47 protein-coding genes, 1 pseudogene and 1 riboswitch (2 of these 49 cut by a window edge) are annotated in these 57,671 nt (G+C 38.7%); of the genes and pseudogenes, 37 read left to right on the top strand and 11 right to left on the bottom strand.

The features are described from left to right. The 6 genes from ALLST_RS10765 to ALLST_RS0103400 all read left to right on the top strand — a co-directional run. Positions 1 to 554, top strand: partial view of a macro domain-containing protein gene (locus ALLST_RS10765; RefSeq protein WP_051087239.1) — the 3' portion only. The gene continues 196 nt to the left of window position 1, outside the view; only the last 554 of its 750 coding nucleotides appear in the window; its start codon lies beyond the left edge, outside the window; it ends in the stop codon at positions 552 to 554. A 47-nt stretch (positions 555 to 601) separates the two neighbouring features. Then, positions 602 to 859 carry a hypothetical protein gene (locus tag ALLST_RS10980; RefSeq protein ID WP_051087240.1) on the top strand — a complete coding sequence of 86 codons (258 nt, stop codon included), beginning with the start codon at positions 602 to 604 and terminating at the stop codon, positions 857 to 859. Positions 860 to 937: 78 nt separating this feature from the next. Further along, on the top strand, positions 938 to 1,459 hold the full coding sequence (locus tag ALLST_RS11580; protein ID WP_019892653.1) for a VWA domain-containing protein: 522 nt from the start codon (positions 938 to 940) through the stop codon (positions 1,457 to 1,459). A 2-nt stretch (positions 1,460 to 1,461) separates the two neighbouring features. Then, positions 1,462 to 1,947 (top strand): DUF3846 domain-containing protein, encoded by a 486-nt coding sequence (locus tag ALLST_RS09945; RefSeq protein WP_019892654.1) that lies wholly within the window; start codon positions 1,462 to 1,464, stop codon positions 1,945 to 1,947. After that, complete coding sequence (locus tag ALLST_RS0103395) at positions 1,947 to 2,744, top strand: DUF3849 domain-containing protein (RefSeq protein WP_019892655.1); 798 nt, start codon at positions 1,947 to 1,949, stop codon at positions 2,742 to 2,744. The genes ALLST_RS09945 and ALLST_RS0103395 overlap by 1 nt, the downstream gene beginning before the upstream one ends. After that, complete coding sequence (locus ALLST_RS0103400) at positions 2,745 to 3,083, top strand: plasmid mobilization protein (RefSeq protein WP_019892656.1); 339 nt, start codon at positions 2,745 to 2,747, stop codon at positions 3,081 to 3,083. A gap of 78 nt (positions 3,084 to 3,161) precedes the next feature. On the opposite strand, the gene ALLST_RS0103405 is transcribed toward ALLST_RS0103400, so the two are convergent. Further along, the gene (locus ALLST_RS0103405) at positions 3,162 to 4,541 is read right to left on the bottom strand and encodes an ISL3 family transposase (RefSeq protein WP_019892657.1); all 1,380 of its coding nucleotides are present in this window, start codon (positions 4,539 to 4,541) and stop codon (positions 3,162 to 3,164) included. 206 nt (positions 4,542 to 4,747) lie between these two features. Here ALLST_RS0103405 and ALLST_RS0103410 point away from each other — a divergent pair, with 206 nt between their 5' ends. After that, on the top strand, positions 4,748 to 5,038 hold the full coding sequence (locus ALLST_RS0103410) for a CD1845 family protein (RefSeq protein ID WP_019892658.1): 291 nt from the start codon (positions 4,748 to 4,750) through the stop codon (positions 5,036 to 5,038). Positions 5,039 to 5,130: 92 nt separating this feature from the next. Further along, positions 5,131 to 6,528 (top strand): relaxase/mobilization nuclease domain-containing protein, encoded by a 1,398-nt coding sequence (locus ALLST_RS0103415; protein ID WP_026472759.1) that lies wholly within the window; start codon positions 5,131 to 5,133, stop codon positions 6,526 to 6,528. A gap of 181 nt (positions 6,529 to 6,709) precedes the next feature. On the opposite strand, the gene ALLST_RS0103420 is transcribed toward ALLST_RS0103415, so the two are convergent. The 5 genes from ALLST_RS0103420 to ALLST_RS10990 form a co-directional block, all read right to left on the bottom strand. Then, positions 6,710 to 7,330, bottom strand: coding sequence for a hypothetical protein (locus ALLST_RS0103420; protein ID WP_019892660.1), 621 nt, complete (start codon positions 7,328 to 7,330; stop codon positions 6,710 to 6,712). 1 nt (position 7,331) lies between these two features. After that, positions 7,332 to 8,045: an MFS transporter gene (locus ALLST_RS0103425; RefSeq protein ID WP_019892661.1), complete on the bottom strand. Its 714-nt coding sequence runs from the start codon at positions 8,043 to 8,045 to the stop codon at positions 7,332 to 7,334. A 2-nt stretch (positions 8,046 to 8,047) separates the two neighbouring features. After that, entirely contained in the window at positions 8,048 to 9,826 is a 1,779-nt protein-coding gene (locus ALLST_RS10985; RefSeq protein WP_019892662.1) for an SPFH domain-containing protein, read from the bottom strand. Between the two features lie 18 nt (positions 9,827 to 9,844). Continuing rightward, positions 9,845 to 12,232: a TIR domain-containing protein gene (locus tag ALLST_RS0103435; protein ID WP_156816558.1), complete on the bottom strand. Its 2,388-nt coding sequence runs from the start codon at positions 12,230 to 12,232 to the stop codon at positions 9,845 to 9,847. A 181-nt stretch (positions 12,233 to 12,413) separates the two neighbouring features. Then, positions 12,414 to 12,965, bottom strand: a complete 552-nt coding sequence (locus ALLST_RS10990; protein WP_019892666.1) for a helix-turn-helix transcriptional regulator — start codon at positions 12,963 to 12,965, stop codon at positions 12,414 to 12,416. Positions 12,966 to 12,981: 16 nt separating this feature from the next. On the opposite strand from ALLST_RS10990, the gene ALLST_RS0103450 reads away from it, so the two are divergent. Then, positions 12,982 to 14,361 carry an ISL3 family transposase gene (locus tag ALLST_RS0103450; RefSeq protein ID WP_019892667.1) on the top strand — a complete coding sequence of 460 codons (1,380 nt, stop codon included), beginning with the start codon at positions 12,982 to 12,984 and terminating at the stop codon, positions 14,359 to 14,361. Positions 14,362 to 14,588: 227 nt separating this feature from the next. Here ALLST_RS0103450 and ALLST_RS0103455 read toward each other — a convergent pair whose 3' ends face one another. Both ALLST_RS0103455 and ALLST_RS0103460 read right to left on the bottom strand, forming a co-directional pair. After that, on the bottom strand, positions 14,589 to 15,794 hold the full coding sequence (locus ALLST_RS0103455) for an MFS transporter (RefSeq protein WP_019892669.1): 1,206 nt from the start codon (positions 15,792 to 15,794) through the stop codon (positions 14,589 to 14,591). Further along, positions 15,775 to 16,257, bottom strand: coding sequence for a MarR family winged helix-turn-helix transcriptional regulator (locus ALLST_RS0103460; RefSeq protein WP_019892670.1), 483 nt, complete (start codon positions 16,255 to 16,257; stop codon positions 15,775 to 15,777). The genes ALLST_RS0103455 and ALLST_RS0103460 overlap by 20 nt, the downstream gene beginning before the upstream one ends. 393 nt (positions 16,258 to 16,650) lie before the next feature. On the opposite strand from ALLST_RS0103460, the gene ALLST_RS10995 reads away from it, so the two are divergent. The 5 genes from ALLST_RS10995 (at position 16,651) to ALLST_RS0103485 (ending at position 23,209) form a co-directional block, all read left to right on the top strand. Beyond that, the gene (locus ALLST_RS10995; RefSeq protein ID WP_169336051.1) at positions 16,651 to 16,872 is read left to right on the top strand and encodes a hypothetical protein; all 222 of its coding nucleotides are present in this window, start codon (positions 16,651 to 16,653) and stop codon (positions 16,870 to 16,872) included. 1 nt (position 16,873) lies between these two features. After that, positions 16,874 to 17,164 (top strand): aldehyde dehydrogenase family protein, encoded by a 291-nt coding sequence (locus tag ALLST_RS11000; protein ID WP_026472763.1) that lies wholly within the window; start codon positions 16,874 to 16,876, stop codon positions 17,162 to 17,164. 613 nt (positions 17,165 to 17,777) lie between these two features. Further along, positions 17,778 to 19,697, top strand: coding sequence for a bile acid Fe-S flavoenzyme BaiCD (baiCD, locus tag ALLST_RS0103475; protein ID WP_019892671.1), 1,920 nt, complete (start codon positions 17,778 to 17,780; stop codon positions 19,695 to 19,697). 10 nt (positions 19,698 to 19,707) lie between these two features. Further along, entirely contained in the window at positions 19,708 to 21,633 is a 1,926-nt protein-coding gene (locus ALLST_RS0103480) for an FAD-dependent oxidoreductase (RefSeq protein WP_019892672.1), read from the top strand. Positions 21,634 to 21,775: 142 nt separating this feature from the next. Continuing rightward, the gene (locus ALLST_RS0103485; protein ID WP_019892673.1) at positions 21,776 to 23,209 is read left to right on the top strand and encodes a glycoside hydrolase family 1 protein; all 1,434 of its coding nucleotides are present in this window, start codon (positions 21,776 to 21,778) and stop codon (positions 23,207 to 23,209) included. Positions 23,210 to 23,371: 162 nt separating this feature from the next. On the opposite strand, the gene ALLST_RS11005 is transcribed toward ALLST_RS0103485, so the two are convergent. Further along, positions 23,372 to 24,199: a MerR family transcriptional regulator gene (locus ALLST_RS11005; protein WP_019892674.1), complete on the bottom strand. Its 828-nt coding sequence runs from the start codon at positions 24,197 to 24,199 to the stop codon at positions 23,372 to 23,374. Between the two features lie 81 nt (positions 24,200 to 24,280). On the opposite strand from ALLST_RS11005, the gene ALLST_RS0103495 reads away from it, so the two are divergent. From ALLST_RS0103495 to ALLST_RS0103580, 15 genes are all read left to right on the top strand, one after another. After that, entirely contained in the window at positions 24,281 to 24,934 is a 654-nt protein-coding gene (locus ALLST_RS0103495) for a YitT family protein (RefSeq protein WP_211215113.1), read from the top strand. A 373-nt stretch (positions 24,935 to 25,307) separates the two neighbouring features. Next, positions 25,308 to 26,171: a DUF2971 domain-containing protein gene (locus ALLST_RS0103500; RefSeq protein ID WP_019892677.1), complete on the top strand. Its 864-nt coding sequence runs from the start codon at positions 25,308 to 25,310 to the stop codon at positions 26,169 to 26,171. 126 nt (positions 26,172 to 26,297) lie between these two features. After that, positions 26,298 to 27,887: a cardiolipin synthase gene (gene cls, locus ALLST_RS0103505; protein ID WP_019892678.1), complete on the top strand. Its 1,590-nt coding sequence runs from the start codon at positions 26,298 to 26,300 to the stop codon at positions 27,885 to 27,887. 1,387 nt (positions 27,888 to 29,274) lie between these two features. Beyond that, positions 29,275 to 30,099 carry a phosphate ABC transporter substrate-binding protein PstS family protein gene (locus ALLST_RS0103525; protein ID WP_019892682.1) on the top strand — a complete coding sequence of 275 codons (825 nt, stop codon included), beginning with the start codon at positions 29,275 to 29,277 and terminating at the stop codon, positions 30,097 to 30,099. Between the two features lie 59 nt (positions 30,100 to 30,158). After that, complete coding sequence (gene pstC, locus ALLST_RS0103530; protein ID WP_019892683.1) at positions 30,159 to 31,025, top strand: phosphate ABC transporter permease subunit PstC; 867 nt, start codon at positions 30,159 to 30,161, stop codon at positions 31,023 to 31,025. A gap of 63 nt (positions 31,026 to 31,088) precedes the next feature. Next, complete coding sequence (gene pstA, locus ALLST_RS0103535) at positions 31,089 to 31,886, top strand: phosphate ABC transporter permease PstA (RefSeq protein WP_211215114.1); 798 nt, start codon at positions 31,089 to 31,091, stop codon at positions 31,884 to 31,886. After that, positions 31,883 to 32,638 carry a phosphate ABC transporter ATP-binding protein PstB gene (gene pstB, locus ALLST_RS0103540; protein WP_019892685.1) on the top strand — a complete coding sequence of 252 codons (756 nt, stop codon included), beginning with the start codon at positions 31,883 to 31,885 and terminating at the stop codon, positions 32,636 to 32,638. The genes pstA and pstB overlap by 4 nt, the downstream gene beginning before the upstream one ends. 10 nt (positions 32,639 to 32,648) lie before the next feature. Beyond that, the gene (gene phoU, locus ALLST_RS0103545; protein ID WP_019892686.1) at positions 32,649 to 33,284 is read left to right on the top strand and encodes a phosphate signaling complex protein PhoU; all 636 of its coding nucleotides are present in this window, start codon (positions 32,649 to 32,651) and stop codon (positions 33,282 to 33,284) included. Between the two features lie 11 nt (positions 33,285 to 33,295). Then, the gene (locus ALLST_RS0103550; protein WP_019892688.1) at positions 33,296 to 33,985 is read left to right on the top strand and encodes a response regulator transcription factor; all 690 of its coding nucleotides are present in this window, start codon (positions 33,296 to 33,298) and stop codon (positions 33,983 to 33,985) included. Beyond that, on the top strand, positions 33,975 to 35,642 hold the full coding sequence (locus ALLST_RS0103555) for a sensor histidine kinase (protein WP_019892689.1): 1,668 nt from the start codon (positions 33,975 to 33,977) through the stop codon (positions 35,640 to 35,642). The genes ALLST_RS0103550 and ALLST_RS0103555 overlap by 11 nt, the downstream gene beginning before the upstream one ends. 208 nt (positions 35,643 to 35,850) lie before the next feature. Then, positions 35,851 to 35,949: riboswitch (TPP riboswitch) on the top strand. Between the two features lie 57 nt (positions 35,950 to 36,006). After that, the gene (locus tag ALLST_RS0103560; protein WP_019892691.1) at positions 36,007 to 36,771 is read left to right on the top strand and encodes an ABC transporter permease; all 765 of its coding nucleotides are present in this window, start codon (positions 36,007 to 36,009) and stop codon (positions 36,769 to 36,771) included. Continuing rightward, positions 36,768 to 37,799, top strand: a complete 1,032-nt coding sequence (locus tag ALLST_RS0103565; protein ID WP_019892693.1) for an ABC transporter substrate-binding protein — start codon at positions 36,768 to 36,770, stop codon at positions 37,797 to 37,799. The genes ALLST_RS0103560 and ALLST_RS0103565 overlap by 4 nt, the downstream gene beginning before the upstream one ends. Further along, entirely contained in the window at positions 37,796 to 38,530 is a 735-nt protein-coding gene (locus tag ALLST_RS0103570) for an ABC transporter ATP-binding protein (RefSeq protein WP_019892695.1), read from the top strand. Before ALLST_RS0103565 ends, ALLST_RS0103570 begins: the two co-directional genes overlap by 4 nt. After that, entirely contained in the window at positions 38,523 to 39,215 is a 693-nt protein-coding gene (locus tag ALLST_RS0103575) for a TatD family hydrolase (RefSeq protein WP_019892697.1), read from the top strand. The genes ALLST_RS0103570 and ALLST_RS0103575 overlap by 8 nt, the downstream gene beginning before the upstream one ends. 96 nt (positions 39,216 to 39,311) lie before the next feature. Then, positions 39,312 to 40,019, top strand: a complete 708-nt coding sequence (locus ALLST_RS0103580) for an alpha/beta fold hydrolase (protein ID WP_019892698.1) — start codon at positions 39,312 to 39,314, stop codon at positions 40,017 to 40,019. Between the two features lie 159 nt (positions 40,020 to 40,178). Here ALLST_RS0103580 and ALLST_RS0103585 read toward each other — a convergent pair whose 3' ends face one another. Together ALLST_RS0103585 and ALLST_RS0103590 are read right to left on the bottom strand one after the other, a co-directional pair. Next, a complete protein-coding gene (locus ALLST_RS0103585) occupies positions 40,179 to 40,862 on the bottom strand; it encodes a putative ABC transporter permease (RefSeq protein ID WP_019892700.1) in 684 nt (227 codons plus the stop codon). 98 nt (positions 40,863 to 40,960) lie between these two features. Continuing rightward, a complete protein-coding gene (locus tag ALLST_RS0103590; protein WP_019892701.1) occupies positions 40,961 to 45,202 on the bottom strand; it encodes a 2-hydroxyacyl-CoA dehydratase in 4,242 nt (1,413 codons plus the stop codon). 351 nt (positions 45,203 to 45,553) lie between these two features. On the opposite strand from ALLST_RS0103590, the gene ALLST_RS09970 reads away from it, so the two are divergent. From ALLST_RS09970 to ALLST_RS0103630, 8 genes and pseudogenes are all read left to right on the top strand, one after another. After that, on the top strand, positions 45,554 to 46,126 hold the full coding sequence (locus ALLST_RS09970) for a 3'-5' exonuclease (RefSeq protein WP_019892702.1): 573 nt from the start codon (positions 45,554 to 45,556) through the stop codon (positions 46,124 to 46,126). Positions 46,127 to 46,362: 236 nt separating this feature from the next. Then, positions 46,363 to 46,875, top strand: a complete 513-nt coding sequence (locus ALLST_RS0103600) for a hypothetical protein (RefSeq protein ID WP_019892703.1) — start codon at positions 46,363 to 46,365, stop codon at positions 46,873 to 46,875. 197 nt (positions 46,876 to 47,072) lie between these two features. Next, on the top strand, positions 47,073 to 48,614 hold the full coding sequence (locus tag ALLST_RS0103605) for a sensor histidine kinase (protein ID WP_019892704.1): 1,542 nt from the start codon (positions 47,073 to 47,075) through the stop codon (positions 48,612 to 48,614). 97 nt (positions 48,615 to 48,711) lie between these two features. Next, entirely contained in the window at positions 48,712 to 49,551 is an 840-nt protein-coding gene (locus tag ALLST_RS0103610; RefSeq protein ID WP_019892705.1) for an HAD-IIB family hydrolase, read from the top strand. A gap of 20 nt (positions 49,552 to 49,571) precedes the next feature. Next, positions 49,572 to 50,807 carry a MalY/PatB family protein gene (locus ALLST_RS0103615; RefSeq protein ID WP_019892706.1) on the top strand — a complete coding sequence of 412 codons (1,236 nt, stop codon included), beginning with the start codon at positions 49,572 to 49,574 and terminating at the stop codon, positions 50,805 to 50,807. 590 nt (positions 50,808 to 51,397) lie between these two features. After that, positions 51,398 to 52,647: pseudogene (locus ALLST_RS10775) on the top strand (IS110 family RNA-guided transposase). A gap of 93 nt (positions 52,648 to 52,740) precedes the next feature. Beyond that, positions 52,741 to 56,880, top strand: coding sequence for a leucine-rich repeat protein (locus ALLST_RS0103625; RefSeq protein WP_026472767.1), 4,140 nt, complete (start codon positions 52,741 to 52,743; stop codon positions 56,878 to 56,880). 374 nt (positions 56,881 to 57,254) lie between these two features. Further along, on the top strand, positions 57,255 to 57,671 hold the 5' portion of the coding sequence (locus ALLST_RS0103630; protein WP_019892708.1) for a hypothetical protein. It continues 138 nt past the right edge of the window; only the first 417 of its 555 coding nucleotides appear in the window; the start codon lies at positions 57,255 to 57,257; the stop codon falls past the right edge of the window.

The raw sequence follows: 57,671 nt of genomic DNA on the forward strand, positions 1-57,671 counted from the left end.
AAGAAGCAAAGTATGTCATTTATATAAAAAGACCAATTTTGCTAGATGATCATGATGATGATCAGACAGTAGCTTCTTGTTATCGAAAAGTTTTGGAATTGGCTAATGCATATCATTGTGAGTCGATTGCTTTATCTTTGCTTGATTTAAAACGGAATGGATGGACTAAAGAACTTGCTTTACAAGTAGCGGTTCAGGAAATTCAGGAATTTCTTTTTGATCATGAAATGCAGGTTTATCTTGTTGTTTCTAAAAAAGAAGATTTGATGTTGTCACAAAACTTATATGAATCTGTTTTGCAATATATTGATGAAAACTATAATTCGAAAATTCTTGATGATGTAGTGGATTTGGAAAGTGTGGATGGTGCATTTTTTCAATTAAGAAAGATTGAATCAATTCGAAATGTGCGAATCCATGAAAATGAGATTTTTGTCGAAAAAGGTGGAACTTTTGGTTTACCAACTGAACTTGATGCGCCTGCAGAATATTTAGAACTCGGAGAATTGTTACAAGATTTAGATGCTGGTTTTTCTGAGACTCTTTTAAACTGATTGACCGGACGGGGAAAAAGGATTCGGAAATTTATAAAAAGGCGAATGTGGATCGTAAGTTATTTTCGAAAATCCGGAATCATTTAGATTATCAGCCTTCTAAACGAACGGCGCTTGCTTTTGCGTTTGCTTTAGAATTGGATTTGGAAGAAACGGAAGATTTTATTGGTAGAGCGGGGTATCGGCTTTCCCACAGCAATAAGTTTGATGTCATTATTGAATACTTTCTGGTCAACAAAAACTACAATGTGTTTGAATTGAACGAAGTGTTGTTTGCGTTTGATCAACCTTTAATTGGTGCTTAAAATGTCGCTTTTGAAGCGACCATTGATCCTCTTGTTTCTTATCATGGAATCACGATAAGAAACAAGAGGGTTTTTTACATGATTGAAGTTGTATTTATTTTGGATCGAAGTGGTTCGATGTCAGGATTAGACCCTGTTCCGATTGGTAGCTATCGTGGTTTCCAAATGTCGCTGACTTTGGAGGACTTCGGGCGCGATTATGTTCTGACGCTCAAGGGTCAAATGACCCATCGTGTAACGCTGGGCAAAGACCCTCGCGGCAACCTGACGAGAATTGACAATGCCTTAAACGGCATGGCTGATCGGCTCACAGCAGTCAAGGGAAAGCTCGACAGCCTGTATGCGCAGATGGAAACTGCAAAGGCCGAGCTTGGTAAGCCGTTCCCACAGGAGGAAGAACTTCGCACAAAGTCTGCAAGACTGGCAGAGCTGAATATCGCTCTGAACATCGACGATAAGACACCGCTTGAAGCAATGGCAGAAGAAGCTCCGAGAGCTGAAATTGCCAAATCTGCAAAACCGTCTGTTCTGCAGAAACTCCATTCCTATGGAGCGCAGAGCAAGACAGAACCGAAAAAATCTATTGAGGAGGTACGCTGATTATGGACAACGAAAAGATTACTGTTCTCGTAGTTGAACCGGAGAAAAATCCCTATGCGAAAGAGATTTCGTCGGGGCTTTCTACTTTGCAGCATGAGGTAGGCGGCTATATTCAAGCCGTCTATCCTTATGAGGAGCTTGTGTCAATCATCTGTGATGAAGAAGCGAAACTTAAAGGAAGCGAACTGAACCGAGTGCTCCGTGATGAGGACGGACAAATCTATGATGTGGTGGCAGGAACCTTTCTTATCGTGGGATTGGGCGAGGAGGATTTTACCTCGCTCACTCCCGAACACATGAAGCAGTTCAAGGAAAAATTCAATACGCCCGAAATGTTCATGCGGCTGAATGGCAAGCTCGTCGTACTGCCAATGGAGACCGAAAGAGCCAAAGCAAAGAAGCCCTCTGTGCTGCAGAAGCTCAATGATATGAAAGGCACGGATGCTCCCACGGGTGCAAAGAAACCCCATGCCAAGGAGGAACGCTGATGACCAATGAAGAACTGAATACCAAGCTTTATGAAAAGCTCTTTGCCGAACAGGAAAATTTCAAAGGGTGGCTGCTCACGCAGCCGCCTGAAGAAATCCTCAACCATGCTTACGAATACACCATCCGAGAGGATATTCTGATTTCGATGGAATATAATGACCTCACGGATGAACAAGCCTCTGCTTTGCTTCAATCTCCATCACCCCTGGCTGACATTTTCAAGGATTTTGAAAAAATCGAGGGAGACCAAATGGAGAAAGTTCGGGGCTGCATCGAAAACCGAGCAGACAAAGAAATCGAAAAACAGCGTGAAGCTCTGCGTAATCTGCCGGTGTATCTCGCCTCTGCGACATTTGCCAGAGAGAACGGCGAGCTGGATGTTTACCGTGCTTCCCATCGTGCGAACATGGATTGCAAGAGTGCTATCGAGGATGCAATCTCACGGCACTATGCCGACAACCGACTGGATACCTCAGCTTGTGTCCAGGAAGTATCTGACCGCTTCGGCATGGAGCGTATTGCCTTTGTGCTTGCGAGTACCGTACAGACCAAAGATTGGGATGGGCGGATCTCCGACAGCAACAAGGAATGGGCAAAAGGTTTTCCTGCTCTTGGCAAACACGAGTATGTTTGCTCTCAGGCTCACCCTGGTCTTATCAATCTGTTCGTCAATCGGTTCAGAAAAGAACAGGAGCTTGCCGCACAGAAAAAGCCGTCCGTACTCCAAAAGCTGAATGAGGAAAAAGCAGAATTGCCGAAAAAGTCTCCGGTCAAAACAAAGGAGGCTGAGCTGTAAATGGCAAATCGCAATCGCCCTATTCAAGTCAAATTTCGTGTCACGCCGGAAGAACGCTTGCTCATTGACAAGCGAATGGAACAAGCTGGCACCATGAACATGGCGGCGTATCTTCGCAAAATGGCAATCGACGGATATGTGGTAAAACTGGAATTGCCGGAACTTCGTGATATGATTTCCTTGCTCCGCCGAACCAGCAACAACTTCAATCAAATCGCTCGCAGAGTAAACTCTACCGACCGTATCTATGCCGAGGATATTCACGATATGAAAGGCATGCTTGAACAGATTTGGGAGACTGACAACCGGATTCTTGAAAAGCTCGCCGCCATCGACTGAGCCGTGGCATCCTTGCTGATATTCCCAAATCACGGTAAAATATGGCTCTATGGAAAATCGTGTGGGATCATCTATGAATCAAGCTGATCGATAACGACTCATGTCGATTAATTTCAAGAAGAAATATTCGTCATCTCGAAAACCATAAGACATTCTTCGAACCGTTTTGATTCTATTATTGATCCCTTCTATTTTGCCATTAGACAAGCGTAGAATCGCATGACTAATCAATCCATTCCAGTGTTTGAGGATTAAGTTAGAGAACCATTTAAAATGTTCATTCTTTGTCGCATTACAGATTTCTACAATATGCGTAAGATGATTTGCCATTGTATTTTCGTCACTTGTCGCATATGCCTCTTTTAGTTCTTCTTTAATGAGATCTATGGCGAAAAACAGTTCGTTCTCTTTCAATAGTTGTTTATATTTCTTCATTAACCCGCCTTTGCGAATTTTTGGTTCTTTTCGAAATAGGACATGACCAGAATCAAGAAGAGTTCCTTGACTCGCTAACGCATCCTTCCTTTCAAGTGTTTCTGGAGAGGATAGAAGAATATATCGGGTTTGTTTTAATGAACGAGCCTTACAAAGATTACCTTCTTCTATTAGGCGGCGCTGCTCGTCTTTTCTAACCATAGAAATGACCTTGTCATTAAAGTTTTTGATCAAATGAAAACGATCATACACAACCTGGATCCAAGGACATTTTTCATGGAATGCAGAGTAGAAATAGGCATTCATATCACAGCTCACTGCTTTAACGTGGCGCATCCAGTTGTATCCTACATGGTTGATAAAATCGTATACAATCTGTTTTTTCTTGCCAAAAGCGATCCATAGAATGTGTCCTGTATCCAAATCGATAATATGAGTGGCATATTGATGGTGGTTATGAAGTTTAAATTCATCGATACCTAGATAACGAGAATACTCAATAGGTTTTTTGAGTTTACGATGAGAGTCAACCTCTACCGTGTAGAGCTTTGAAAGACGATCTTTATCAATCGCTTTTACAGTATGCGGATCTACTCCACAGATCTGTGCGATCTTTTTAAGCGATAAATCGTGTCGTTCAAGATGATAGGTGATCTGTTTATATAGATCAGTGGTCATTCTATGATTGGGGCATTCATAAGGGATCTGCTGCACATGGGTTTTATGGCATTTTGGGCATTTGAATCGAGTAACCTTCACAAAAATTCTGCAAGTTGAATTTCCCTTGGATTCATGCTTGAGTACTCGAGTGATTTGACCATGAACATGCATAGTTGTTTTGCAACAAGGACAAACAGAATCTTCTGGAGTAATGAATTGTTCACCATAAATATGATAAAAAAGTTGTCCGGAATCGCTGACGATTAGATCAGTTGTTTGATTGATGAATCCAGTCAGTGATTCAGGATAAACAATAGCTCCAGGAATAGTTTGACTGATGGTCACAGAACAGTTAGTATGCATATGAGATCTCCTTAAGTTGTTTTGTGGTTATTACAATTTTAAAGAGATCTCTTTTCTTTTGTGAAAAAAGAGATTTAAAATTTTAATCCAAAAGACAAATCCCACACAGTTTTACTTAGAACCTTTAAATTTTTAATCCAAAATACAAATCCCACACAGTTTTACTTAGAACCTAAAATATTGTCAGAAAGAAGGAGGGATTTTCGATGAAGTTCATTTTGAAGATATTGTTTGCGCCTGTAATTGCTATCCTTGCTGTCATCATCTGGCTGAGCGCATTAACGCTGAAATTGTCCGCTTGGGTATTTGGCATCGTCAGTACAATTCTTGGTGTCCTCGGTTTGGCGGTTCTCCTGCTCGATAGCTTTATCAACGGTATCACCATTTTGGTATTTGCATTTCTCGTAAGTCCCGTTGGATTGCCGATGGTGGCTGCGTGGACGATTGGGCAGATGCAGAGATTCCGCTACTTCGTGCAGGATGCAGTTTACGGATAATTTCACTTCTATGCAAATTGCAGAGAAGTGAAAATGAGACGAGTATGGCTTCGGCTGTGCTCGTCTTTTTACATAGAAGGAGGTGAACGACCATAGCAATCACACGCATTATTCCCATGCACATCAACAAGGGCAAGACCATCGCTCAATGTATTACTGATAGAACGGACTACGCCATAAACCCTGATAAGACAAACAATGGAGAACTGATTTCTTGCTATGCCTGCGATTATCGCTCAATAGATGCAGAGTTCGCTTTGGCAAAGAGACAGTACCGCCACTTCACCGGCAAAGAGGAAAAGAACGATGTTATCGCTTACCAAGTTCGTCAATCCTTCAAACCCGGCGAGGTTACACCGGAGGAAGCAAATCAAATTGGCTATGACTTCGCTTCTCGTTTTCTCAAAGGAAAACACGCTTTCATCGTTTGCACTCATATCGACAAAGCCCATATTCACAATCACATCATTTGGAACTCCACCACGTTGGATTGTAAACGGAAGTTCCGAAATTTCTATGGCTCGGCAAGAGCTGTAGCACGGCTCAGCGATCTGATCTGTACTGAGCACCAATTATCTGTTATCCAAATTCCGCAGAGGGGCGGAACTTCCTATAGCAAGTGGAAAGGATTTAGGGGAAAACCTTCTCACCGTGAAGCTCTGCGAATTGCCATTGATGAAGCTCTGGAGCAAAAGCCGCACGACTTTGATGCGTTTCTCGCTCTGCTTGAAGAAGCAGGCTACAGAGCAAAACAAGGAAAGAATATCGCTTTCGATCACGATGGGTTTAAGCAAAAAATCTGTATGCACTCCCTGGGCAAAGAATACGACGAAGACGCTATCCGAGCCATCATCAAAGGGCAGAAAATTCATCAGCCCAAGAAGCGCAGAATGGTGTGGGATGCAAACAGACCTCAAACCATCATTGATATACAAGCCAAACTTGCCGCTGGTAAGGGTGAAGGCTATCGTCGTTGGGCGACGGTCGAGAACCTAAAGCGAATGGCCAAAACCAAGCTCTATATGGATGAGCACGGTTTCAGCTATGAAGCAATGTCAGACCGCAAGGCAGAATTGTCGGCAAAAGAAAAAGAGCTTTCTGCGAAAATCACAGAAGCTCAAAATCGTATTGCCGAGATAAACGTACTAAAGACCCATATCGTAAATTACTCCAAGACGAGGGATGTGTATGTTACCTACCGGAAGTCCGGTTACTCTAAAAAGTATTTGGAGGAACACGAGGCAGACATCATCATCCACAAAGCTGCGAAAAAGGCTTTTGATGAATTGGGCGTGAAGAAGCTCCCAACCGTCAAGAGCCTGCAAGTGGAATTTGCCGAACAACTCACAGCAAAAAAAGAAGCGTATGCCGAACTTAAAAAGGTTCGTGATGAGCTTCGAGACCTTGCAGTACACACGGCAAATTACGAAGAATTGCGTGATCTTGAGGAACGAGAGAAACGCAAAGAGAAAGAGCACGGTCGTGAATGACCGTGCTCAATTTAGCGTCGGAACGATGCGTAGCCACAGATGAAATCTGTGTTAAAGGGGTTCGGGGATGTTTCCCAGACAAGCGATTTATAAGCTCCTGCTTCGGCAGGGGCTTATAAATTTTGCACGAGTGGGTACCGCCGAGCACTGCTTGCTACAGATGTTTCCCTTTGTTCATACGTCATTGGATTTTGAATTTCGACCTAATCGCCGACTTTTTTATTTCTCTAATTGTTGCATCCAACTGGCGAGCCGCTACATATCCGTTTTCAACCATTGGAAGCAGTTCTGCAACAACGGCACCGGGGTCCTTGTTAAACAGCGAGTGGGTCAACTGATTGCGTTTATCTCGCCACTCTGTCTCCAAGTAGTTTAACGCTTTGTTGAATTCCAAGTTATCTGCTACGGGTTGCAAAGCTTTAACCAGGGCTTTTTGATAATCTGATAAATCCTCGTGGTCTTTCTTGCACCAAATCAAAAGTTCTTTGATGCGAGTAAGTTTCCCCGAAAGAGTATCAAACTTGTACTTAGCGTTAGGCTGCTCCATTACCAAGACATCACGAATTTCTTTTTTGATTTTCTTTGTTCCCGTAACCAAAGATCGTTTTTTCTCGGAAGTAAAGCCTATGTAATAAAGAAATGAAGATGTTCTGTCTTCAATCATAGCATAGAGAATCCAAATACATTCAAGGTAAAACTCTGAGGCTTTTGCTTTGTTGTATCGTTTGAAATTCTCTTTGTACGAAAGCCCTTTTTCTTGGTTGTCAGCTACCTTTTGTATCGGGTATTTAGCAGTAGCCATGTCAATGTACCTTAGATGCTTTGCAGATACGATTGCGTTCAGCCAAAGCGTTAGTGATTTTCTTGACAAGTGCAGTTGCTTCGGAAACATTGTTACTTTCAACATTCGCTTTCAACTCATTCAGCAGTACGTTAATCTTATCTTCTGCTTCCTTGGTTTTGGCGTTGCTAACGGGATCACTAAAACGAAACGCATCATTCAATTTTTCAAGTTCCGATTTTAAATTGGAATCTTCACAACAATCAACGATGCCTGCAATGTCGATCTGAAAATTAGTCACAACCTCGGTATCAACCTTAACAGTCTCATCAACGTGTTCTACCAAATCACGGGTATTATCTGTAATAATTACACCGATTGCTGCAGCACCCAACATAATTATGGACAACAACAGCGCCACCCAATATGGAACAGCAACAAATGCTCCAATAGTACAAATTACAATGCCAATCGCCAGTTGTGCAAGAGCATATACCGCACCAACTCTAAAAATCGGATAGCCATATATTTTGCTTACAAGTGTTTCCTTAGAGTTAAAGGCTTGATTGAAAACAAACAAACTGGCTGCGATTGCAATAATAGTAAAGGCAAATGAAATCCAGCTTGCTGCTACCTTATTGAACGGGATAATTAAAAAGCCAATAATATAAACGACAAGGATAATTGCATATATCGCAATAACCGATTTAGATTTTTTTCCTAAATTCATTTTCACAATTATCCCTCCCTCTTATGTCCGCACTCTGGACAGAACTTAGCAGAGATACCCTTGTTGCCGCATTCCGGACAATCCCAAGTCGTTGCTTCGGGTTTCTTGCTTCCGCACTCCGGACAGAACTTAGATGTGATATTCTTGTGTCCACAAGCGCAATCCCAACCAACTACAGGAGCAGGTTTCGGAGAACCACAATCCGGACAGAATTTGGACTTGATGTCTTTGCATCCACAAGCACAATTCCATGTATCAGCTGCAGGAGGCACTACGCTTCCACCAATTTCAGAAGATGTTTGCATGATCGGAGAAAGGGCATCTTTGGTCATACCAATTACGCCACCCATTGCTCCTAATGTTACACCAAGACCCGCAATGTCTCCAAGCGCAGAAGCAGCCCCACCAGAGCCGTTGCCAGTAATACCATTTTGCATAGCTTCCATACCAACCATGCGAGCAGTTTCCTGCTGATAGGTATAACCCTTCGCTCTCATTTCTTCTGCTTCTGCAAAAGCTTGAGCCTTGTATGCCTCTGCTTCTGCCTGTGCCTTTATTTTTAGTGCTTCTGCTTCGCCTTGAGCACCGACCATCTTCAACTGTGCTTCGGTCTGAGCTTCAAGAATTTTTCTGCTTTGCGCGGCTTCTGCTTCTGCCTTTCGGATTTCTTCTTCACGAACTTTCAAGGTCTTATCAGCAAACTGCTGTTTTAGACGGCGGAAGTTGGGATCATCATCCGGAGTCATGACAGCCGTTACAAAGAACTCCGGCATTGTCAAACCGTACTCCGCAAGAATCTCATTTATGGCAATGCGAAGCTTGTCGGATACGACATCAATATACTCGTCAATTTCAAGAATATTGATGTTGTTTTCTTTAATGATGCGGGCAAGATTGGCTTTTACCTTGGTCATTACAAGTGCCTTAAACTTGCCTACAACAGAAGAAATACTATAAGGATCGCCCATTACCTCGTTCTGCTTGAACTCGGATGCGGTTCCCACAAGCTTAACAAGGAGTTTTCTGGAATCGCTTACACGAAGGCTGAAGTTACCACAAGCACCGATCTCAATATGCAAACCGGATGCAGGGTCAAACAGACGAACCTTGCTGTCAGTACCCCATTTGATACCCATTTGTGTAGTGAGGTTAACAAAGTAAACCTCAGAATGGAACACCTCGGTGGTATTAGTCGGAAGCTTATATAGGTTTTCAAGCAACGGAATATTCTGTGTGGCAAGAGTATAGCGACCAGCACCGAACAAATCCAATGCCTTACCATCACGGAAGAAAATTGCTTCTTGGGATTCATGAACAATTAACTGAGATCCGAGATTGTAATCTTCGATAGGATGCTTCCATACAAAGGTGTCATTTCCACCTTCATACTTAATCACGCTTGCGAGACCTTGATTCTTGATGTTTTCTTTTGCAATTCGTTCCTGGACATCAATCACAGTATCGCAAAGAGGACAAGTGTACTTTGAACTACTCTTATCTGCTGAAAGCTTACAGCTACAAGAGGGACAAGTAAACTCTGCAAGCGCAGCCATGCTTTCTCTTGTATTGATCTTTTCGTGGCAGACAGGGCACTTTGCATCTTCGCCCTTACTTTGGTCATAAACAACGGTATTGCCACAAGAGGGGCAAACCTTCGACGAGAGCTTATCCGTTTTTACATTGATCGTATAGCCGCAAGCACAGTCGATTTTTTTCTTTGCAAAGAAGCCGGTAGAGGCTTCAGCATAACGTCCGCAACTCGGACATTCTATTACGAACTTTGACATTTTTACCAACCCCCTTAGTTACAGTTTGTAAGTGTTATTTGCTATCATTTCCTCGCATTTTGCGAGTTTTTGAGTAGAATCTTTATAGCGTCTTATCGCAGCAAATCCGCCTCGTGCCCAGTTAATATCATCCATGCTTTTGGCTTCTTCCATTGCTTGACAAGCTTGATAATAGACTGCTTCAGCATCAAAGGAACTGCTACCAAAGAGGCTCTTTTTCTTGTCTTTGGGTAACACATAGAAGGACTCAGAGTTCTTAATTATGTATCGCAATTCATCATCAGCTTTGATAATCATGGCGAGTGAATATTCATCAACCAATAGCGGCAATACTTTTTCGTCTTGTGCCAAAATGGCAATGATTTGACGATTCTCTAATTTCTGAACAACAGTAATCAGTTGCGCCTGCAGCGGGGTCAATTCATCATTTAAGTATTTTGCACTATCGAGATATTCGGTAATTTTTCTCTCGTTTCCTTCAATAGAAGCTTGTATTGCTTCAATCGAGCCAGCATCGTTGATGAATTTTTTTGATTGAGAAATCTTATCAGAGATACTCTCAATCAAAGAGGACAATTCTTTCACACGAGCAGAAAGCTCTTTCTTTTTAAAAAAAGCAAACATTCCCAAAGAAGAAAGTTCGTTATTTGCTTGCGACAACTGCTGTTGTGCTGTTTTAAGCTGAGCCTCAAAGGAAACAATTTGATCGGACTTGCTCTTAATCTCTTTCTGCTGCCCCTTAGCTTTTTCAATATCCTTTTTCAACTTCTCAACAGGAGCGGTCTTTTTTTCAATCTCTCTCGTTATCGCAAGAATCCTATCGTTGATCTGACAGTATTCAGACCAGATACTCATGGCGAGTTTTTTCCGTGAACGCCAAGATTCTTCGTATTTGGTTTTTAATTCAATAGAATCTCTGTAGGCACCAAGAGAATCAAGAATTTTGATACCATCTAAAAGAGTATCCTCGGAGATTGCATTTTCTAACATGGATACTGCAGTTTTATATTTTCCTTCAGTAAACAACTCATTAACCGTATCCTGGCATTCGTTTGCAAGAGATGAAGAATCTTTGTAATCACCTAACTCTTTGAATGCCTTTACCGCATTAGTATAATCAGAATCGGTTTTTGCTTTTTCTTTCATTCGTAATGCGGCTACATACTTTCTTTCCAAGATGCGAGTTTTAATAACGGTAATCGCATCGGTAAGTGAGGCTTTAAGAGTATCATCCGCAAACCGCATTGCCTTTTGATAGTAATTGTGATTATCAAAAGGTTCTTCGCAATCAGAAAGACTTTGCTGTGTTTTTACACGCAATTCAACCATCAGCTTTCCAACGTAGGCAAGAGCGTTTTGAGGCTCCAAGTCGAGAACTTTCTCACAATACTCGTCGGCACTATTCCAGTTGCCATCTTCGAGGAACATAAACACTCTCTGCAGAAGCGGAGTTGTAGTAGCACTATTCGTGTTAACCACTACGGTTTCTTTTTTTGTTTCTTTCGGTTTGCTTGCAGAAAGGACTTTCTTAATTCCACGAACAACATCGTTGATAAAACCGATCTTACCCATATCTTGCGCTTGAAGATGGGCAAACTCCTCCGGAAGTTCATAGGCATCCATATCCTTATAACAAGGAATCAAAATCTTTGAACGATCCTTCTTCATTATCTTCAAGAAGCGAGACCACTCGTTCTTGACCCAAACAGCGTTAAAATATTCGGGCTTAGTACCAATGGACAACATCACTTTTGCAGAATTGAGTGCTGCAAAGATACATGGCTCATATGCAGAACCAAGTTTGTCCTCAAGCGTTATTGCCGCATAGAAAACCTTAAAGCCCTCCTGTGTGAGCTGATAGTAGATGTCATTTGCGATAACACTATCTTGTGTACGTCTGCCGGTTTCGTCTGTCTCCTTATAGCAGATAAACACATCATAAGGGTCTTCCTTTTGAGAAAGAGCGATAATCTCTTTCTGTAAACGGTCAATCTCTTTAGCTTCAGATTCGTAAATGCCTCGCTGTATGCTGTCGGCATAATTCAACGCAGATTTATAATCATCATCTGCAATAATGGAATCTAATGAGGTTCGGTGACAAGTGGGAACCCGCTTAAACGTAGCGGGATCTTCCACATATTCGATACCGAACTTACACAGAATCAATCCCCAGTATGCTTCTGCCTGGGTATTATCTGCTTGGACTATTCTTTCGTAGATTTGTTCTGCTTTGTCAAACTCGCTTTTCATACGCAGAATGTTTGCACGATTAAATAACCCCTGCAGGTTTTCATCTTTTGCGGAGGGAACTGTTTGTGTCGTGCCACAAAAATCACATTCTATGACCGTGTTGCCTTCGCTAACACTCAGCTCACCGCCGCACATTTTACATTTATAGATAGCCAATTAAAACACCGCCCTTTCTCTGAAAACGTTCGTTTGAGTGGTTCCACAAAAATCACACTCAACAATTTTCATACCCTCCGTAACAGAGAGGTCGCCGCCACACATTTTACACTTCAGTATAGCCATAATCCTGTTCTCCTTTATATTTGCTTATTGTTTTACAGTAGTTTGGGTGAGAAAGTCATTTGGAGGACTTACATCTTGCGTATTCCATCATCACCATAGCACGAATTGCCCCTTTTGCTTGCTCATCTAAGTGCTCAATAATTTCCTCTGAGTTGTTTCCAAGAAAGGAACTCAATTCATAATCAGAAAAGTCTATTCCATCATTGAATCGGGTGATCAACTCCTGCGGAAAAATCGAAAGCTGTCGAATCATTTTATGTGTTTTTCTGTTGTGATCATAGAACAACACTAACGATAGGTATGTGCTCCAAGCCATTTTTCTAACTTTTCTTTCCATGGCACTATAGGTCTGTCTCGACACACCTATTAAATTTGCAAGTTCTTCCTGTGATATTTCCGCCTTTGTTCTTAATACTGTAAGGTTTGGAGTTAACATGGCGATAAAGCTGTCTTTTTCTTCGTCAGTCAACAGCCATTTAGATTCAACCTGCATATTTAAAGGTTCTAAGTAAAATTGTGTGAGATTTGTCTTTTGGATTAAAAATTTAAATCTCTTTTTTCGCAAAAGAAAAGAGATATCTTTAAAATTGTAATTACGACAAAACAACTTAAGGAGATCTCATATGCATACTAACTGTTCTGTGACGATCAGTCAAACTATTCCTGGAGCTATTGTTTATCCTGAATCACTGACTGGATTCATCAATCAAACAACTAATCTAATCGTCAGCGATTCAGGACAACTTTTTTATCATATTTATGGTGAACAATTCATTACTCCAGAAGATTCTGTTTGTCCTTGTTGCAAAACAACTATGCATGTTCGTGGTCAAATCACTCGAGTACTCAAGCATGAATCCAAGGGAAATTCAACTTGCAGAATTTTTGTGAAGGTTACTCGATTCAAATGCCCAAAATGCCATAAAACCCATGTGCAGCAGATCCCTTATGAATGCCCCAATCATAGAATGACCACTGATCTATATAAACAGATCACCTATCATCTTGAACGACACGATTTATCGCTTAAAAAGATCGCACAGACCTGTGGAGTAGATCCACATACTGTAAAAGCGATTGATAAAGATCGTCTTTCAAAGCTCTACACGACAGAGGTTGACTCTCATCGCAAGCTCAAAAAACCTATGGAGTATTCTCGTTATCTAGGCATTGATGAATTTAAACTTCATAACCATCATCAATATGCCACTCACATTATCGATCTTGATACAGGACATATCCTATGGATCGCTTTTGGAAAGAAAAAACAAATTGTATATGATTTTATCAACCATGTAGGATACAACTGGATGCGTCACGTTAAAGCAGTGAGCTGTGATATGAATGCCTATTTTTACTCGGCATTCCATGAAAAGTGTCCTTGGATCCAGGTTGTGTATGATCGTTTTCATTTGATCAAAAACTTTAATGACAAGGTCATTTCTATGGTTAGAAAAGACGAGCAGCGCCGCTTAATCGGAGAAGGTAATCTTTGTAAGGCTCGTTCATTAAAACAAACACGATATATTCTTCTGTCCTCTCCAGAAACACTTGAAAGGAAGGATGCGTTAGCGAGTCAAGGAACTCTTCTTGATTCTGGTCATGTCCTATTTCGAAAAGAACCAAAAATTCGCAAAGGCGGGTTAATGAAGAAATATAAACAACTATTGAAAGAGAACGAACTGTTTTTCGCCATAGATCTTATTAAAGAAGAACTAAAAGAGGCATATGCGACAAGTGACGAAAATACAATGGCAAATCATCTTACGCATATTGTAGAAATCTGCAATGCGACAAAGAATGAACATTTTAAATGGTTCTCTAACTTAATCCTCAAACACTGGAATGGATTGATTAGTCATGCGATTCTACGTTTGTCTAATGGCAAAATAGAAGGGATCAATAATAGAATCAAAACGGTTCGAAGAATGTCTTATGGTTTTCGAGATGACGAATATTTCTTCTTGAAATTAATCGACATGAGTCGTTATCGATCAGCTTGATTCATAGATGATCCCACACGATTTTCCATAGAGCCTAAAAGGTTCTAAGTAAAACTGTGTGGGATTTGTCTTTTGGATTGTTATCCAATCGGTTTTGTTTAGATATTTTTCTCATTTTGTCTATATATATGGGCAAAAACTACATTTTATTTTTCACAAAAGAAAAGTTGGAAATTAGAAATCAATATATTTTAGGGTTAGTTGAATTCAAGTGAATCAATTGCTGATTATTGGTTTGATGAGCGCATTTTTGTTGCTAATAATAATGCGGCAATAAGAGATAAGATGCCCCCAAACATAAAGGGTGCAAAGACACCAATTTTATCCCATAAAAAACCAGCGATCACACTTGCGGGAAGTAAAGCAATTCCAACAAGGGTGGAATGGAGGCCAAGCATCGTTCCTTTTAATTTGGTAGGAGCAATTTCAGCAATAAAGGCTCGTTCTGCACCAGCTGTCATTGCTGTATAAATGCCATAGACCACAAAGATTAAAATCATCAGCGGTTTGGATGTACAAAACGCAAATCCAAAATAAACAAGAGAGAAAGTAAGATATCCGCCAACGAGTAAATGTTTTCTGCCAATTTTATCCGAGAGCTTACCACAAGGAATGGCAAACAATGAAGCAGTTAGATTATATATAAAATAAAGTAAAATCGTCGTGCTACTATCAAAGCCAATATTATAGGCGCGAAGCAATAAAAAGCTATTGGAAGAATTGCCGAGTGTAAATAAAAAGGCAATCACGAGATAGAGTTTTAAATTGTGATCGAGTTGGGAAATGTTTTTCCAAAAATATTCTCGTTGCATCGGTTCGCGTTTTTCTTTTTTCTCATGAACAAAGAAAAAGAGCAATAATGCGATCACAATTGGAATAATTGAAATCGCAAAGATTATTTTGTAGCTTTCGGGATTGGAGCCAATTTTTTTTAGGAGAATAAAAGACAGTAAAATCCCAATAGCGGATCCAGCCATGTCGAGCATTTTATGGATGCCAAACGATTTTCCCATATTGTTTTGATCGGCACTTTCCGAAACCATCACATCACGAGGGGCTGTACGAATTCCTTTACCAAAGCGGTCGATCACGCGCGCACTTAAAATGCCACTCCAAGAAGTCGCAAAGATTAGGGCAATTTTATACAACAATCCGGTCGCATAACCCGAGAGTGCGATCGCTTTTTTATGTTGGAAGCGATCGCTAATATAGCCACTAAATACTTTCAACAAACTTGCGATACATTCGGCAATTCCTTCAATTAATCCGACCAAAACGGGCGTTGCCCCAAAGGCAGCGGTGAGATAAAGCGGGATTAATGGATAAACCATCTCGCTAGAAATGTCCGCAAAACAACTAATGAGGCCTAGTAAGATGATGTTGCGCATTCCTTTAGATATGAGTTTTTTTCGACTATTTGTTTTCTCTATCATGATCAGCATCTCCAATCCGTTCTTTGACATGCTTAAAACCATTACGCGCTTCTTGTTTGGATCGTACATATAATTTGTCTAAGATCTCGCAAAATATATCGCATTCTTCATAGGATAAATCTTCTACAAGCCAATCATAGAAAGTAGCTTCAATGTATTCTTTGGAGTTTTTCAAATGATCTGCTTTTGGTGTAGCAAAAAGTAGTTGGCTTCGCCGATCTGTCGGATGCGTTTTACGCACTAAATAACCTTTAGCCTCTAAAGCGGCAGCGCGTCTAGCGGCGGCGCCTTTATCGATTTTTAATTGTTCACGAATTTGGGCTTGGGTGAGTCCGGGATGATGGCGTAATAGGTGAATAAAATCGAATTCAGCAGTGCCAATGCCATCTTCTTTCATCGTCTGTAGTGTAAACTTGTTTACTTCACGAGCTATTTTTGTGATGTATCTTTTGGTGCGATCCATAAACCCTCCTGCAAGATAGATGTAGTATCAACTAAAAGGATGATGCTACATCTATCTTGAAAATGCAATCGTTCAAGCAGGATTTGATCTTGTTGTTTTAGAAATTGTGAGTGAAATCAGGATTTTTTTAAAATCCAAAGTCTTGCCTAATACAGAAGAGAATATAAAAACTTTTCAATTATCACCATGATGATTTGGATTAAATGCTTTGCGAATGACCATCAAATAGGTAAGTGAAACGGTTTAAAACAATTTTTTTAATTTGTTGAATACAAAAGATTCGAATTAAAAGTGAGCGCTTACTCACTTAGTTGGCTAAAGAAAAAGGAAATTAGAATTGTCGTAAATCTAGTTTATTGATTGATCAATAAACTAGATTTACGACAAGGAACAATGATTCCCGTATCTTTTCGTATTGCTCAACTCAAAAAACTATATGTGACGATCCAAAAATATGAAGAAGAAATTGGTGAAGCTTTAAAAGCGGATTTAGAAAAAATTCATCATGGAGCTTTTATGTGTGAGATTGGTCTTGTACTTTCAGAAATCTCCTATATGATTCGCCATACACCAAAATTTGCGAAAAGAAAAACAGTATATACCTCACTAGCCTAATTTGCCTCGCATAGTTTCAAGCAATCAAAATCATATTCAACCTGTCAGTCAAAAACGATCTTATGGTGGTGGTTGTATCAATGATGTGGTCATCCATCTTGCGACAAGTGGCATGGGCTTTGGTGGTGTAGGTGAAAGTGGGATGGGATCATATCATGGACAAGATGGATTTGATGCGTTCTCTCATTATAAATCGATTGTGGATAAAAAAACGTGGCTTGATTTGCCTATGCGCTATCAGCCTTTTCAAAATAAATTTTACGAAAAATTACTCCATCTCTTTTTAAGATAAATACGGAATTTAGGAAGTCTTCGCCAGAAGGCTTTTTTTATATCATGCATGAAATGAATTTGTCTTTGATAGGGTAAAAAACAGAAACTGTATGATGATGTTCTCTAATTGTTCAATACAAAAAAAGAATTGAAATCAATAGTGTATGCATTTTCTTTGATCTGTATCTTTCTATGCGTGAAAAAATTCGCAAATTCGGGTTGCTTTTTGGATTGTTTTTTGATTTTTTCGCTAGAAACCAATGTTTTTTTTTAAGAAAAATAAACAATGTGAAAAAATAGTTTTTAGTGTATAAAAATCTAAAAAATGCTTTGGAAAACTCATTTTGTGAGCATTTTTGTTTTTTCTATAATGATACTGTTATCAAAAATATAGGAGTATGTCCTAGTGAAAATTAGGAATAATGAAAACTAGAATATTGATGCGAATGACATACGGATCGTGATTGTTTTATAAGGTGGTTTTTAACATAATCCTTCTTCAAAAATACCTTATAAAGTTTAATTACAAGTACACAAAAACTAATCGATCATGATTATTTTTATGCAAATTCACACAAGAATTTCAGTTTTCATTCCTATAATGAAGATAGAAGAACAAAGGAGAATCATGCATGTTTGATCAATTATTTGCACCAATCAAAATCCGTGATATGGAGCTTAAAAATCGAATCATTTTACCCGCTATGGGAACAAGAATGGCAGATGATAAAGGATTTGTGACGGATAAATTAGTCGCTTATCATGCCGAACGAGCAAAAGGCGGATGTGGCTTAAACATTGTTGAAGTCGCAGCAGTGCATACACCAAGTGCGCCAGCTCACTTTGTTTCGATCAGTGAAGATTGCTTTATTGAAGGGCATAAAAAACTAACTGATGCGATCCATGAACAAGGGGGCAAAGCCGCTATTCAATTATGGCAAGGATCCATTGCCGCATGTATGGATCCAAGAGCACAAATGCTTGTCGTTTCGGATATGAATTTTGGTGGCCATACGATTCCAGCAATCACCAAAGAACAAATTCAGGAAGTGATCGCATGCTACGGAAAAGCAGCGGCTCGTGCTGTACAAGCCGGATACGACTGCTTGGAATTCCATTTAGCACACAATTATTTACCTCATTCTTTTTTAAGTGGAGGATTTAACCATCGTGATGATGAATATGGTGGAAGTTTTGAAAATCGTTGTCGCTTCCCATTAGAAGTCATTGACGAAATTCGTAAAAATATTCCTGAAGGAATGCCTTTATTTATTCGTATTGATGCCCAAGATGACATGTTAGAAGGCGGAATGACAATTGAAGATACAATTCGTTTCTGTAATATCGCCAAAGAACATGGTGTCGATGTATTAGACGTATCAAGAGGAAATATCATTACTGCAGCAAGTATGTATGAAGTTCCACCAATTGATGTTCCAAATGGATTCAATATTCAAAATGCCGCGAAGATTCGCAAAGAAACAGGCATGTTAACCGTTGGGGTAGGTCGTATTAATACCGAAAAACTCGCAAATGAATTAATTGAAAGCGATCAAGTCGACATGGTTGTAATGGGTCGCGCTCAACTTGCAGATCCTGAATTTGCCAATAAAGCCCATGATGGTCGCGTAGATGAAATTGTTCATTGTGTAGGATGCAACCAAGGTTGCTACGATGGATTTACCGATGTGATGAACCGTCCTCATATTACTTGCATGCGCAATCCAATGATTGGTCATGAAAATGAATACACATTTGAACAAGCGGATGAAGCGAAAAATGTATGGGTCATCGGTGGCGGTGTAGGCGGTATGGAAGCAGCACAAGTTCTTCAAGCTCGTGGACACAACGTTACATTATTTGAAGCAAGTGATCATTTAGGTGGTGAATTCTTATTAGCCGGAGAAGCACCAGGAAAAGCAGAAATGAAAGAAGCGGCAAAAGAAATGGGCCGTCAAACTGAACAACGCGTTTTAGTGAAAAAGAATACAACTGTAGATGCAAATATGATTAAAGAGGGGAATGTCGATGCGGTAGTCATTGCGATTGGCGCAAACCCAATTGAAATTCCAATCGAAGGAATGGACACTTTACCTCATGCTTCGGCACCAGAAGTTTTACGTCATGAAGTTTGTCCAAAAGGTCGCGTTGCCGTAATCGGTGGGGGACTTGTTGGTTTAGAAACAGCTGACACTTTAGCAAGTGATGGTTGTCAAGTGACGATTTTAGAAATGAAAGATGCAATTGGCAGTGATTTAGGTAGCTTACGTAAAATTGCAGTCATGATGAAAATGGCACAGTTACAAGTTGATATGCGTCCAAATAGCCGTGTATGTAAATTCACAAATGAAGGCATCGTTTTAGAAGATGGCAGCACGGTTGCTTGTGACTTTGCAGTCTTTGCGGTTGGATATAAAGCCAAGGATAGCGAAGATTTAGTACAAGCTTGCCAAGATCAAAATATCCCATGCTATGTCATCGGGGATGCAAAAAGAGCACGTCGTGCAATTGATGCGATTGCTGAAGGATTTGAAGTTGCTAGAACTCTATAGGAGATAAAAAATGAAAACGATGTTTACTCCGCTTCAAATTGCGGGAATGGAAGTTAAAAACCGTACCTTTATGGCGCCAATGTCTTTAGGCTATGAAAGCCAAGACGGAACGATCAATGAAAAAATGGAGGCGTATTGGTTACGCCGTGCCCAAGGTGGTGTGGGTTGTATTATTGTCGATGCGACAAGTGTCGATCCAAACGTTCCTTATTTAGGAAATACACTTTGCTTTAGAAGTGAAGAGAGCATTCAAAAATATAAGAGTTTTACAGATAAAGTGCATGAATACGGATGCAAGATCATTCCTCAAATCACACATCCCGGACCAGAAAGTGTCAGTGCCTTTTATGGAGTTGCGCCACTAGCAAGTAGTGTTTATCCCAACTCAATGGGACAAATGACTCGCGAAGTTGCACTTGAAGAAATTCCCGGCATCATCGACTTATATGTTAAAGCAAGTATGGATGCCAAACGGGCTGGCTTTGATGGGATTGAGTTGCATTGTGCCCATGCCTATATGTTACTAGGATCTTTCTTATCTCCTTTACGGAATAAAAGAACAGATGCTTATGGAGGCAGCTTATTAAATCGGGCTCGTTTATTATTTGAAGTAATCGATGGCATTAAAGCGGCATGTGGAAAAGATTTCCCAATCGTATTACGCATGTCGGGAAGCGAACGTGACCTACAAGGAAATACGCTCGAAGATATGAAACGCTTGATTCCATATTTAGAACAACATGGCGTGGATTGTTTTGAAATCAGTGGTGGAACGCAATATGAACGCTGCAACAAGATCATCCCTTGCCATGGAGAAGCAGAATTTGCCAACTTACAAGAAGCAAAAGCGATTAAAGCCGTAGCGACAAAACCAGTCATTACCGTAGGAAAAATTTTAGATGCCAAACTCGCTGAAGATGTTTTAGACGCAGGTGAAGTTGATGGTGTAGTCATTGGACGTGCTTTATTAGCTGATCCGGATTTTGTCAATAAAGCTCAAGAAGAACGCTACGATGAAATTGCTCCTTGTGCAGCTTGTGGCATTGGATGCGTTGGAGAACAGACCAAACGTCGTCCAGCAACTTGCGTGATTAACCCAACAGCAGGACGAGAATTAGAATTTGAGTGCACACCAACAAAAGAAGCGAAAGATATCGTTGTTGTCGGTGCTGGAATTGGTGGTCTTGCCGCAGCGCGCATTTTAGCAAAACGAGGACATCGAGTAATCGTTTTAGAAAAAGAAAGCAAAGCGGGTGGACAGATCAATTTAGCTTGTCGTCCTCCATATAAACAAGAAGTATCAAAATGGATCATTTACTTATTAAACGAATGTGCTCGCTATGGTGTTGAGATTCGTTATCAAAGTGAAGCAACTTCTTCAGTAATTGAACAATTCAGTCCACAAATCGTGATTTTAGCAACAGGGGCAAAACCAATTGTTCTTCCAGTAGAAGGAAGCGAATCTTTAATTCAAGCTAACGATGTTTTAAGTGGATCGATCAATATTCTAGGCGGTAACGTGGCCATTATTGGTGGCGGTATGGTCGGAATGGAAACGGCAGAATATATCCTTCACCATGCTCGAGGCAATGCCCGAGTCACATTAATTGAAATGATGGATGCGATTGGTCAAGGTATGGTACCTAATAACTTAGTCCCAACGCTCAAACGCTTTAAAGAAGAAGGCGTACAAATGATCACAAGTGCAAAAGTGCAAAGCATTCATGATGGCACAATCACTGTTGAAACCAAACAAGGTCAAGTCAGCTATCCAGGCTTCACACATGTTGTTTGTGCAGTAGGTTCAAAACCATGGAATCCTTTATATGAAGGATTAAAAGATCGATTTGAAACGTATGTGATTGGCGATGCGAATGGTGTTGCACAAGCATTAGAAGCAGTTCGGGCTGCTTACGAATTAGGTTACAAATTATAAGATCGACATCGCTTTATACAACAATAGAAATAGATCAAACATCTGACGATCGATCATTCAATTGTTCATAGAATTTATTGAACAGGATATGAGATTTGTTGGTCGATCGTTAGGTCGATATAGATCAAACAAGGAGATTAAAATGAGTTTTCCAAAAGATTTTAAATGGGGCGCAAGTAGCTCTAGTGCTCAAATTGAAGGGGCATATGATGTAGATGGAAAAGGTTTAACGACTTGGGATTATGAAAAGAAAAAAATTAATCCTGGAACTTGTTCGTTTAAATATGCATCTGATTTCTATCACCACTACAAAGAAGATATCGCTTTAATGGCAGAAATGGGCTTTAAGATGTTTCGTATGTCCATTTCTTGGGCAAGAATCTTTCCAGAAGGGGAAGGCGAAGTCAATGAAAAAGGAATTCAATTCTATAAAGATGTCTTCAAAGAATGTCATAAACATGGAATTGAACCTTTAGTAACGATTTATCATTTCGATCTTCCAGCCGCTTTAGAAGAAAAATATAATGGTTGGCATTCTCGCAAAACGGGCGAAGCTTATGTCAACTACTGCAAAGTTTTATTCGAAAACTTTAAAGATGATGTTCATTATTGGTTAACGAACAACGAATATAACGTCATGATCTATTATGGCGCAATCGATATGATGACTGGAAAAGCGAACGATTTAAATGCTTTATATAATACAGGTCATATCCAGCTCGTTTATATGGCAAAAGCAATTTCTTTATGCCATGAACTATGCCCAGATGCCAAAATTGGTCCCGCTCCAAACTTATGTGCATGTTATCCAGCAACCGCAAATCCAAAAGATACAATTGCGGCGATGAATATGGAAGATCTGCGCAATAACATGTGGGTGGATCCACTTGTATTTGGTGAATATCCAAAATCGATCAATCAGTATTTCAAATACAACAATATCGTATTAGATATCCAAGATGGCGATATGGAAACGATGAAAAACTGTCATCCTGACTTCATCGGATTTAACTGCTACGGCGATGAAACGATTGAACATTGTGACTTTTATGAAATGGATTGGGATAGTTTAGTTGGTGCAGACAATCGTGATATGTCATATCTAGTCAAACTGACAGAAAAACCAGGTGTTGGAAAAGCCATCAGCAATCCATTCTTTGAAGTGGGTGAAGATGGACACAAATTCGACCCTTATTGCATTCGTGTAACAGCGAGAAAGTTAAGTGATCGTTATCGTTTACCTGTGATTATTACTGAAAACGGCTATGGTCGCCCAGATACACTAGAAGAAGATGGAAGTGTTCATGATCGTTATCGTATTGAACATTTAAGACGAATGATCGAAGAAATGAATACGGGTATTGAAGAAGGGGCACTCTTATTTGGATATTGCCCATGGTCTGCCGTCGATTTAGTTTCAACACGTGAAGGCATCTCTAAACGATATGGCTTTATTTATGTCGATCGTGATGAAGATGATGAAAAAGCAAAAACTGCCGAAATGAAACGTTATCGCAAAGACAGCTTCTATTGGTACAAAAACGTCATTGCTTCTAATGGCGAAAAATTGGACTAATCATCGATCCAGTCATGTTTCTGATCTCAAAAGTTGATTCAATCAACATCGTTTGATCAACAAAATTAAAATTCTAAAATAACAAAACCGTTGTGTTCTTCATCTTTCATAAGATGGAAAACCAACGGTTTTTATTTTGATTCATCCTAAATCAGGACAGACTTAGTGTTCGTCTTGAATATAGAACATGATTTTAGTGATATATTCGTTTTCATTTGCGGTGGAGAGATAGTCATTCATCGCAAACTCATACGAATTTGAAATAATCGTCAAATGATGAGTTTGGCAATAGTCTAAAATTCGTTGATACGAGGTTCCAATCGAAAGATAGTCTCCCGTATGATAAGTATAAACGCAACGTCCTGGTGGAAGCTCGATCACGCCATCGATATGATCGCTTTTTTCAATCGAAAGAAAGGCATGCGAAGCTTCTGTATAAATTCCTTGCAAAATGTTTTGATAAGGAACTATGACGCCACTTTGAAAGAAAATCGGCAAATGTTCTTTCGCCGCTCGAACAAAGCATTCCTTAGTGACAATGCTGACCATTTCTAATGTATAAGGTGCAGGGACGTCTTGAATTAAAATAAATTGTGAATCGACATCATCCACTAAAACTTGATCACCACGATCAAAAATATCCATGGAACGCTCAATTTGGTTTAAGCGATGTTCCACGCGACTTTTAATAAGTTCTAATTCTTCGATTTGTTGATTGATCGAAGATAATTGTTTGCGCAAAGCAACGATCGAGCGATCACTCGTAAAGCTTTTCATGTTCTCTTTAATCTCATTTAAAGAAAAGCCAATTCTTTTCATGATACAAATGGCATCTAAAGTATCGAGTTGGTTAATGTTGTAATAGCGATAACCATTTTCCGGATCGATATAGGCAGGACAAAATAAGCCGATTTTATCGTAGAAAATCAATGTTTGGCGGGAAATGTTTTGAAGCTTGGCAAGTTCTCCAATAGAAAAAAGGTCTTTCATGTTCTCTCCTTGACAGTATAGTTACTATATAGTTTATCTTAATCTTGTTCAGTTTAGAACCCATGAAGGAGGAGGATTCATTTGTCACCTCGTATGACGACAATGTTGAAGAAATTGTCTGCCGGATTGACGATCAAAAAAATATTGCTGATCTTACTAGGCGCAATGATTTGCTCATTTGGAATTCACAACATTCACCAGCGAACAAATATCACTGAAGGTGGTGTCATTGGATTGATGTTGTTCGTCGAACATTGGCTAAATATTTCACCAGCTTATATCACCCCGATCTTGGATATCGCTTGTTATTTACTTGCTTTTAAAGTTTTAGGTGGAAACTTCATTATTATTTCTTTAATTTCAACAGCTTTTGTTTCTGGATTTTATAAAGTTTGGGAATTGTTTCCGTTCATGCTTCCTGATTTATCCGCCCATCCATTGTTCGCAGCAGTTTTAGGAGGAATTTTTGTTGGGGTAGGCGTTGGCTTAATTATTCGCCAAGGCGGTTCAAGTGGCGGAGATGATGCATTAGCTTTAGTGATTTCCCATGTTACTCATTGGAAACTCTCTAGAGCTTATTTGTTTACCGATCTTACTGTATTATTTTTATCCTTATCTTACATTCCATTTGGACGAATTGTCTTTTCATTAGTCACTGTAACGATTTCATCTTATTTAATTGATTTCATGAATGACTTTGAATTTAAACCAAAAGAATCTAAACAAACCGCTTAGATTGATCAAATCACGCAGAACACTCGAATTGAAAATCTAAAGATTCAAGATTTGTCTTTGATCGAATAGAACCACATTTAGATTTGCGCAAGAAGCAAATGTAGATGTGGTTTTCTCATGTTTGTTTTATATAAACAATGCGGATCAGCGAATTACGATTATTGAAAATGACGCAAATTACAACTGTTTCAAAAGTTTGAAAAATCAGTTAATGTGTCCTATTTTTTGCTTGTTTTGCTTACTTAGATACGGTTAGATAGAAGTAGAAATAGATATGACTCAAGACCGATCGATTAATAAATGAGTGCTTATAAATAAACAGAAGTTTTAGATTGTATATACAAAAGAAAGCAATGGTTTTGGAGGGAATTCTATGCCGAAATATTTATATCGATTTATTAGTTTTGAAGATTTTATTAATCTTGTGATCAATAATAAAGATCGCTTTATGCGCCCATCAGCTTGGGATGATGGCTACGAAGCGTATTTGTTTTCGCATCTCGATTCACCAGAGGATGTGCGAGATATCGTCACGCAGATGTGTAACGAAATCGATTTAGAAGACTATTCCGTTGTCTATGATTACTATTTCCGTCTATGGCATTCTAAAAACTTTTCTTATGCGCAAAGCTGGTCGGAATATGATGAAACGGATGCAATGTGGCGTTGTTATTCGCATCATAAAAAAGCCATTCGCATTCGTACAACCGAAGAAAAGTTACTCAAACATGCAAAACAAATCTTTCCATCAGAACAACATTTTGATGTTTTATTAAGAGAGGTGATGTATGACCTCGATCAAAAAACAAGTATTCATCAACAAGTCGAACAGATGACAAAAAGCAAATCGCCAAGCGAAACGTATTTCCATAAACGGGCTGTTTTTCAACATGAAGAAGAGTTTCGTCTATTAATAACCGATAATTCACAATATAGCCATGAATATTTTATTAGTGAAGAAGTTAAACCTAATATCGAAGAACAAATCAAAGGAATAACGGATCAAGAAGAAATCATCGATCTGATCACGGATGCCATTTTATCGATTCGTAAGTCGTATCGAACCAATGTAAATGATCAAGCACTCATCAAAGATGCTGGCAATCTTTCTGAATTTTTAGAAGGGGTCATGGTTCATCCGCAAGCTCAAGATTGGTATGTCAAAATTATTGAGGACATCTGTTTACAAAAAGGAATTTCGTTTGAAGGACAATCTCAAATCTATAAGCTGAAATAATGAAAGGTGTCTTCTAGTCCTATAGGTTTTTCCATGATATAGTGACCTGTTGTGGATCGTTTTAAAGATGTGAGTATCAAAACGATCAAATATTGAAAAAAAGTAAATAGAAGAGGGGTTGTCGTATTGTCAAATTTGTCCAATAAAGAATTACAGAACAAAGGGATTAGACTTTTAAAAAAAGGACAAAAAGGTATTATTCATGCGATGTTCAGTCGCCTTGGATTAATTATCTTATTGTTAGTGATCCAAGGATTAGCGCTATTTGGCGTCTTCATTTGGTTTAGTCAATTTTTACCCCATATTATTGGTGGTGTTGCGTTATATTCCATCATTATGGTGCTGTATATCTTGAATAGCCGCATGGATCCGACTGCCAAAATCACTTGGCTGGTCATCATGATGATTTTACCTGTTTTTGGGGCAATGTTATTCTGGTTTACCAAAAGTGAAATTGGCCATATTGCTACAAAAAAACGTGTCGAACAAGTGATCGAAGAAACGGGAAATGAACTCAGCCAAAATCAAGACATCCTCGAAAAACTTAAACAAGACAATCCGGGAGCTGCTTCATTAGCGACATATTTGAATCGCAGTCATTGCCATCCAATCTATGATCAAACAGAAGTAAAATATTTTCCTTTAGGGGAAAATAAATGGGTAGAAATGCTCAAACAACTTGAACAAGCGAAAGACTTCATCTTTCTAGAATATTTCATTGTGGATGAAGGATTGATGTGGGGAACTGTACTCGATGTTTTAGCGCGCAAAGCTAAAGAAGGTGTCGAAATCCGCATGTTGTATGATGGTACATGCGAATTTAGTTTATTACCGCATAACTATCCAAAAAAATTAGCCGAACTTGGTATTCATTGTAAAGTATTTGCGCCATTCACACCATTTGTCTCAACTCACTATAATTATCGCGACCATCGCAAGATTATGGTGATCGATGGCAAAGTCGCTTTTACAGGTGGAGTTAACTTAGCAGATGAATATATCAATACACGAGAATTACATGGACACTGGAAAGATACAGCGATCATGCTGAAAGGAGAAGCAGTAAAAAGTTTCACATTAATGTTTTTACAGATGTGGAGTTTAGATGAAAAGACACTTGACTTTGATCGCTTCTTAAATGTCCCTGCACCATCGAATCCCAACACATCTGGTTATGTGATTCCATATGGCGATTGTCCGTTGGATGAAGATCGTGTTGGGGAAATGGTTTATATGGATATCTTGAACCGTGCAACTGATTATGTGCATATCATGTCACCGTATTTGATATTAGATGGTGAAATGGAAACGGCATTGAAATTTGCGGCGGAACGGGGCGTTGATGTAAAACTCATTTTGCCAGGAATTCCGGACAAACATTCACCTTATGCATTGGCTAGAACGCATTATGCTTCTTTGCTGGATTCAGGTGTGAAGATCTATGAATATACTCCAGGATTTGTTCATGCTAAGGTATTTGTCAGTGATGATCGCGAAGGTGTAGTCGGAACGATTAACCTAGATTATCGTAGTTTATATCATCATTTTGAATGTGCTTCATGGATGTATGACACACCAGTCCTGCAAACGATTGAAAAAGACTTTCAGGAAACTCTAGCAAACTGTCGTGTAGTTACATACGATACGATTAAATCGCAAAAATGGTATGAAAAACTACTTGGAATTGTTCTAAAAGTTGTTGCGCCATTGATGTAGATGAAACGAAATGGATAAAAATTTAAAACTAAAAAAGAAGTGTTGAGCTTTTAATAAAATTTATAGATTGAATTCGATTTTTTACAATAGAATCGACAGGATGCGGAAGATCTAGATGGTTTTCCGCATTTTTTTGCAGTCCATCTTTTAGACGATATAAAAAAGCAGAAACCATTCATGAGAAGAAATTCTCATTGAGTTTCTGCCATTGAAAGACAACAAATATGAGTTGGATTAGAAATTTTCGTTTTTTAGCCAGAAGAATAATTTTGTGTTATTTCTTCTTACCAATAGACCAAACGCCCCAACAACCGATCAAAATAAAGAGCACATTGGCAATTTGTGTATATTGATATAGATCTTGATATCCAAATTGCAAAAATAGGAGTGCTGCTCCTATGAATAAGTATCCCCATTGGATAAACGGATATAATTTGAATCCAAAAAGGGAAGTCACTTGTTTCATCATTACTGACATACAGCAATAGAACATACATAAGGCTTGTATGTAGCGTTGTTGGGTAATTGATTGAAAAATAAAAATGATCCAGGCTCCGATCCAAATGAGAAGCCAATTCAAATCTGGATTAGGATCTCTTTTATGCGTAAACATTGACGTGAATAAATTCCTTGTTTTCTAATCCAACCTGCTTTGAAGTGATTTTAGTTTGAGTTGATTTGAATGTATGCATGGTCACAAAAGATATAGACAGAATATAAGAACATGCGACCACAAGAGGTATTTTATTAAACATACTGTCTCCTATTCTATAGACGGCAAGAATGATTGATTCCTCGTGATCATTGGCCGTCTACTTATAGATTGCACATTGATCCGAGTATGTCTATCAGGTATTTTATACATTGCATATTCACAACCTTCGTTATTATTTTATATTTTAATTATAACGTTTTTTTATGTTGTACAACATGTTTATAAAAAGGATTTTTATATGGAATAAAGAACTTTTAATGTCTGCATGTATGTACGTTACCCTAAGTCAAGGCAAATGTTTTAAGAGAATGGCTTGGAAAATCTTCTTTATACTCGTTTTTTTGCTTGTAAAGGTGCCATAGACATCTAATAGTTTTCAAAAAATTTAAATAAGAAGGCGTTCTTTTACGCATCAACGATCAGAAATATCGTTGATTCACTCAATAAATAGAGACAAACAATCTTATAAAAGTAAATATATAATCCAAATAGAACAAATTGCTCGGTTTTCGATGAAGAAAATCGAGCTTTTTTGACGAGGAAATTTGCACTTTTTATTTAACTTAGAATTTACAAACTTTGTATTCTGAATTTCACATACGAATCTTAAAGTCTAAGTCGTGACAAGGGAAATCAAGAAAAAAAGAAATTGTTAAAAGGAGACATTTAAAAATGAACAAAACGATGAAAAAAATGATGGTTGCCGCTGTTTCAATGGCAATGCTTGCGGGATGCAGCAATTCCAACAGTGGTGGAAAAGGAACAGTAACAACTGATGGTTCCACTTCCATGGAAAAAGTCATCGGTGCTTTAGGAGAAGCGTATCAACAAGAAACTGGTGTAGGATTCACTTACAACCCAACAGGTTCTGGTTCTGGGATTAAAGCTGTACAAGAAGGACGTTGCGATATTGGACTTTCTAGCCGTGCTTTAAAAGATGAAGAAAAAGAATCTGGATTAACTGAAACAGTTCTTGCTTACGATGGAATCGCAATTATCGTCAATCCAAATAACACAGTAGAAGATTTAAGCTTAGAAACAATTGCTAAAATCTATACTGGAGAAATTAAAAACTGGTCTGAAATTGGTGGAAAAGATGGCGAAATCGTTCTAATTGGACGTGAAGCTGGTTCTGGTACTCGTGATGGTTTTGAATCTATCACTGATACTGAAGAAAAATGTCAGTACCGCCAAGAATTAACATCTACAGGCGACGTGATCACAACAGTATCTCAAAACGAAAATGCAATTGGTTATGCATCTGTAGCATCTGTTAAAGATACTGTAAAAGCAGTAAAAGTTGATGGTGTTAGCCCAACTGAAGAAACAATTAAAGATGGTAGCTACGTCGTTCAACGTCCATTCGTATTAGTCACAAAAACGGATGGCAAATTAAGCGATGCAGCAAACAAATTCTTTGAATATGTAACTTCTGCTGATGCATGCGATATCATCACAGCATCTGGCGTAGTCCCTGCTTACAAAGAAGGAAAATAAGATCACACACGATAGCGACGTTCCTTTTGGGGCGTCGCTATTTCGATGAGGAAATGTTGATGAAGAAAAATCAATTATTAGAAAAAATCATACATGGTGTGTTCTTGATTTTGGGGCTGATTACAGTCGGGTGTGTTTTGTTGATCACGGTATATCTTGTGATTTCAGGATTACCGGCGATTCAAAAAATCGGTTTAACAGATTTTCTGTTTGGAACGAAATGGGCCTCTACCGCATCAGATCCAAAGTATGGAATTCTACCATTTATTTTGACGAGTATTTATGGAACTGCAGGAGCAATTGTAATTGGGGTTCCAATTGGATTTTTGACTGCAGTTTACCTCTCTAAAATCGCTTCACCAAGAGTGAAATCCGCTATGCAAACAGTTGTCAGCATTCTTGCTGGTATTCCTTCTGTTGTTTATGGTCTTGTCGGAATGCTCGTTCTCGTTCCGGGAATTCAAGTGATTTTTGGTGTAGCCGATGGTGCAAGTTTGTTGGCAGCGATCATCGTTTTAGCCATCATGATTTTGCCTTCCATTATTAAAATGTCGATTACGGCTTTAGATGCTGTTCCAAAAGAATATGAGGATGCGTCTTTAGCGTTAGGGGCAACACCAATTGAAACGTATTTTAAAGTTTCGGTTCCAGCCGCAAAAAGTGGGATTGCCGCTTCTGTTGTACTGGGGGTAGGTCGGGCAATTGGGGAAGCAATGGCCGTTATGATGGTTGCCGGAAACGTCCCCAATATGCCAAATTCACTATTCCAGAGTGTTCGTTTCTTAACGACTGCTGTATCGAGTGAAATGGCTTATTCTAGTGGCTTACAACAACAAGCCTTATTTTCGATCGCGTTGGTACTCTTCTTCTTTATTATGTTGATCAATGCGACGTTAAATTTCTTTTTGAAGAGAGAAAAAGAGTAATTTATGTTGAATGAATCATTATCCAAGAAAAGAAAAACCTATGAGTTGGTGATGAAAGGCCTCATGTATGTTGCGGTTTTTTCAACCGCTGCATTAGCGTTATTTCTGTTGATCTACGTTCTTGTAAAAGGAATTCCAAACATTTCATGGGAACTTTTAACAACGAGTCCTAGTTATATCTCCCAAAAAATTGGGATTCTTCCTGATATTTTGAACACGATTTATATCGTAATTGCCACACTTGTCATTGTTTTACCTTTAGGTGTTGGTGCCGCAATCTACTTAACCGAATATGCAACAAATAAAAAAATTGTTGCGATCATCGAATATGCAGCAGAAACATTGTCTGGTATTCCTTCGATTATTTACGGTTTGGTCGGCATGTTGTTGTTTTCGAATAATATGGGAACTTGCTTAATGGCTGGGGCTTTAACTCTAGTGATTATGAACTTGCCAACGATTATGAGAACAACACAAGAAAGTTTAAAAACTGTTCCTCAATCTTATCGCGAAGGTGCATTTGGTTTAGGAGCGGGTAAATGGCGTGTCATTCGCACAGTTGTATTACCTGGTTGTGTGGATGGGGTTATTACTGGATGTATTTTATCTGTCGGTCGTATTCTTGGTGAATCTGCCGCGTTATTATTCACTGCCGGTTTTGCGCATGCATTAAACGGCTTTGTTCAAGGCTTATCTTCACCTGGGGCCACACTGACCGTTGCTTTATATGTCTATGCCAAAGAACAAGGTGAATTTGGCGTCGCTTTTGCGATCGCATCTATTTTAATGGTACTCACCGTAGTGATTAACTTTGCGGCGAATTTAGTACAAAAGCATTTTGCTAAAAGGAGAAGTTCATGAATAATATCGTAACTGTAAAAGATATGAATCTTTGGTATGGCGATCATCAAGCACTCCATGATATCAAAATTGAAATTCCAGAAAAGAGTATTACAGCCTTTATCGGACCTTCTGGTTGTGGTAAATCTACGTTTCTTAAATCGCTCAACCGTATGAATGATTTAATCCCTGATGTCAAAATTACAGGGGACATTTGCTACGAAGGGAAAGACATTTATCAAAAAGATGTTGATGTGAACTCTTTACGTAAAGAGATTGGTATGGTGTTCCAAAAACCAAACCCATTCCCAATGAGTATTTATGACAACGTTGCTTATGGACCAAGAACGCATGGGATTACCAATAAAGCGCAACTTGATGAAATTGTCGAACAAGCACTTCGTGATGCAGCGCTTTGGGATGAAGTCAAAGATCGCTTAAAGAAAAATGCTTTAAGTATGTCTGGTGGACAACAACAGCGTTTATGTATTGCTCGTGCGTTAGCTGTTCAACCTAAAATCTTATTGATGGATGAACCAACTTCTGCACTTGACCCAATTTCTACATCACGTATTGAAGAGCTCGTTATGCAATTAAAAGAAAAATACACCATTGTTATGGTTACGCATAATATGCAACAAGCCGTTCGTGTTTCAGATTACACGGCATTCTTCCTTTTAGGAGAACTCGTTGAATTTGGAAAAACAGATGATATATTCTCAGTTCCAAAAGATAAACGAACAGAAGATTACATTACAGGAAGATTTGGTTAAGGGGTAGAATATGAGAAATAGATTTGTCGAACAGCTCTTTGAGCTCAATCGCGAAATTATTGAAATGGGCGCGATGTGCGAAGAAATTATCGCTTCTGCTTCAAAAGCTTTAATGACTAGTGATCTCGAACTTGCTAAGCAAGTCAAAGAAAACGGAAATAACATTGACCAAATTGAACGAGATATTGAAGCTCGTTGCATGAAGCTGATGTTACATCAACAACCAGTCGCAAAAGATTTACGTTTAATCTCTGCTGCATTGAAAATCATTACCGATATGGAACGAATTGGCGACCAAGCAGAAGATATTGCCGAAATTGTTATATCTTTAGATGGATATACTTTAGACGATGACGGCGTCATCGAAAAAATGTCAAAAACGACGATGCAGATGGTTAGCTTTGCAGTGGATGCCTTCGTTAAAAAAGATGTAGAAATTGCACAAAAAGTTATTGGTCAAGATGATGAAGTTGATGCATACTTTAAGCAAGTGAAACGAAACATCATTGAACAAATCGCCACAGATCACTCGGATGGAGAAGTTGCTTTGGACTTAATGATGGTTGCTAAGTACTTTGAACGCATCGGAGATCATGCGACGAACATTGCAGAGTGGGTGATTTATTCGGTGACAGGTACACACTAGGAGGTGTCCCGATGATTTGGTATGTGGAGGATGATCTAAGTATACGTGATATTGGCATGTATGCTTTAAACTCGTCCGGTTTTGACACGAGAGGCTTTGAAGATGGCATCTCGTTTTATGAAACATTAAAAAAAGAGCGAGCGAACAAACCAGACCTCATTATTTTAGATGTCATGCTACCCGGTATGGATGGAATTGAATTATTAAATAAGATGAAAGAATCGATGGAATTTCGTGATATCCCGGTCATTATGGCATCCGCAAAAGGTCAAGAATATGATCGCATCAAAGGATTAGATCTTGGAGCTGATGATTATATTGTTAAACCATTTGGCATGATGGAAATGGTCTCTCGCGTCAAAGCAGTTTTACGCAGAAGCCAACCGCAGAAAGCCTCAAAATTATTGAAGGTCGATACGTTAGTGGTCAATCTTGATGAACACACCGTAACAATTGATGGATCGCGAGTTGCCCTAACATTTAAAGAATATGAACTTCTTTGTATGTTTTTATCACATCCGGGGATGGTCTTTACGCGTGAACAACTGTTTTCAAGTATTTGGAAAATGGACTACATGGGAGATTCAAGAACATTAGATTCCCATATGCGCAGTTTACGCCATAAGATCGGTCGTTATGGCAAGAAAATTGAAACTGTGCGAAATGTAGGCTACCGATGGGAGAGTGAGTATGACCAGTAAAATTTTAAGATCAATTCTTTCTGTTGCAACTGTGGTATTGATTTCCAGTATGCTTGTTGTCACTGGTTTTCTCTATTCTTATTTCGATGGTGTCCAACAAACACAACTCAAAACGGAATTGAATTTAGCAGCAAAGGCAACAGAACAGCTTGGCATAGACTATTTAGAATCACTGAATACGGACCAATACCGCTTAACGTGGGTTGCACCTGATGGAACAGTTATTTTCGATAGTGAAGCAGATCCGGCAACAATGGAAAACCATGCTAATCGTGAAGAAATCATCGAAGCAAGAACTTATGACTTTGGAAGTAGTACCCGTGAGTCTTCCACAATGATGGAACAAACGGTTTATGAAGCCAAAAGTTTAGAAGATGGTAGTGTGTTACGAATTTCGATTAACCGCGCTACAAAGTTAATGCTCATTTTAGGACTCCTTCAACCAATTGGAATTCTTTTAATTGTCGCAATTGCCGTTTCAGCACTATTGGCTAGACGCATGGCCAAACGTGTTGTTGAACCTTTAAATAATTTAAACCTCGAAGAACCTTTAGAAAATGAAGCGTACGAAGAACTTTCACCTCTTCTTCATCGCATTCACTCCCAACAAAATAAAATTGAAGATCAAATGCATATCTTGAAACAAAAACAAGATGAATTTGAACAGATTACAGACAATATGAACGAAGCTTTAGTTCTTCTCGATCGATCTGATCGCATCCTTTCGATCAATCCATCCGCAAGACGTTTATTTGAAGTACAAGAGGATTGTATTGGCCAAGATTTCTTGAGTGTTGATCGTAAACAAAATATACGTGAAGCTTTAGCTCAAACGAAAACAACTGGTCATGCTGACTTCTGCAGCGAGATCCACGGCAAAGATTATCAATTCGATTTATCTCGTATTGAATCTGAAGGAAGATTTTTAGGCACTGTTTTACTCGCATTTGATGTGACGGAACAACTTCATGCCCAAAAGCAACGTCAAGAATTTACCGCAAATGTCTCCCATGAATTAAAAACTCCACTTCAATCCATTATCGGTTCTGCTGAATTAATGGAAAATGGCGTTGTAAAACCAGAAGATGTTCCAAGATTTGTAGGACATATCCGCAAAGAAGCGTCTCGTCTTGTTATTTTGATTGATGATATTATTCGTCTTTCTCAACTCGATGAACAAGCGGACATGCCACATGAAGATGTTAGTTTAAAAGAATTAGCAACTGAAGTTTGCGAAACGTTAAGTGATGCTGCCAAGATCAAAGACGTCGCGCTCAATGTTGAAGGGGATTTAGGAATTATTTATGGTGTTCGTCAATTGTTATATGAAGTGATCTATAACCTTTGTGATAATGCCATCAAATACAATGAAAAAGGTGGAAAAGTGAATATTGCCATCCATCAAACCCCAAATGCTGTTCAACTAAAAATCCAGGATACTGGAATTGGTATTCCTTATGAACATCAAGAAAAAGTCTTTAACCGCTTCTATCGTGTGGATAAAAGCCATTCCAAACAATCTGGAGGAACTGGTTTAGGTCTTTCCATTGTGAAACATGCTGTGCAATATCATCATGGAAAAATTGAATTAGACAGTGAACCGAATGAAGGGACAACGATAACCATTACATTCGATACACAAGTTCATCCACTTTAAACTATTCAATACCGCTAGATTTCGACTTTTAAATAGCCGAGTTTAGCGGTTTTCTTTTTGAAAAAATGTTTTGTTGTGCATTTTTCCTTAGAAAATGAATAGAAAAATCGCATAAAAAAGAAGAAATAAGTTTGAAATCATGAAACGAGATGACTTGCAAAGAGAAATACGATTGGAATTATTTAAATAAGTGATATAGTATGTTTGATAAACATGACAGGGGCGCGAAAGCTGAGATGTGCAAATGCACGGTCCCTTTGAACCTGATCCGGTTAATACCGGCGGAGGGAGTCATATCGATTCAGTAAGTCGACAGGCACCCTTAGTAGGTGTCTGTTTTTTTTTCGTTTAGGAAGGGAAGGGAATGAAGAAAAAAAATCAAAAGTTTCTTTTACCGGCTATAGTTTTTGTGATCTCCGTTGGACTATGGGAATTCTATGTACGGGCATTTGATATTTCTTTATATATTTTGCCTGCACCATCAAAAGTCGTCCAATCCTTAGTAGAAAACTGGGACGTTTTAATGATGCATTCCGCAGTCACTTTAAAAGAGGCATTAATTGGATTAGTGATTAGTGTGATCATTGCTATTGTGATGTCAATCGGCATGGATTTATCGAAAACATTTAAAACGAGCATATATCCGTATTTGATTGTGACTCAAACTGTACCGGTAATGGTCTTAGGACCACTGTTTTCAATTTGGTTTGGCTTTGATTTATTGCCCAAAATTATGATTGTCGTCTTTATGTGCTTTTTCCCGATTGCAATTTCACTTAGCGATGCTTTATCGCAAGTGAATGTGAAACAAATAAACTTGGTGAAAAGCTTTGGTGCGAACTTATTACAAGTGTATTCACTCGTTAAAATTCCCGCTGGCGCAACAGGTTTATTTTCGGGATTAAAAGTAGCCGCAACGTATTGTGTCGGTGGTGCAATCGTTGGTGAATGGCTATCGAGTCAGGCAGGTCTTGGATACTACATGTTACGGGTCAAAAACGGCTATATGCTCGATAAAGTATTCGCCTGTGTATTGATGATCATTTTTTGGAGTATTTTACTCAACCTCATCGTCACCCTACTTGAAAAGATTTGTTTTCCCCATTTAAGAAAGAGAGTAAAGAAATGAAACATTTAAATTGTTCTCGATTTGTAAAAATCGGATGTGCACTTGCTATGACAGTAGGTCTAGTTGGATGTTCTTCTAATCCAACAACAACTTCAACAAGTGAAGGTCAAGAACTGACTACAGTTAAATTGATGTTAGACTACGCACCAAATACAAACCACACCGGTTTATATGTAGCGCAAAACAAAGGTTACTTTGAAGAACAAGGCTTAAAAGTTGAAATCATCGAACCAGGTGATAATGCAACAACTTCTATGGTTGCGGCTGGTAAAGCTGACTTTGGTGTGTCTTACCAAGAAGACGTTACTTATGCTTTAACAAGTGAAGATCCACTACCAATTAAAGCAATTGGTACAATCATTCAACACAACACTTCTGGATTTGTTTCTTTAAAAGCTGCTGGAATCAATTCTGTTAAAGATTTCGAAGGAAAAACTTATGCAGGATGGGGCGCTCCAAGTGAAGAAGCAGTCATTAACGCTGTTATGCAAAAAGACGGTGCCGACTTCAATAAACTGACTCTTGTTGGATCTGATGGTTCTGGTATTCCTGGCTTATCCGAAACAGCTGGAGCAAATAAAGTGAATTTACTTTGGGAATTCTATGGTTGGGCTGTAACAAACGCAACAATGAATGGTTATGAATTAAACTTCATGCCATTAAATGAATTAGACGAACGTTTAGATTACTACACACCATTGCTTATCACAAACAACGACAAAATCGAAAAAGATCCTGAAACAGTTAAAAAATTTATGGCCGCTACGAAAAAAGGTTATGAATTTGCAATTGAAAATCCAAAAGAATCCGCAAAAATTCTCCACGATGTAGCTTTACCTGATACTGATTTAGCTTTCCTTGAAGCTTCTCAAGAATACCTCAGTGCTGAATATGCAAAAGATGCACCATCTTGGGGTGTAATGAAAGATTCTGTATGGAATAACTACACTCAATTCATGTTTGAATATGGATTAATCAACCAAGAAATCGAAGCTTCTAAAATGTACACAAACGAGTTCGTTGAATGAAACTAAGTATCGAAAATTTAAAACTCTCCTTTGATAATCAACTCATATTGAATGACTTGTCCTTTGGAATTCAAGAACAAGAGTTCGTCACGATTCTTGGTCCATCCGGATGTGGAAAATCAACGATCCTCAATATTCTTGCTGGATTAATTGACGATTATTCAGGAACGATCAAAGTAGATGGTCAAAAGATTCAAGGGGTAAGTGAGCATTTTGCGTATATGCCACAAGATGACTTGCTTCTTGAATGGCGCACGATTGTCGAAAATGTAACGCTTTATGGCAAAATCCATCATGACAAAAGTGCAAAACAAAAAGCATTAGCGCAGTTTAAAACATTTGGTTTAGAGGGGTATGAAAATGCCTATCCTTCTTCTTTATCTGGAGGGATGCGCCAAAGGGCAGCATTTTTAAGAACTTCTTTATGCCAAGCGGATATTCTATTATTGGATGAGCCATTTGGGGCACTTGATGTCATTACCCGTAACGATATGCAAGATTGGTTGTTAAATTTACGTAAACAATACAATCGAACAACTTTATTGGTTACGCATGATATTGATGAAGCGCTCTATTTGTCCGATCGAATTTTAGTGCTGTCGAATAAACCTTCAGTCATTTTAAAAGAGATCGATTTATCCAAAGAACAAAAATCTCGTGACTGGCTCTTTAGTCAAAGTGAGATCAAAAAAGAGATCTTTACTTTATTAAGAGGTGAAAACCATGCATGATGCGCACGCCCACTTCTCACAAGAAATTGTAGATTTACAATCACAACATCAGATTCCATCTTTATATAGTGTCGATTCGCCAAAACAGTTGCGAATCATACAAGAACATGGATTGGATTATTCCATCGGTGTTCATCCTTGGAATGCAAGTATTCAGTTTTTAGAAGAGATGATGCCATTATTAGAAAATGCGCAAATCATCGGCGAAATTGGCATGGATAGCGTTTGGTGCGATAATGATTTAAATGTTCAAAAAGAAGTGTTTACTCGTCAAATTGCCTATGCGGCAAGTGCGCATAAACCAGTTGTTTTACATACGAAAGGACAGGAAAAAGAGATTCTCGACATTCTTCGCCAATATCCAAATACGTATTTTGTTCATTGGTATTCTTGCCTCGATTATGTAGATGACTATAATGAAGTAGCTTCTTATTTTAGTGTAGGTCCTTCTATTGGAAAAGATGAAGCTGTCACGCAATTAGTAAAGCGTATACCGATCGAAAAATTGCTTTTAGAATCAGATGGTATTGATGCGATTGAATGGGCAATTCAATCTCGCGATTATCTAGGTGCATTACAGCATACGATCGAAACGATTGCCCAAATTAAATCTTTATCGATTGCTGAAACAGAAATGATCTTAGATCAAAACTTTAAACGTTTGATGCAACAAGCAAATCAATAAACATACGAAAATCCAATCACAATCGTGGTTGGATTTTTTTTAAGCGAAAGAGAAAAATTTGCGATAATACAATCACGAATGATAAGGATATAGAAGATGGATATTGAACTTTATTATCAACAAAAAGGATGTGGACAGCCACTCATTCTTTTGCATGGCAATGGCGAAAATAGCGATTGTTTTCAAGCACAAAACGAAGAGTTCTCAAAATACTTCCATGTGTATGCGATCGATACTCGAGGACATGGCAAAACGTTACGTGGAACCAAACCATTTACGATCCGCCAATTCGCTAAAGATTTAGCCAACTTCATGGATTTACATCACATACCCCAAGCTCATCTTCTTGGATTTTCGGATGGAGGGAATATTGCCATCATCTTTGCTTTGCAATATCCAGAACGGGTATTAAAACTCGTATTAAATGGTGCAAATCTAGATCCAAAAGGGATGAAGCGATCCGTTTTGTGGCCCATTGAAATTGAATATGCCTTCTATAAACGCTTTGCAAAACGAAATGAATCAGCAAAATTAAAAGCGGAAATGCTTGGGCTCATGATCAATGATCCGCATATTCCTGTAGCAGAACTTTCAAAAATTCAACATGAAACATTAGTCATTGCGGGCACGAATGATATGATTCAAAAACAACATACACAATGCATTGCAAATCATATCGCGCATGCGCAATTGGCAATTCTTTCTGGTGATCATTTCATCGCCTACAAACAACCAGAAGCATTTAATCAAAGAGTCCTTGCGTTTTTATTCGATGATCAAAGTCGAATGAATCAGGAAGCATAGAGAAATTGGAGTAATTAGTACAACGCTTGTGGAGAGTAAAACTCATTTTGATGACTTTAGTCTTTCGTATTATTCAATACTTTATAAAATAAGATCAAAAAAGATCTCATCTGCAGATTGAAAGAAATCTTGCATGACGAGATCTTTTTTTGTTTGTATTTAGTTTTCAATTCGATTTTTGAGATCATTTAAGAGCGTTTTAATATCATTGATTGTCAATTCATGATGACGAGACAATAAGCCTGGATTTCGTTTTAAAATCTTTTCTGCTTTGTTCAAAATCTTAATTCTGTTTTCAAGTGGTAAATCGAGGTTTTTCAAAATTGTCTTTAAGTCTAAGGCTTGGATGACCGAGAGAACGACGTCGATCGCAAATAAAACGGCGAGGATAATATCGAGGACAATCAGCTGTGTTGCCGAGAATTGAGCGACAAAACGACTGATTGGAACATCGATGATATTGACTAAGATCAATGAAAATAATCCCCAAACCAATGAGATCGGTAGGGCAATATAGCCTTTGATATTCAAAGGTAAATGGGAATAGTCCCAATAGCGCGCATGGAATAGTTTCTCCATGCCATACCCAACGAGAAATTCAAAGATCGATGCGACAATTGCGCCAAACAAGAAAACAAGAACAAAGTTGTCTTGAACGGGTAGGGTCACAAACAAAATGATCAGTGCTCCAAAGCCATAGATCGGAAGCCAAGGACCGTTTAAAAAACCGCGGTTGATAAACTTTCTTTTTTGAATGGATTTAAATGAAGTCTCCCAAATCCAGCCAAAGAAGCTGTAAATAAAGAAGATAAAAACCCATTGATATACTTTATGGATGTACATAGAATAACCTCATTTCATAGCCAATCTTTTGATTCGCTATGTTCTTTTTTGGTAAGTAAAACTGGATAGATACATTCGGATGTTCTGACTTGAAGAGCCTAGTCTTCTTCAAATTTAAATTCAGTATTTCTCTTTGCGGAAGCAAACATCAACTTAATGCGGTTCAGTTGGTTGACTTCGCTTGCTCCTGGGTCATAGTCGATCGCAACGATATTGCTCGTTGGATATTTTTTCTTGATCGCTTTAATCACCCCTTTACCCGTAATGTGGTTGGGTAAACAAGCGAATGGTTGCATGCAGACGATATTCATACATCCACTTTCAATCAATTCCAACATTTCTCCTGTCAAAAACCAACCCTCACCAGTTTGGTTGCCTAAAGAGATAATTTCACTGGCTTGTTTAGCAATGTGTTCGATTTTGCTTGGCGCAGTAAAACGTTTAGAGGCATTTAGCGCTTTGACGATGTCTTTTCTGAAGAAATCAACGAGATCAATACCCGCTTGCGCAATGGCCGTACTTATATGCCGACCTTCAAAATTGGATTCTTTAAAGTAGGCGTTATAGAAGCAATATAAGAAAAAGTCGACAAGATCAGGCATGACGGCTTCACCGCCTTCTTCTTCAATAATATTAACGATGCCATTGTTGGCTGTAGGGTGGAATTTAACTAAGATTTCTCCCACTAAACCGACTTTTGGTTTTGTAATATCGAATAGTTCTAATTCATCAAATTCATGAACGATTTGATAAACATTTTTCTTAAATTCAAACACGTTAGAACTCTGTATGTTTTGTTTACATAGTTCTACCCATTTTTTATATAAGGCGTTTGCGGATCCTTTTACTTTTTCATAAGGACGGACGCGATATAAAACACGCATCAATAAATCGCCATAAAGTCCCGCCATGACGATACGTTTTGCCAAAGGTAAAGTGATTTTAAATCCAGGATTGCTCTCGATTCCTTTTAAGCTAACCGAGATCACGGGGATGTGTTCGAGATTGGCATCTTTAAGTGCTTTACGAATCAGCGAGATGTAGTTTGTCGCCCGACATCCGCCACCGGTTTGGGTAATGATCAAAGCAACTTTATTGAGATTATATTGACCACTTTTGAGGGCACGCATCAGTTGGCCAACGACTAAAATACATGGATAACAAGCGTCGTTATTGACGTATTTTAATCCTTCTTCGATTGCTTCTTTATCGACGGAAGGCAATACTTCAAAGCGATAACCACTTGCTTTCATCGCTTCTTCCAGGAATTGGAAATGAATCGGCGACATTTGTGGACATAAAATCGTATAGTTTTCTTCTTTCATCTCTTTCGTGAAAATTGGCGGTTGAACGACGGGATCGTCATAGACAATCGGTTTGTTTTTCATTTTTTCCAAAGTGGCTTTTAAAGAACGAATCCGAATACGAATTGCCCCTAAATTAGAGACTTCATCGATTTTGATGAGAGTATAAATTTTATTGTGCGCTTTTAAAATCTCTTGCACTTGATCACTGGTGATCGCATCTAATCCACAACCAAAGGAAGTGAGTTGAACAAGTTCTAAATCTGCTTGGCGGCTGACAAAATGAGCGGCATGATATAGCCGGGAATGATAAGTCCATTGATTGACGACACGCAAGGAAAGATCATCATGATCAAAATGACAAATACTATCTTCACTAAATAGCGCAAATCCTTCACCCGTGATGAGTTGATCGATGCCATGGTTAATTTCGGGATCAATATGATAAGGTCTTCCCGCAAGAACGATGCCCGGAATGTGATGGTCATGAACGTATTCAAGAGCGCGCTTTCCTTGTTCTTGAATGTCTTGATGGTAGGTATCTAATGATTGAAAACCACAATGAATCGCATGTTCAATTGCGTCTTTATCAATGTCGTAATCGGCAAGTGCTTCATGTAAAACGTTGGCCATTGTTTTTGGGTTATTCAATGATAAAAATGGATTCAAAAAAGGAATATATTTTGAATCGGGATGATCTAAATGATCCACATTATTTCGAATTGTTTCCGAATAACCAGCAACGACAGGGCAGTTGTAGTGATTTGCGCTATCTTGATTTTCAACTCGCTCATATAAAATAGCGGGGTAGAAAATGAAGTCGACTTCTTTTTCGATTAAGTCTTCAATATGACCATGAACGAGTTTTGCGGGATAGCAGACGCTTTCACTTGGAATGGATTCCATTCCTTTTTCATAGATCGCCTTTGAAGATTTAGCCGAAAGTACGACATTAAAATGTAAATCACTAAAAAATGCATGCCAAAATGGATAGTTTTCGTACATGTTTAAAGCGCGCGGAATTCCGACTGTCGCTTTGGCATCCGTAAATTGTTGTTGCGGATAATCAAAGACGCGTTTGTATTTGTATTGATACAAATTTGGTAAATCGCGGTTGGCTTTTTGCAAATTTGCTCCTTTTTCGCATCGGTTGCCACTAATGAAATGACGGCCATCATTGAAGGTAATTGTTGTCAATAAACAATGGTTTGTACAACCTTGGCAACGAGACATCTTATTGGTCGATGTGAAATGTAATAGTTGTTCATAAGTTAATACAGTAGAAGGTTGGTTGTCATCTTTTTCTAAAGCGATTAAGGCAATTCCATAAGCCCCCATCAATCCAGAAATATTTGGCCGAATCACTTCAACACCCGTTTCTAATTCGAAAGCACGCAGGACGGCATCGTTATAGAACGTGCCCCCTTGAACAAGGACATGTTGTCCGAGTTGTGTTTTGTTTTTCAGTTTAATCACTTTATATAAAGCGTTTTTAATGATCGAGTAAGAAAGTCCGGCACTAATATCTTCAATTTGTGCTCCCTCTTTTTGCGCTTGTTTCACTTTTGAATTCATAAAGACCGTACAACGGCTGCCTAAATCAAGAGGCGCTTTGGATTGCAGGGCAAGTTGGGCAAAGTCTTCAATTTCATATCCAAGTGAATGGGCAAATGTTTCTAAAAAGGAGCCACATCCCGATGAACAAGCTTCGTTTAAAACTATGTCTTGAATAATTCCATCTTGAATCGACATTGCTTTCATATCTTGGCCACCGATATCGAGAATAAAGCTGACGTCATTGCAAAACTGTTTTGCGGCAGTGAAGTGGGCGATTGTTTCAACTTCACCATAATCCGCTTGAATCGCATGTTGGATTAAGGCTTCTCCATATCCAGTAACCCCGACTTTTTTAATCACACATTGATCTGGTAAAAGGGTATAGATGTACTTCAATTGTTTAATGACTAAATCAAGCGGATTCCCTCGGTTGGAATCATAGAAGGTATACAGGATTGATTTGTCTTGGCCAATACAAACCATTTTTGTGGTTGTACTCCCTACATCAATACCTAAATAAACATCGCCTTGATAGGAATATAAATCGCGTGAAGGAATCAGATCGGCTTGATGTCGTGCTTTAAATTGTTGATAGTCTTGCTCATCTTCAAATAAAGGTTGTAATCGCGATTGTTCAATATTGGATGAAGAAGATAAATGACAAAGCGTTTCGTAAAGATGATCTAAATCAATTGTTGCTTCTTTTTCCTTGGCATATAAACAAGCACCCATTGCGACGTATAATTGGCTATTTTGCGGGAACAAAATTTCATCTTCTTTTAAGTGCAGCGTATCAATAAATCGTTCTCGTAAAGAGTCTAAGAAATACAAAGGTCCACCTAAAAAAGCAATTTTGCCACGAATGGGTTTTCCACAAGCTAATCCACTAATCGTTTGATTGACGATGGCTTGAAAGATCGAAGCGGCAATATCTTCTTTTTTCGCCCCATCGTTAATTAAGGGCTGAATATCACTTTTCGCAAATACACCACATCGTGAGGCAATTGGATAGATGCAAGTATGGTTTTTAGCAAGTTCATTCAAACCTTGCGCATCTGTTTTGAGTAAAGTTGCCATCTGGTCGATAAATGCACCCGTACCCCCAGCACAAGTACCATTCATTCTTTGTTCCAATGTTCCTTGAAGATAGGTGATTTTTGCATCTTCACCACCGAGTTCAATGGCAACATCGCAATCTGGAATATACGTTTCAATTGCTTTTGTACAAGCGATAACTTCTTGGACGAATTCAATATTCAATTGTTTAGAAAGACCTAAGCCGCCTGAACCGGTGATGATCATGCTCAAAGTAATGGGTCCAAGTTTTTCTTTCACTCGTTCAAGCTCCTCTTGAAGAGCTTGGCGAATGTTGGATTGGTGGCGAACATAACTTTGATAAACACATGTATCGTTATGATCCATGATATAGAGTTTTATAGTTGTAGAACCAATGTCTATGCCGGCAAAATAGGGATTCATCTTTCTTCGTTCTCCTTAATGCGATATTAATGTCTGTGAAAATATTTCTTCATATGAAATGAGGTGAATATTATTGTTTTACGGACTGTATATGTCAAATGTAATGAATAAAACGGCTAAAATAAAGCTAAAAGCCCATTAAAACAACAACCGTTTTCAAATAAAGAAAATCAAAAGAAAAATAAAGAACGTATAAAATTCATAAAGATTCATTTCTTATTTGTAGATTATTTAAGCTGGAAAGGATGGAAGGAAATAAGGAAAGACAAAGACGAAACAATAAAAAATAAAACACATGCTGATTTTGGATGTATAAATAGAATAGAAAATACAATAGAAAGTTGGAGATTTATGGCCCGAAAACATTGTCTAAAAAAGATTTTAAACGATTATTGCGTCATCGATACGGAAACGACCGGATTATCTAGTGTAGAGAATGAAATGATCGAAATTGGAATTTTGCGAATTCGTAACGGTAAAATTGTATCGCGCTATAGTCAACTCATTCATCCGCGCCAAGCGATTGATCCATTTATTACAAATCTGACCGGAATTACCAATGAAATGGTTGAACATATGCCTTATATCGACGAAGTCAAATCTATGGTTTTAGATTTCATTGGCAATGATGTGCTTTTAGGTCATAACATCCGTTTTGATATTAATTTTTTGAATGCCGGATTCGACATGGAGATTCAAAACGATTTGATGGATACTTTACAATTTGCCAAGAAACTTTATCCCGAACTAGCCCATCATCGTTTGACGGATTTATCGAATTATTTACATCTTATTTCTAATGAACACCGTGCTTTAGCGGATTGCATGACTACGTATCAATTGTATGAAACGATCAAACAAACAATGAGGGTGAGGCAACTTCAACCTGAAGATTTGTGGGTCTCGCTAAAAAGAAAAAAATAATTGTGAAATGAAATGGGAGAGTTTTGAGAAGATCGGAATGTCATTTCTTAAAGGGGAAATGTCACATTTTTGATGAGATTATCCTCATGTTTCTTACTATTTTGTTAAACATGTTCAAATGGGATGAGGATTTGTTTGTGCGCGTTACAATAAGATGAGTCAAACGATTACGTAAACAGGCATTTACAAATACGAATCTAAACCCAATGCCGATGATCATTAAAGGGGGTAATTGTATGGAAAAAATTTACGAAGATCTGCATCGGATTCTCGATGAAGAACGTCTACTTGATATTTTAAATTTATCCTATTCGGTGATGGACAATAATTACCGAGCATTAAGTGCACAAGCATCAAGCATGCCTAATGTTCACGTCTATCAAGAGTTATTGGACTATTGTCATGAACAAGTCGTGCAATATATTCGTAACTACGATCATTTGATGAATATTCTTTGTCAACCAACGAACATTCAACCAGTCTATTTTTCGATCGTTGAATCCGATGCATTTAAATCACTTTGCACAGAGGAATTCAAAGGATTTCCGCGCATTATCGCCATGGCGATGCTAGCAGGAACAGAAGCAGCGGTAGCCAATTGCACACTGCAAGTATTAGAAGATCAAGATGAACGTATTGTTCGCTATTTAGATGAATTGGTGGATACATATCAAGGCTATTTATTAGATGCCCTTGCTTATGGCAAAGGGGAAAAGAAAAGTGTCTTCTTCACCGACAACAATCTATAGGACAATACAACTTTAAGCTTTTATCTTTGGACGACAAAGCCAAGATAAAAGCTTTTTTTAACGGATTTAAAGAGGATCAAGAAAAAGCAAAGCGCATGAAGCAGTGGAAAGTCTGATGTGTTCTGTTTATCATAAAATCAAGAAAAATGGATGATTTCCATGGGTACGTGTTTAGGATTAGAAATGGAGAAATATGGATGGATCAGAAAAACGAACTTATTTATGAGCGCATAAAAGATAGTATTCTCACCTTGGCCTTAAGTTTATTAGCATTAACGATTGGTTTTGTCTTTGCGCTTATCAATGCCCCAACGGATACAACGGTTGCGATTTATTTTTTGACAGCTATTCTCACAGCAGCATTAACGTCAACGCGATATTACGGATTTTTTACATCTGCAATTTTGACGTTAGGATATAACTTCTTTATTACTGCTCCGAAATTTTCGTTTTCAAAAATTACGCCATATATGCTCATCGTATCAGGATTGATGTTTTTGATGTCGTTAATCTCGTCATCCATTATGTCCCGTGTACGACTTGGAGAACAACTCGCAAGAAGAAGACAAAAAGAAAGCCAAGTTCTTTACCATTTAACGAAAGATCTTTCGACCGCAGAAACGGTGGATGAAGTTGTAGAATTAACCCTCAATAACATTGCGGATGTCTTTAATACAGATTGTCGAATGGTGTTTTTTGATGATGACGGAAAAGTAAAACCGACATTTACATTGATGAAAAATCATACGATTCAAAAAGATGTCCCGATCAATTCGCAACGGGATTATAAAAAATATAAAGAGAAACCACCTAAAGGGTATTACTACAATGAACAGCAAAAACAATATGAGTGGCCCTTTTTTGATCGACATCAAAAAATCCTTGGCAGTATTGCAATTGAAGAAAAACGAGTGGATCACTTTAACGATTTTGACTTCCGCATGATTTATACAATGACGGAAGCGACGGGTATTGTGATTGATAAATTAATGTTGTCTAAAGAACAAGCGCAGGCGCAATTAGAAGTTGAACGCGAGCGTTATCGAACCAATTTATTGCGCTCGATTTCGCATGATTTAAGAACTCCATTAACGGGAATCATTGGGACAAGCGAATTGTTGATGGAATTGCTCGATGAAAATTCTCAAGAATATGAATTAGCATCTTCCATTTATAAAGAAAGTAGTTGGCTTTCGGCCCTTGTTGCCAATGTTCTTTCATTAACACGCCTACAAAATCATTCGATGAATATAAAAAAAGAAGTGATGGTTGTTGAAGATGTGGTGGATTCGGCGATTGAAACGATTTCGTTACGATATCCAGAACGCCAAATTGTCACGGAATATCCGCAAGATGTTTTAACTTGTTTAGTCGATCCAGCTTTGATGAAACAAGTCATTATCAATTTGATCGACAATGCGATTAAATATTCTCCACCTACCGAACCGATTGAAATCATGGTTAATGAAGAGTTCTCCTCACATAACGTATTGATTCAAATTAGTGACCATGGCATGGGTTTAGATCGTCAAGAAAAAATCGATGCGTTTAAAATGTTCTACACCACAAAATCGGATACGGGCGCAAAAGTAAAAGGGGTCGGACTTGGTTTACCAATTTGTCAATCCATTGTGAAATCGCATGATGGATCTCTTGTTGTCAGTGATCGTGAAGATAAAACAAATGGAGCAGTTTTTACGATTTATTTGCCTAAATATGATCAACAAACATCTCTTTAAGACAAGATGTCCGTTATAAGTAGATCCATAAATTGTTTTGTTATACTGAATATTAAAGAACAACAATCAACACCAAGTGAATACATAGGAGTCATAGATGAAATCAATAGTTTTTATCGATTTAGATGGCACATTGTGGTGGAACGAAGTCATTCCTGATTCTGCAATTCAAGCAATAGAAAAAGCAGTTCAAAATGGCCATCTAGTGTTTTCAAACACAGGAAGAACGCGCTTTGCAGCTTGGCCAAGTTTAAAAGGATTACCTTTAAATGGCCAAGTCTATGCATCAGGGGCAGAAATTTGGCTTAACGGAAAATGCATTTTCTACAATCCTATTCCAGCAGAAAAAACAAAACGCTTAATTCAAAAACTGTCGGCATTTAATATTGGGATTGCGACTGAAGGTGTCAATAAATTGCACGGTAATGATCGTTGTCGCCAACGGTTTGATGCCGGATTGAATAAGCAAATTCAAGATAAAGATCAACCGGAAATCTTCTTTGAATTTTTAAATATGCCAGATTTATCACAGATGAGTGAAGAAGATTATCAAGAAGTCATGAAACTATCTTTAGTGGATGTCGAGATGGGATCACTCGATCAAATTTTGGAAGAAGAAGATATGATCTTTACGATTTTTGGCATTCAAGATGAAGATGAATTAATGAATGGTGAAATCACCCAAAAACAATTCGACAAAGGTCGTGCCTTTGATACAATTCGCAATATTTTAAAACAAGACTTTCACACAATTGCTCTAGGCGATTCCGCAAATGATATTTCCATGTTTGATGCTGCAGACTTAGCGATCGCAATGGGCAATGCAACAGAAGAGACGAAACAACATGCTGATTACGTGACTGCATCTGTACTCGATGATGGCTTGTATCAAGCATTTAAATATGCCGGATTATTGGAACCTGACCAAGAAGAATAAAAAAGCGAGGATGAAATAAGATGAAATACGATTTTACAACGATTATGGATCGCTATAATCAAGATGCGATTGCGGTGGAATATGTCCATGTGCCCCAAGAAGATGGTACAGCACCTACCATACCTGCAAATGAATTAAAGATTCAAGAAGGATTGGATTTGATTCCGATGTGGGTTGCGGACATGAACTTTCCCACTTGCCCATCCATTTTAGAAGCGATGGAAACGCGTTTACAACATCGTGCTTTTGGTTACTTTAAGCCTCGTCCAGAGTATTTCGAGTCTATTATTCATTGGCACCAAGTTCGTCATGGCGTTGTTGGATTAAAACCCGAACATATTGGCTATGAAAATGGGGTTTTGGGTGGCGTGATGAGCGCAATGCAGTTATTTTGTGCGCCTGGGGATAAAGTCCTTCTCCATTCTCCGACTTATATTGGCTTTACCAAATCATTATCCAACTATGGATATCAACTCGTTCATTCGCCATTAAAATTAGATGAACAAGGAATTTGGCGCATGGATTTTGCGGATATGGAACAAAAAATTGTCAAAGAGAATATCCATACCATGATTTTCTGTTCTCCGCATAACCCATCAGGACGAGTTTGGGAAAAAGAAGAATTGGAAACATTGGCGGCACTTTGTGAAAAATATGATGTCAAAGTGATCTGTGATGAAATTTGGTCAGATATCGTGCGGGCAGAATATCACCATATCCCTTTACAAATGGTCAACGATTGGATGAAAAACAATACGATTGCTTTCTATGCTCCATCTAAAACATTTAACCTTGCTGGACTTGTTGGATCTTATCACATTATCTATAACAAGACGTTAAGCGATCGCTATGCAAAATATGCATCTTTATCGCACTATAATTCGATGAACGTATTAAGTATGCATGCTTCAATTGGCGCATATAGTCAAGTCGGTATGGAATGGTGTGACGAACTAAATCAAGTCTTAGCGACGAATGTCGACTATGCCTATAGCTTTATCCAAGAACATTTCCAAGGTGTTAAATTGAGTAAACCACAAGGAACCTATATGTTATTTTTAGATTGCACAGAATGGTGTAAACAACATGACATGACTGTTGATGCCCTAATGCGTAAAGGAATTGAATATGGTGTTATTTGGCAAGATGGTCGACCATTCCATGGACCAAATCATATTCGTATGAATTTAGCGCTTCCGACTTCACGAGTTCAAGAAGCCTTCCGCCGTTTAGATCAATACGTATTGAATGTCTAGTCTGAATCCATAAATCACGATGTAAAAGAGGCCTATTTCAGTGCCTCTTTTTTATATCTAGCGAACTATTGCCTCTGATCTCAAAAAAATAAAAGCCGACAGGATAAAAAAATTTAAAAATATATCGTTTAGATCTAATATAGATGTAAGAAAAGTACACAGATATGATGATATATCTCTTAATTATGATGTTTGTATTTCTAAACTGTATGTTAAAAAACTTCATAATTGAATAGGGATATTCTATTCGTTTTTGTGGCGAAATATGCTTGTTTGTGTACGAAAAATTCTTAAAGAAAGGAAAAAGCTATTATGAAAGCAAAAAAAATAACCATACAGTCGGGCTCTACCACTCCTGATGTAACCGAGTGAATTTGATCACTCGGTCTTTTTTCTCTTGCTATACTGAAATTAGCGGAAGAGATCGTTGCTTTTTTGAGATTTGATCTCGCAAAAAAAATTGATAGAAGATCTTCTGTATGCACCACTGACTGTTTCGAAACAGAACGAATAATTCGCCCTGCTCGAGAACGTAGAAAAAAATATTAATTCGCAGAAGATCGGCCGCTTTTCTATTTTTGGAGGTAATTATGGAAAGACTATATGCGGTTTGTTGTGGTATCGATGTTCACAAAAAGATTTTGGTGCTTGTTTGAGAACGAAACAATCTACTGAAATTCGTTCTTTTGGTGCATCAACTCAAGATCTTCTTGATCTTGTGGATTGGTTAACAGCCAATCAATGCGCAGCTGTAGCGATGGAAAGTACAGCTTCATATTGGAAGCCTGTTTTTAATATTCTTGAAGGCTATGATTTAAACCCAATGGTTGTCAATGCTCAACACATGAAACAAGTTCCTGGACGAAAAACAGATGTAAAAGATGCTGAATGGATTTCTGATCTGTTAATGAATGGACTTCTTAAACCGAGTTTTATTCCAAATAGACGTCAAAGAGAACTTCGCGAACTATGTAGATACAGAAAATCATTGATCGTTGATTTAGGTGCTGAAAAGAATCGACTTCAGAAAATGTTAGAAGGAGCGAATATCAAACTATCTGGGACAATATCCGATATTAATGGTAAGAGTGGAAAAGCTCTTCTTGACTATATTGTTTCTGGCGAAATTTTTGACGACGAAGCTTATGAACGACTTCTTGCAGAAAAGTTGATTTCCAAACGATTAAAAGCACCTAAAAAACAATTGATCAAAGATATGCAAGGTTGTATCAGCCCAATTCAGGCAAAGATGATCAAAGTGATTCGAACTCATATTTCAGAACTTGAAGCGCACATCAAAGAACTGAATGACGACATTTCAAATCATCTAAACGAAGAAGAAGAAAACGCAGTTGAATTAATCAAAGACATCCCTGGTATTTCAGATACGAGTGCACAAACGATCGTTTCAATCATTGGAACAGATATGTCGCGCTTTCCAACAAGCGGAGCTTTGTGTTCATGGGGTGGACTATGTCCTGGAAATCATGAAAGCGCTGGGAAACGAAAGAATGGAAGAACAAACAAGGGAAATAAACTCTTAAGAAGTACTTTAGTTGTCTGTGCTCACTCAGCTGTGTTGAAAAAAGATTCTTACTTTGGAGAAATGTATAAACGGATTGCCTCACATAGAGGAAGGAAAAGAGCTATTGTTGCAGTTGCACACGCAATATTACAAATCATTTGGCAACTACTCAAAAAGAATGAGAGATATGAAGATTTAGGCTCAGATTACTTTGAAAAGAAAAATCACAAAAATAAGTTAGTATCAACTTTAAAGAAGCTTGAAAATTTTGGAATAACTCTCATGCCAGAACAACTGGCACAAGTAGCCTTCTAGAATTTTACTATTTTATTTTTTCAAAAACGTCAGGGATTTTGTGCGCTTTTTTCTAAAACGTTCGATTTGGTTACAGAAAAAAGATGCTTAAGCGTGCTTCTTAGTTTGGCTATGCTCACTTCTCCCTGCAGTCAAGTGGCTTTTGCCTATGATGTGGATGTAGCAACGTATCAGACTGATGATGCTGCAGAATCTACGATCGCACAAATAAGCATGCTGGACGAAACCGTGGCGGTACAGTACGTCCCTCAATCGGGGGAGGGGAAGGAGATTAGCGCATCTCCTATATTACCGACAACATTAGAGGCTATCGCCTATCAAGCAGAAAGCGAACTACAACCGATTTCTATTGAAGGGGTCACTTGGACGGCAACGCCAGAATATGATCCGACAATTCCAGGTGAATATATCTTCACTCCAATACTTCCACAAGGGTATACATTAGCACAAGATGTAGAGTTGCCTATGATTACAGTGGTTGTAGAGATGAACGAGACGACTTCGTTATATGCTAGCGGCGAAGTGATCGAAGATGTCGAAATCGAATTGGAGGGTTTTACTTATACGTTTGATTTAGACACAGAAAACAAAACGGCTTGCATGACGGATATTTCTGAACCGGCACAAGAGAGTACTGTGACAGTTCCTGAAACCTTTGAATATAACGGTGAAGTTTATACAACTACAGAACTATCGTGGGGATTATTCTCATCAGACATAGCTAACGTTACAGGATTGATTTTGCCTAATACGTTGGAGGATGCAAATGTTTCTTTTTCAAGATTTCCGGATTTGAAAGAGTTGACGATTCCAGGCAGTGTTAAAAATTTTGACGGTGATTTCCAAAATATGGATAAACTTCAAACACTCACCTTTAGTGAAGGAGTAGAAGAAATCTCTGCCAACTCCATGGTGAATAATTGCGAGGCCTTGACCACAGTAAATCTTCCATCAACTTTGAAAAGAATTACCGCGACATCAGTATTTGGTGGTGCTTCAGCTTTACAAAATATTTCCTTGCCTGATGGCTTGGTGATTACGCAGATAAGTCTATTTTCAGATTGTACCGCTTTGACTAGCGTTGATCTTCCGGCTTCTATAACAGAGATTCCCGAGAGCACATTTAGTGGCTGCACGAATTTACAAAGTGTCACGGCGCAAGGAACGATCACAAACATCGGCTTACGGGCATTTAATGAATGCCCAAATTTGACGACAATCCCCGATCTGAGTCAAGTAACGAACATCGGTGAATATGCATTTGAAAAATGTGAGTCTTTGACTGGACCGGTAGATTTAGGCAATGTGACAAATATGGGTGGCTACGCCTTTAGTGAGTGTAAAAAACTTTCGGGCGCATTGGATTTATCGAAACTCGATGTTATTCCAGCCTACGCCTTTACGTATGCTTCGGGTATTACAGACATTCAGTTCAGTGATCATTTGACGTCCATCGGAGATTGGGCGTTTGTTTGGGCTGGCGTTAGTACACTCGACTTTCCAAAAACATTACAAACGATTGGTACTTATGCTTTTTACAATGCAAGCAGATTGTCCGGTACAATCAAAATTCCCGATAGTGTGATCTCTATTGGAATAGGTACTTTCCAAAGCACAGTGGTGGAAAGATTTGAAATTGGCAGTGGTATTGAAAGCATCGATGCCGATGTTTTTACTGACAATGCGGCGCTCAAAGAGATCGTATTTGATAACAGTCAGGACAATGTGACGATCACAGGTACTCTTCCGGCCAATATTACTGTTACCTATGCGCAACAATCTATTGATGATAATGTGGGAGATAAAATTTCTGATGATACAAATGCTCCTACTTTGCAAGAGGCAGTGAATGCTGCGGCGCAAGCAGAAAACGGCATTGTAACGTTAGAAAAGCATATTAAGCTCAATGAAGTGGTCACAGTCCCATCTGGAAATACCGTCACCATAACGACAGAGCAGCCATATCAAATTGCTGGAACGCAAACAGCTAATGATTTGAAGAATCTTTTTGAGGTAGAACCAGGAGGTTCTTTGGTGATTAGCGGGCCAGTTACTTTGTTTGGCCGCTACAACACCGGTAGTATCGTATTGAACAAAGGAATGTTCGAATTAACTGGTGAAGCAGTGGTAACAGGATCAAAAATAACTAATGATTCAGCTAATGGAACTGGCACTGCCGGTTTGGGAGTTATCGATAGCCGGGGAGAAGGAGCAGTATTCACTTTATCCGGTGGTAAAATTACAGACAATGCACTCAATTCTAACACAGTAGCATACAGTGGGATTGTCCGGGCAAGCGAAGGTGCTCGTGTGCAAATTACAGATGGCGAAATTTCAAACAATGATGCAACAACCGCTGCGGCACTGAATTGTTCTTCCGGCGTTTTGTTATATGGAAATGCTAGTGGTGAAATGAGCGGCGGTAGCATCAGTGGCAATGCAGGACATCGCGGTAGTGCCGTGATGCTCTGGGGAGATGATGAAAATCAGCGTACGACTTTTGAATTGTCAGGGAGTGGTGAAATTACTGGCAATGTTTGTACCTCTGCTCGCAAAGACAAAGGTTCTGGAGCAGTCCATGTTGAGAACAATGCTACTTTGATTATGTCTGGAGGTAGCATCTCCAATAACAAAGGTGTTCAAGGCGCAGGAATTTGCGTTGTAGATGGACATTTACAACAGAATCAACCTGAATATAAAACTGCTTTTGTAATGAATGGTGGTATCATCTCTGGAAATAGAGGGAATACTGGCGGCGGTATCTATTCTTATTCGAATGGAGTAGAACTTAATGCCGGAACAATCAGCAATAATACTGCTGCTAATATGGGTGGCGGTATGTATTGTGAGGGCAACTACGACTATTACAGTACAATGCATTTATCAAATGCTTTAATCACCAATAATACTGCACGACAAGGCGGTGGCATGTGGTTTTGTGCTACCGGCACAACGACTGTTCATGTGACTGACGGAGCAGCGATTTTTGATAATACAGCAGTGGATACTGACCTTCAAACAGGAGCAGGGGATGATTTTGTATTCTCTGCTAGATCCGCAGATAACTACCCAGCAACTTTAGCTAATCGTATGTTGGGTGGTGGAGCTGTTCAGTGGTACAAAGATGGGGCTGTTTATCTGCCAGGGGCCGGCTTATATCCAACGACTAGCGATACGCCTCGGTATGGTATGGATGGTTCAGACCCTAATCCAGTAACTGTGAACGGATATAAAGAATGTTTAGCTTTGAAGGCAATTCCACTTTCTGATGAAGTTAAAAATGTTGCTAGAAATGAAGCAAGTTTGATCATTACTGGAAATACAGCGGATAAAGGTGGCGGTATCGGCTCAAATGGCGGTATTGTCATCGGAACAGAAGCGACAACTGAAGTTGATGTAAATAAGGTATGGATTGGGGATCGGGAGAATGATCGCCCTGCATCGATTACAGTAAACCTACTTGGTAATGGTGTAGTCATTGATACTGTTACTTTAACGGCAGAAAACAATTGGGCGCATAAATTTGCCAACCTGCCGACAGTTGATAAAAATGGGCAATCTTATACTTATACGGTATCTGAAGTAGCTGTCCCTGGATACACAAGCGTGATTACCGGTGATGTTCAAACTGGATTTACGATCACCAACACGAAAACGGACAGCCCAACTAGCTCTACAAGCTTAAAAGTAGAAAAGATCTGGAAGCTAGATAATGGTGGTAAAGCGACTGAATCTATTCAAGTTAAATTACTTCGTGATGGAAAACAGTATGAAATCGTAGAACTAAATGAGGAAAATGGATGGAAATATTCTTGGAATCAATTGGACGATCAATATGATTGGTCGGTTACCGAAGTAGATATTCCTGACGGCTTTACAGCAATCGTTTCTCATCAAGGAAATCAATGGACAATCACTAACGATGATCAACCAAATCCAACAGGCCCAACGGATCCATCTAAACCAACAGACCCTTCTAAACCAACAGACCCTTCTAAACCAACAGACCCTTCTAAACCGACAGATCCATCAAAGCCAACGGATCCATCAAAACCAACGGATCCGTCTAAACCAACGGATCCGTCTAAACCAAATGGAAATAATGGATCTTCACAAACACCACCAACTGGATACAATACGAATCTAGTTCTCTCACTTAACTTGCTTATTCTGTCTACTGCTGCAATTGCTTGGATCGCAATTTTTGGTCGTAAAAAAATATACGGTAAGTAATTGAGAAAAGTCTTGTTTGTTATCACAACGCCTTTGCGATTAAATTTGTAAAGGCGTTTTATTATGCCTTCGGTTGGATGAAAATAGGCTTGAATCAGCATAATGATCAAAACAGCATGTTTTATGGATTCAATCTTGTATGGCATAATCCATAAGTATAATTTTGATTCGAATGTTTACTTAAAAATAACGAAGTATAAAGAAAGTGAATCTTTTTATAATTAAAATTGTGAGTGGATCATGTCGTAAAATTTTGATTTCTCACAAGGATTGCGGTTATAATAATTGGCATTGACGGTTTTACGAAAATATGAATGATTTAAATTAATTTTCGATATTTAAAGCGAATTTTAAATGGAATCGATGGAGGCTTTATGTTTAAACGTTTACTCACTGGACTTTTGCTTATGACATTTTTAGTCGGGTGTGGTTGTTCTTCGAAAGATGGCAATCAGGCAAGTCAACAAAACTCTACCCAAAATGGCAATAGCCAAGCTCTAGTTGATGAACACGGCCATATCATTAAAACGACAAAAGCTAAAGATGATATCGAAGTTGACTTAACGACACAAGGATGGCAATTAAAAACAATCAATGCCGGAGAGCTTGGTTTATCGGATCGTCCCAATATTACGCAATCATTTGGCGGATATAGTCCAGATACGGGACGCATGATTTTTGCGTTGTGGTTTACAAGTGAACAAGAAGCAAAAGATGCGTACAGTGTGTATTTAAATGGGGAAGCGAATATCAAAAACCAAGATGGTGAAAACTATCAACAATCTTTGGTT

This window comes from Allobaculum stercoricanis DSM 13633 (assembly GCF_000384195.1).
Taxonomy (GTDB): Bacteria; Bacillota_I; Bacilli_A; order Erysipelotrichales; family Erysipelotrichaceae; genus Allobaculum; species Allobaculum stercoricanis.

Coding starts and splice junctions, on each gene's coding strand:
- ALLST_RS0103565 (WP_019892693.1), top strand. CDS start 36,768: ATGAAACATTTAAATTGTTCTCGATTTGTAAAAATCGGATGTGCACTT.
- phoU (WP_019892686.1), top strand. CDS start 32,649: ATGAGAAATAGATTTGTCGAACAGCTCTTTGAGCTCAATCGCGAAATT.
- ALLST_RS09970 (WP_019892702.1), top strand. CDS start 45,554: ATGGCCCGAAAACATTGTCTAAAAAAGATTTTAAACGATTATTGCGTC.
- ALLST_RS0103400 (WP_019892656.1), top strand. CDS start 2,745: ATGGCAAATCGCAATCGCCCTATTCAAGTCAAATTTCGTGTCACGCCG.
- ALLST_RS11005 (WP_019892674.1), bottom strand. CDS start 24,199: ATGAAAGACCTTTTTTCTATTGGAGAACTTGCCAAGCTTCAAAACATT.
- ALLST_RS0103605 (WP_019892704.1), top strand. CDS start 47,073: ATGGATCAGAAAAACGAACTTATTTATGAGCGCATAAAAGATAGTATT.
- ALLST_RS0103610 (WP_019892705.1), top strand. CDS start 48,712: ATGAAATCAATAGTTTTTATCGATTTAGATGGCACATTGTGGTGGAAC.
- ALLST_RS0103500 (WP_019892677.1), top strand. CDS start 25,308: ATGCCGAAATATTTATATCGATTTATTAGTTTTGAAGATTTTATTAAT.
- ALLST_RS0103405 (WP_019892657.1), bottom strand. CDS start 4,541: ATGCATACTAACTGTTCTGTGACCATCAGTCAAACTATTCCTGGAGCT.
- ALLST_RS0103550 (WP_019892688.1), top strand. CDS start 33,296: ATGATTTGGTATGTGGAGGATGATCTAAGTATACGTGATATTGGCATG.
- ALLST_RS0103570 (WP_019892695.1), top strand. CDS start 37,796: ATGAAACTAAGTATCGAAAATTTAAAACTCTCCTTTGATAATCAACTC.
- ALLST_RS0103525 (WP_019892682.1), top strand. CDS start 29,275: ATGAACAAAACGATGAAAAAAATGATGGTTGCCGCTGTTTCAATGGCA.
- ALLST_RS09945 (WP_019892654.1), top strand. CDS start 1,462: ATGGACAACGAAAAGATTACTGTTCTCGTAGTTGAACCGGAGAAAAAT.
- ALLST_RS0103555 (WP_019892689.1), top strand. CDS start 33,975: ATGACCAGTAAAATTTTAAGATCAATTCTTTCTGTTGCAACTGTGGTA.
- ALLST_RS0103460 (WP_019892670.1), bottom strand. CDS start 16,257: ATGGATCGCACCAAAAGATACATCACAAAAATAGCTCGTGAAGTAAAC.
- baiCD (WP_019892671.1), top strand. CDS start 17,778: ATGTTTGATCAATTATTTGCACCAATCAAAATCCGTGATATGGAGCTT.
- ALLST_RS0103590 (WP_019892701.1), bottom strand. CDS start 45,202: ATGAATCCCTATTTTGCCGGCATAGACATTGGTTCTACAACTATAAAA.
- ALLST_RS0103410 (WP_019892658.1), top strand. CDS start 4,748: ATGAAGTTCATTTTGAAGATATTGTTTGCGCCTGTAATTGCTATCCTT.
- ALLST_RS0103485 (WP_019892673.1), top strand. CDS start 21,776: ATGAGTTTTCCAAAAGATTTTAAATGGGGCGCAAGTAGCTCTAGTGCT.
- ALLST_RS0103395 (WP_019892655.1), top strand. CDS start 1,947: ATGACCAATGAAGAACTGAATACCAAGCTTTATGAAAAGCTCTTTGCC.
- pstC (WP_019892683.1), top strand. CDS start 30,159: ATGAAGAAAAATCAATTATTAGAAAAAATCATACATGGTGTGTTCTTG.
- ALLST_RS0103600 (WP_019892703.1), top strand. CDS start 46,363: ATGGAAAAAATTTACGAAGATCTGCATCGGATTCTCGATGAAGAACGT.
- ALLST_RS0103615 (WP_019892706.1), top strand. CDS start 49,572: ATGAAATACGATTTTACAACGATTATGGATCGCTATAATCAAGATGCG.
- ALLST_RS0103585 (WP_019892700.1), bottom strand. CDS start 40,862: ATGTACATCCATAAAGTATATCAATGGGTTTTTATCTTCTTTATTTAC.
- ALLST_RS10995 (WP_169336051.1), top strand. CDS start 16,651: ATGATTCCCGTATCTTTTCGTATTGCTCAACTCAAAAAACTATATGTG.
- ALLST_RS10985 (WP_019892662.1), bottom strand. CDS start 9,826: ATGTCAAAGTTCGTAATAGAATGTCCGAGTTGCGGACGTTATGCTGAA.
- ALLST_RS0103575 (WP_019892697.1), top strand. CDS start 38,523: ATGCATGATGCGCACGCCCACTTCTCACAAGAAATTGTAGATTTACAA.
- ALLST_RS0103455 (WP_019892669.1), bottom strand. CDS start 15,794: ATGATAGAGAAAACAAATAGTCGAAAAAAACTCATATCTAAAGGAATG.
- ALLST_RS0103480 (WP_019892672.1), top strand. CDS start 19,708: ATGAAAACGATGTTTACTCCGCTTCAAATTGCGGGAATGGAAGTTAAA.
- pstA (WP_211215114.1), top strand. CDS start 31,089: ATGTATGTTGCGGTTTTTTCAACCGCTGCATTAGCGTTATTTCTGTTG.
- ALLST_RS0103420 (WP_019892660.1), bottom strand. CDS start 7,330: ATGGCTACTGCTAAATACCCGATACAAAAGGTAGCTGACAACCAAGAA.
- ALLST_RS0103560 (WP_019892691.1), top strand. CDS start 36,007: ATGAAGAAAAAAAATCAAAAGTTTCTTTTACCGGCTATAGTTTTTGTG.
- ALLST_RS11580 (WP_019892653.1), top strand. CDS start 938: ATGATTGAAGTTGTATTTATTTTGGATCGAAGTGGTTCGATGTCAGGA.
- ALLST_RS0103580 (WP_019892698.1), top strand. CDS start 39,312: ATGGATATTGAACTTTATTATCAACAAAAAGGATGTGGACAGCCACTC.
- ALLST_RS0103450 (WP_019892667.1), top strand. CDS start 12,982: ATGCATACTAACTGTTCTGTGACGATCAGTCAAACTATTCCTGGAGCT.
- pstB (WP_019892685.1), top strand. CDS start 31,883: ATGAATAATATCGTAACTGTAAAAGATATGAATCTTTGGTATGGCGAT.